Below are 55,200 nucleotides of genomic sequence, written 5' to 3'. Positions count from 1 at the left end.
GGCCCTGGTAGTTGTTCAGGTCCAGCCCGTACAGGGACGCGGTGTCCTTGTCGTAAGCCGTCCCGGTGACCGGGACCGGCCGGGTGTGCGCGGTGTCGGCGAGCAGCGCGCCGAGCGTCACGACCGTGGCGACGTCCAGCTGCTGGATGTGTTCGAGCAGCTCGGCGCAGAAGGCGCGCCAGCGCATGTTCGGCTCGGGGCCCTGCACGAGCACCACGTCGCGGTCGAACCCGTCGGGGCGGCACACCGACAACGTCGTCGTCGGCCAGTCGACGCGGCGGGTGACGCCGTCGACCATCCGGACCGTGGGCCTGCTGACCTGGAAGTCGTAGTACTCGTCCGGTTCCAGCTCGGCCAGTGGTGTGGCGTCCCAGTTGAGCTGCAGGTGCTCGACGGCCCGGCTGGCCGCGTCACCTGCGTCGTTCCAGCCTTCGAAGGCGACCACCATCAAGGGCCGGGAGGGTTCGGGGCGGTCGCCAGGCGGCCGCGGGGTCTCGTCGACGGGCTCACTCACCGGACCAGCCTACGACCACCGGCCTTAGGCTGTTCAGCATGTCCGACCGCCTGTCGTCGCCGTTCCTCGACGCCCTGGCCGCCCGGGTGCTGGTGGCCGACGGGGCGATGGGCACGGCCCTGCAGGCCCACGACCTGAGCCTGGACGACTTCGCGGGCCTCGAAGGCTGCAACGAGGTCCTCAACGTCACCCGTCCGGACGTGGTGCGGTCGGTGCACCGCGGGTATCTGGCGGCCGGGGCGGACGCGGTCGAATCCAACACTTTCGGGGCGAATTTTGCCAACTTCGCCGAATACGACATCACCGAGCGCATCTTCGAACTGGCCGAGGCGGGCGCCCGGCTCGCCCGGGAGACGGCGGACGAGTTCGCGACGCCGGACCGGCCGCGGTTCGTGCTCGGCTCGGTCGGCCCGGGCACCAAGCTGCCGACGCTCGGGCACGCGCCGTTCACCACGCTGCGTGACGCCTACCGCGAGGAGGTCCGCGGCCTGCTGGCCGGCGGCGCGGACGCGGTGATCGTCGAGACCACCCAGGACATCCTGCAGACCAAGGCGGCGGTCATCGGCGCGCACCGGGCGATGGCCGGCGAGGGCAGGCGCGTGCCGATCCTGGCCTCGATCACCGTCGAGACCACCGGCACGATGCTGCTCGGCACCGAGGTCGGCGCCGCGCTGGCCGCGCTGGAACCGCTGGGCATCGACGTCATCGGGCTCAACTGCGCGACCGGCCCGGCCGAGATGAGCGAGCACCTGCGGCAGCTGGCCAAGCACGCGCGGATACCGCTGTCGGTGATGCCCAACGCCGGCCTGCCCGAGCTGGGCCCGGACGGCGCGGTCTACCCGCTGGGGCCGGAAGCCCTGGTCGAGGCGCTGACCGGGTTCGTGCGCGAGTTCGGCGTCGGCCTGGTCGGCGGCTGCTGCGGCACCACCGACGAGCACATCCGGCAGCTCGCCGCCGCCGTCGCGGGCACCGTCCCGGTCCCGCGGCGGCCGCGTCCCGAGCCGGGCGTGTCGTCGCTCTACCAGGCGATCCCGTTCCAGCAGGACGCCAGCGTGCTGATGATCGGCGAGCGGACCAACGCGAACGGCTCCCGGGCGTTCCGCACCGCGATGCTCGACGGCCGCTGGGACGACTGCGTCGAGATCGCCCGCGAGCAGACCCGCGACGGTGCCCACCTGCTCGACCTCTGCGTCGACTACGTCGGACGGGACGGCACGGCGGACATGGCCGAGCTGGCCGGGCGGCTGGCCACGGCCTCCACGCTGCCGATCATGCTCGACTCGACCGAGGTCCCGGTACTGCGGGCCGGCCTGGAACGCCTCGGGGGCCGGTGCGCGGTCAACTCCGTCAACTACGAGGACGGCGACGGCCCCGACTCGCGGTTCACCCAGGTCATGGCGCTGGTCAGCGAGTTCGGCGCGGCCGTCGTCGCGCTGACCATCGACGAAGTGGGCCAGGCCCGGACCGCCCGGACCAAGGCCGACATCGCGACGCGGCTGATCGAGGACATCACCGGCACCTGGGGGCTGCGGACCTCCGACGTCGTGATCGACGCCCTGACGTTCACCATCGCCACCGGCCAGGAGGAGTCGCGGCGCGACGGGATCGAGACGATCGAGGCGATCCGCGAGATCAAGCGCCGCCACCCCGACGTCCAGACCACCCTCGGCCTGTCGAACATCTCCTTCGGCCTCAACCCGGCCGCGCGGCAGGTGCTCAACTCGGTGTTCCTGCACGAGTGCGTCCAGGCCGGGCTGGACACCGCGATCGTGCACGCGTCGAAGATCCTGCCGATGGCCCGGATCCCGGACGACCAGCGCGCGGTGGCCCTCGACCTGGTCTACGACCGCCGTCGCGACGGTTACGACCCGCTGCAGGAGCTGATGGCGCTCTTCGAGGGCGTCAGCGCGGCGTCGTCGAAGGCGTCTCGGGCCGAGGAGCTGGCCGCGCTGCCGCTGTTCGAGCGGCTGGAACGCCGGATCGTCGACGGCGAGCGGAACGGTCTCACTGACGACCTCGACGCAGGCCTGGAGCAGCGGCCCGCCCTGGAGATCATCAACGACACCCTGCTGGCCGGGATGAAGACCGTCGGGGAGCTGTTCGGGTCCGGGCAGATGCAACTGCCGTTCGTGCTCCGGTCCGCCGAGGTGATGAAGGCGGCCGTCGCCCACCTGGAACCGCACCTGGAGACCGGCGACGACGCCGGCAAGGGCCGGATCGTGCTGGCCACCGTGCGCGGCGACGTGCACGACATCGGCAAGAACCTGGTCGACATCATCCTGTCCAACAACGGCTACGAGGTCGTCAACCTCGGCATCAAGCAGCCGATCACGACCATCCTCGACGCGGCGGCCGAGAACGGCGCCGACGCCATCGGGATGTCCGGGCTGCTGGTGAAGTCCACGGTCATCATGAAGGAGAACCTCCAGGAGATGAACTCCCGGGGCGTCTCCGCGCGGTGGCCGGTCCTGCTGGGCGGCGCCGCGCTGACCCGCTCCTACGTCGAGAACGACCTGAGCGAGCTCTACACCGGCGACGTCCGCTACGCGCGGGACGCCTTCGAGGGCCTGCGGCTGATGGACGCGATCATGGCCGCCAAGCGCGGCGAGACGTCCACTGTGGACGCCGAGGCGGCGGCGAAACGCCGGGAGCGCAAGGAACGGCGCGAACGCTCGCTGCGGATCGCCGAAGCGCGCAAAGGCCGCCAGACCGACGAGGGGCCGCCGCCCGCTCGTTCGGACGTCGCCACCGACGTCCCGCTGCCGGTGCCGCCGTTCTGGGGCAGCCGGGTCGTCAAGGGCATCCCGCTGGCCGAATACGCCGCGATGCTCGACGAGCGCGCGACGTTCATGGGGCAGTGGGGGCTCAAGGGTGCGCGCGGCGGCTCCGGGCCGACCTACGACGAGCTGGTCGAGTCCGAAGGCCGGCCGCGGCTGCGCTACTGGCTCGACCGGCTGACCGCCGGCGGCGTCCTGGCGCACGCGGCCGTCGTCTACGGCTACTTCCCGTGCGTGGCCGAGGGGGACGACCTGGTCGTGCTCACCGAGCCCGCGCCGGACGCGCCGGAGCGGCTGCGCTTCACGTTCCCGCGGCAGCGCCGTGACCGGCGGCTCTGCCTGGCCGACTTCTACCGCCCGCGGGAGTCGGGCGAGGTCGACGTCGTCCCGTTCACCGTCGTGACCATGGGCCGGCCGATCGCCGACCACGCCAACGAGCTGTTCGCCGCCGACGCCTACCGCGACTACCTCGAGGTGCACGGCCTCGGCGTCCAGCTGACCGAGGCGCTCGCCGAGTACTGGCACCGCCGCATCCGGCAGGAGCTGACCTTCCCCGGTGGTGTGGCGGTCGCCTCAGAGGACCCCGAGGACGTCGAGGAGTTCTTCAAGCTCGGCTACCGTGGAGCGAGGTTCTCCCTGGGCTATGGCGCCTGTCCCGATCTCGAGGACCGGGCGAAGATCGTCGCGCTCCTCGAACCGGGCCGCATCGGCGTCAAGCTGTCCGAGGAGTACCAGCTGCACCCCGAGCAGTCGACCGACGCGATCGTCTGCCACCACCCGGAAGCCAAATACTTCAACACCTAAGTCCTGGAGGGGATCCACTGTGGACGGTCTCGACGCCGTGTTGTTCGACATGGACGGAACACTGGTCGATTCCGAGAAGCTGTGGGACGTCGCGCTCTACGAGACGGCGGAAGCCCTCGGCGGCAAGCTGTCGGAAGAGACGCGGATGACGCTCGTCGGGTCCAACATGGACGACACCTCCGCGTGCCTGCTCGAGGTCGCCGGCCGCGAGGTGACACCGGAGTCGGTCGCCGAGACGGGGACGCTGATCCGACGCCGCACGGCCGGGCTGTTCGACGACGCGCTCCCATGGCGCCCCGGCGCTCGCGAGGTGCTGGCCGCGGTGCGCGCGGCGGGCCTGCGCTCGGCGCTGGTCACCTCCACCGAGCGCGACCTGACCGACCTGGCGCTCAACACGATCGGCCGCGAGTTCTTCGACGTCACGGTGTGCGGCGACGAGGTCGAGGGCCACAACAAGCCACACCCGCGCCCGTACCTCAAAGCCGCCGAACTGCTCGGTGTCGCGCCGGAACGTTGCGTCGCGGTCGAGGACTCACCGCCCGGGACGGCGTCGGCGGTGGCCGCGGGCTGCACGGTGCTGGTGATCCCGAACGACGTCGAGGTCGAGCCGGGGGAGCGGCGCGTCTTCCGTGACACGCTCGTCGGCGTCGACGTGCCGGCGCTGGCGGCCCTGCTGGGCTGAGCACGACCATGTCGCTTTTCCGCTAGCCCCGGCCGGCGGGCTCGGTGATGCTGGGGTGGTGCACGAAGACTTCGAGGGGTGCGTGCGGGCGGTCCTGAGCAAGGACGCCCGGTTCGACGGGTGGTTCTACACGGCCGTCGTCACGACCCGGATCTACTGCCGGCCGAGCTGCCCGGTGGTTCCGCCGAAACGGCGGAACATGCGGTTCTACCCCAGCGCCGCGGCCGCCCAGCAGGCCGGGTTCCGGGCGTGCAAGCGCTGCCGGCCGGACGCCAGCCCGGGCTCGCCGCTGTGGAACGAGCGCGCGGACCTGGTCGCGCGGGCGATGCGGCTGATCGCCGACGGCGTCGTCGACACCGAGGGCGTGCGGGGCCTGGCCGACCGGCTCGGCTACAGCGTCCGGCAGATCGAGCGCCAGGTGTTCGCGGAGCTGGGCGCCGGGCCGCTGGCGGTGGCGCGGGCCCAGCGCGCGCAGACCGCGCGGACGCTCATCGAGACGACCACCCTGCCGATGACGGAGCTGGCGCTCGCGGCCGGGTTCGGCAGCATCCGGACGTTCAACGACACCGTCCGGGCGGTGTTCGCCCTGTCCCCGACCGAGCTGCGCGCCCGCGCGAAGGGCAGGCCGACGATCGCCGCCGGGGCGGCGATCCCGCTGCGGCTGCCCTACCGCCGGCCGCTGTGCCCGGACAACCTGTTCGGGCACCTGGTGGCCACCGGCGTGCCGGGCGTGGAGGAATGGCGGGACGGCGCCTACCGCCGGACGCTGCGGCTGCCGCACGGCCACGGCGTCGTCGCGCTGCGGCCGGAGGACGGGCACATCGCCTGCCGGCTCACCCTGACCGACCTGCGTGACCTGCCCGCCGCCACGAGCCGCTGCCGCCGCCTGCTCGACCTGGACGCGGACCCGGTGGCCGTCGACGACCAGCTCGCCACCGATCCGCTGCTCGCCCCGCTGGTCGCGGCCGCGCCGGGCCGCCGGGTCCCGCGCACGGTCGACGGCGCCGAGTTCGCCGTGCGGGCGGTGCTGGGGCAGCAGGTGTCGACCGCCGCCGCGCGGACGCACGCCGCCCGGATCGTCGTCGCGCACGGCACCCCGGTCGAAGACCCCGAGGGCGGCTTGACGCACCTGTTCCCGTCACCCGAGGCGCTGGCCGAGCTCGACCCGGAGACGCTCGCCATGCCGCGCAGCCGCCGTCGCACGCTGCTGGCCCTGGTGGAGGCCCTGACCGGCGGCCTCGACCTCGGCGCGGGCAGCGACTGGGCCGGGACCCGGGCCGCGCTGAGCGCGTTGCCCGGCTTCGGTCCGTGGACCGTCGAGAGCATCGCGATGCGCGCGCTGGGCGACCCGGACGCGTTCCTGCCCACCGATCTCGGCATCAAGTACGCGGCGGAGACGCTCGGCCTCGGCGGCCAGGCCGCGATCGTCAGCCGCTCCGCGGCGTGGCGCCCGTGGCGCGCGTACGCCACCCAGCACCTGTGGGCCACCGGCGACCACGCCATCAACCGCATGCCCGCCGCCTGAGCCCCGTACGACAGGAGAATCATGCGTTCCCACGCTGTCGTGGACAGCCCGTTCGGCCCGCTCACGCTCGTCGCCCAGGGCGACGCGCTCTGCGGGCTGTACATGGTCCGGCAACGGCATCGTCCCGACGAAGTCACCTTCGGCGAGCCGGACCCGGGCGCCGGGATCTTCGCGCGCGCCGAGACCGAGCTGAAGGAGTACTTCGCCGGGCAGCGCCACGAGTTCTACGTGCCGCTGACGTTCGTCGGCACACCGTTCCAGCAGCTGGTCTGGGCCGAGCTGCGGAAGATCCCGTACGGCACCACGACTTCCTACGGCGAGCTGGCCGACCGGCTGGGCAAGCCGTCGGCGTCGCGCGCGGTCGGCCTGGCCAACGGCCGGAACCCGATCGGCATCATCGTGCCGTGCCACCGCGTGGTCGGGGCCAACGGTTCGCTGACCGGCTACGGCGGCGGCCTCGAGCGCAAGCGCCACCTGCTCGACTTCGAACAGGAGCACGAAACGCTCTTCTGACCTCGGCGGTTCCCACTCCTCGGGAGCCGACGTCCACGAAGGTGTGACATCGGCGGCACCCGCACCGGCCCGGGGCGGCACCGGCCCGGCCGGGGTGGAAGGATCTGCAGACCGTGAAGACCTTCGATGAGCTGTTCGCGGAGCTTGCCGAGCGCGCGCGTTCCCGTCCCGACGGGTCCGGCACCGTCGTCGCCCTCGACGCGGGAGTGCACGCCCAGGGCAAGAAGGTGCTGGAGGAAGCCGGCGAGGTGTGGATCGCCGCCGAGCACGAGTCCGACGACCGCCTCGCCGAGGAGATCTCCCAGCTGCTGTACCGGGTGCAGGTGCTGATGCTCGGCCGCGGCCTGTCGACCGAGGACGTCTACCGCTACCTGTGACGGTTGCTCGACGAACACTGCCCGCCGATTGAGGAGAGAAGCGAAATGCTGCGTGTTGCCGTGCCGAACAAGGGAGCCCTCGCCGCAGCGGCGACGGAGATGCTCGGCGAGGCGGGCTACCGGAAGCGGCATGAGCAGCGCGACCTGACCGTGCTGGACCCGGTCAACGAGGTCGAGTTCTTCTTCCTGCGCCCCAAGGACATCGCGATCTACGTCGGCTCCGGCGACCTGGACCTCGGCATCACCGGCCGCGACCTCGCGCTCGACTCCGGCGCGCCGGTCGAGGAGCTCCAGGCGCTCGGCTTCGGCGGCTCGACGTTCCGCTACGCCGCCCCGGCGGGCCAGGACTGGAAGCCGGCCGACCTGCAGGGCAAGCGGCTCGCGACGTCGTACCCGCGGCTGGTGCGCGACGACCTCGCACGCCACGGCGTCGAGGCCGAGGTGATCCGCCTCGACGGCGCGGTCGAGATCTCGATCCAGCTCGGGGTCGCGGACGCGATCGCGGACGTCGTCGAGTCCGGCCGGTCGCTGCGGCAGAACAACCTGGTGGCCTTCGGCGACCCGATCTGCGTGTCGGAAGCCGTGCTGCTGCAGCGGAAGGGCACCGAGCAGAGCAAGGCGAAGAGCCAGCTCGCGGCGCGCCTGCGCGGTGTCGTCTTCGCGCAGCAGTACCTGATGCTGGACTACGACTGCCCGCGGACGCTCGTCGAGCGCGCCATCGGCATCACGCCCGGCCTGGAGTCGCCGACGGTGGCGCCGCTCGCCGTCGACGACTGGGTGGCGGTACGCGCGATGGTGTCGCGCAAGGACGTCAACCGGGTCATGGACGAGCTCGCCGAGGTGGGCGCGAAGGCCATCCTGGCGTCCGACATCCGGTCCTGCCGCCTCTGAACCGGCCCGTTCGCGGGCGGGAAACCGCTTCCCGCCCGCGAACCGGTCAGCGAGGCCGGTGCGGTTTCTTCGGCAGCAGGTCGTAGAGGCCCTTGCGGGCGCCGTTGTCGTTGTTGTTGCGCGCCACCGCGACCTCGGAGATGAAGTCCTCGAAGACGAACTCCTCGTCGGCCGGCACCACCGCGGGCGCCGAGTTCTGCTCCAGGTAGCTGTCCAGCGTGCCGGCGATCTCGCGGAACGACAGGGCCTGCAGCGTTTCCGGCGCATAGGTCGTCACCGGGACGCCGTGCGCGGCCGCCTCGTTCATCACCACGCCCAGGGGCAGGTGCGACAGCATCGGGATGCCGAACTCGTACATCTCCTGCAGCGCCGCGGCCGCGTAGTGCGAGATCGGCCGCCGGTAGAGGCTCGGGACCAGCCCGAACCACGAGAGCGGCTGCCGTCCGACGGTCTGCTCGACGTAGCGCACCTGGTCCGCGAGCAGCCGCAGCGCGCGGATGGACGTCTTGTCCGGCTGCACCGGGACCAGTATCCCGTGCGACGCCGCCAGGGCGTTGTTCGTCAGCACGTCGAGCGCCGGCGGGCAGTCGATGACGCAGTGGTCGTAGTTGGCGAATTGGATGACCCGGGCCAGCTGCCAGCCGGGCACGCGGAACGAGTCGAGCCGCCGGATCAGGTCGAACATCCCCGGCGAGGTCGGGATGACGTCGAGCGCGCCGCCACGGCCGAGGTTGCTGCGCGGGTGCGGCACGACGAGGTCTTCGATCGGCCCCTTCCACGTCTTGGCCAGGGCCTTCGCCAGGGTCGGCGCGTCCCCGCGGACCTCGGCCAGGCCGAGCATCTCGGTCGTCGCGTGTCCCTGCGGGTCGAGGTCGACCAGCAGCACCCGCCGGCCGCGCTCGGCCAAGGCCGCCGCGGTGCCGACGCTCAGCGAGGTCTTGCCGACCCCGCCCTTCTGGTTGACCACCGAGGTGATCTGCATGCCGGAGCGCTCCTCATGTCGGTCGTTCCGCGAAGGTTATTGGATGCGGGCCCGTTGTGGGTGGCTATCCGCCCCCGGCCTGTCGCGGGCGCACCATCAGCGCCTGCGCGCCGGTGGCCACCGGGCCGTCGGCGTCGTGCAGGATGCTCGTCGCCGTGCCGACGCCGTGCTTGCCGACCAGCGTGACGGCGTCGAGGCCGATCCACTCGCCCGCGGGCGGCCGGCGCAGGTGCACGGTGAGCTCGGAGTTGATGAACCACCACTTCCGCGGGTCGAGGTAGTTGGACACGCCGTTGCCGGAGTCGGCGACCGCGAACAGCCGCTGCAGCCCGCTCGGCTCCTCGCCGTCGACCAGCGGGACGCGCTGGCGGGCCCACACCGCGGCCGGGCCGGGCACGTCCATGGCGCCGCGGACCGCGCGCCACTCCAGCGCGTCGAGGTAGCCGCCGTTCCAGCCCTCCGGCCACGCCGACTCCGTCACGGTGTCCGGCGCCGGCATCAGCGGGCCGCCGTCGGTGCTCACCTCCGCGGTGTCCGACGTCGCGATGCGCCACGCCGAGGCCCGCGCGACGACCCGCTCGGCCGAGGCCAGCTCGGCCTGCAGCAGCTCGACCGACCGGCCGGGCCGCTCGACCCGGGCGCGGACCATCAGCTCGGCGACCGGCGCCGGGCCGAGGATCTCCACGGTCACCCGCGCGAGTTCGGCCGGGTGCTGCTGTTCGACGTTTTCGAGCGCCCGGACCAGCAGCGCCGACGGCGGCCCGAAGTGCTGGGAGTCCGGGGACCACGGCCCGGCCGTGTGCGCGGTGGCGGAGTACCGGCCCTCGCCGAGGGGGACGAAGAACGCGTCGGCCATCAGTCGGCCCGGTCCAGCGGCGTCTCCTCGCCCGCGTCGGGCTCCGGCCAGCCGGGGTACGCCGGCGGTGTGCCGCCGTACTCGGGGCAGTGCGCCTGGTGGTCGCACCAATTGCACAGCTTGCTCTTGCTGGGCCGGAAGTCGCCGGTCTTGCCCGCCTTGAGGATGGCCTGCCAGATGGCTTCCAGCGTCCGCTCGAAGCGGATCAGCTCGGCTTCGTCCGGCGTGTAGGCCAGCGACTGGCCGTCGGTCAGGTACATCAGCTTCAGCTGCCGCGGCACGATCCCGCGCAGCCGCCACAGCACCACGGCGTAGAACTTCATCTGGAACATCGCCTTGGCCTCGCCGATCTCGCGCGGCGCGGCCCCGGTCTTGTAGTCGACGACCCGGATCTCGCCGGTCGGCGCGACGTCGACCCGGTCGATGTAGCCGCGCAGCAGCACACCCGAGCCGAGCTCGATCTCGACGTGCAGCTCGCAGGCCTCCGGTTCGAGCCGCCGCGGGTCTTCCAGCCCGAAGTAGGCGTCCAGCAGCTTTTCGGCCGAGCGCAGCCATTCCGCGTGGTCGTCCGGTTTCTCGGCGTCGAACAGCTCGGTCCACTCCGGACGGTCGGCGGACAGCTCCGTCCACGCCGGGCCCAGCAGCTCACGCGCCTTCGGCGGCACCCGTTCGCCCGCGGGCAGCGCGAAGAGCCGTTCGAGTACCGAGTGGACGAGCGTGCCGCGCAGCTGGGCCTTGGTCGGCACCTCCGGCAGCCGGTCGACCGCGCGGAACCGGTAGAGCAGCGGGCACTGCTTGAAGTCACTGGCCCGGGACGGCGACAGGGCGGGCCGCCGCCGCACCTGCGTGGCGACGGCGGAGTCCGCGGCTTGCACGGGGACGAGCGGGTCCGTGGTGACGGTGTCGGCGTCGGGCATGGGCAGAGCGTAACGCCGGGGTACGACAGTTCCGGCGACCGCAACGCCCGGACGGTGATCCCGGTGTACACGGAAGGCCGGCCCCCGTGCCCTGGCCGGTCGGCCGGCGCGCTTGACGGATCGGCTCCTGCGCGACGGCGATCGGCGGCGTGCCCGGAGAGCCGGCCGGCGTACCTGAACAGCGAACACACGTACCTGAACGGCGAACACGCGTACCTGGACGGACGACACGACGCCGGTGGCCGTGTCGTCCGTCCATGTACGCGTGTCGTCCTCTTGGGTACGCGTGTCGTCCGCCTGGGTACGCGTATCGTCCGATTCGGGGTGAGTACTGACACGACCCGGTCGCGGGCGGGGGCGGATCACCCGCTCCTGACACCCGGGGCTCTAGGCTCTCCGGCATGGCCGCGACCAGTGAGCAGGGCACCGGGGGCTCCCGGCAGGCCGTCCTCGGGGACGGCGGCGGCCTCGTGCTGTTCCGCGTCGCCGGTGTCCCGGTGCTGCTGGCGCCGTCGTGGTGGATCGGCTCGCTGATCGTCGTCGTCCTGTACGCGCCGCTGGTCGGGCGGCTGCTCCCGGACGTCTCGCCGGTGATGTCGTGGCTGCTCGCCGCGGCGTTCGCGCTGCTGCTGGGGTTGTCCGTGCTCCTCCACGAGCTCGGCCACTGCCTGGTCGCGCTGCGCCTGGGCATCCCGGTCCGGCGGCTGCGGCTGTTCCTCCTGGGCGGGCTGTCCGAAGTCGCCCGCACGCCGAAACGGCCCGGTGACGAAGGTCTGGTCGCCGCGGCGGGCCCGGCGGTGTCGCTCGTGCTGGGCGGGTTCTGCGGGCTGCTGATGTTCGCCGTGCCCTCCGGCGGCGCGGTGTGGCTGCTGGTCGCCGAATGCGCGGTGGCGAACCTCGCGGTCGGCGTGTTCAACCTCCTGCCCGGCCTGCCGCTGGACGGCGGGCGGCTGGTCCGCGCCGGTGTCTGGGCGGCCACCGGCGTCCGTGCCAAGGGCACCCGCGCCGCGGTGGGCGGCGGCGCGGTGGTGGCCGCGGGGCTGCTCGTGTGGGCGCTGTGGGGCCTGGCGACCGACAGTCCCGACCGCTGGCTGCGGCTGGGCGTCTGCGTCGTCACGGCGTGGTTCGTGATCCTGGGCGCGCGGTCCGAACTGGCCGCCGAACGGCGTCGCGGCTGGCCCGAGGGCCTGGTGCTGGGCGAGCTGATCCGGCCGGTGCTGCAGCTTCCGGCGGAGAGCCCGGTGTCGGACGCGCTGGCCGCGTCGGCGGGCCGGGGTGTGGTGCTGGTCCGCGCGGACGGCGTCGCGGCCGGGCTGCTGGACGAAGGCGCGGCGGAGCGGCTGGCGAGCACCTCGCCGCACGCGCCGGCCGAGCTGGCGGCCGAGCCGATCCGGGCCGAGGCGGTGCTGCTGGCCTCCGAACCGGGGGAGGAGATCGTCGAGCGGGTCCGCGAGACCCCGGCGTGGCAGTTCCTCGTGGTCGACGACGAGGGCCGCCCCGCGGGCGTGCTGCGCCGGGACGACCTGCGGGCCGCCCTGAACCGCCGCACCCGCTGAGGTCACGACCCGGACGGCCTGCGAAGATCTGTCGTCGGTCGTTTCCGGGGTTCTGGAGGAAGTGTTGTCGGTCAGCGGACCGTTTCGTGCGGGTGATCGGGTTCAGTTGACCGACTCGAAGGGGCGGCACTACACCCTGACGCTGGCCGACGGCGGTGAGTACCACACGCACCGCGGCGGTCTCGCCCACGACGACCTCATCGGCCGTCCCGAGGGGTCGGTGGTCACCTCGGCGGGCGGCTCGACCTACCTCGCGCTGCGGCCGCTGCTGCCGGACTACGTGCTGTCCATGCCCCGCGGTGCCCAGGTGATCTACCCGAAGGACGCCGCCCAGATCGTCATGTGGGGCGACATCTTCCCGGGCGCGCGGGTGCTCGAGGCCGGCGCCGGTTCGGGCGCGCTGACGTGTTCGCTGCTGCGCGCGGTCGGCTCCACCGGGCACGTGAGCTCGTACGAGATCCGCGACGACCACGCGGTGCACGCCGAGCACAACGTCGTGAAGTTCTTCGGCGAGAAGCCGGCCAACTGGTCGCTCACGGTCGCGGACCTGGCCACCCACGAGGGCGAGGTCGACCGGGTCGTGCTCGACATGCTGGCCCCGTGGGACCAGCTCCCGAACGTCGCCGCCCACCTGGTGCCGGGCGGCGTGCTGACGGTCTACGTCGCGACGGTCACGCAGCTGTCCCGCGTCACGGAGTCGCTGCGCGAGCAGCAGTGCTGGACCGAGCCGGAGTCCTGGGAGACGCTGATGCGCCCCTGGCACGTGGTCGGCCTGGCGGTCCGCCCCGACCACCGCATGGTGGCCCACACGGCGTTCCTGCTGACGGCGCGGCGCCTGGCCGACGGCACGGTGTCCCCGCGCGTGTCGCGGCGGCCCGCCAAGGGCAAGGGCTGACGTAATGGCCCGGCGCGGCCGGCTTCGGCTCGCGGCCGGCGTGCTCGTGTTCGCCGTGCTGGTCGCGCTGTGCGTGGTGTTCGCGCCCGCGTGGCTCGTCGGCGCCACCCCGGGGCTGAGCACGGCGGAGCGGCTCAAGGCGGTCAACGACGTCCGGGCCACGCTCCTGCAGGCGTTCGGCGGCCTCCTCGCCCTCGGCGGCGTGGCGCTGGGCGCCTACCTGACGTCCCGGCAGCTCGTGCTCAACCGCGAGGGCCGGTCGATCGACATGTTCACGAACGCGATCGAGCTGCTCGCCGGGGAGAACGAGGCGACCCGGCAGGGCGCGGTGTACGCACTGGAGTGGCTGGCCGAGCTGGATCCCCGCTACAACGGGCACGTTCACGCCCTGCTGACGTCGTTCGTCGGTCTCCGCGCGCCGTGGAAGCCCGACACCCCGCCGCGCGACGGCGGTGGCATCGCGAACGACGTCGCGGCCGCGCTGTCGGTGCTGAACCGCGGCACGGTGATCGGGCCGGGAGCAGCGTCGGAGCTGGAACGGGTGGACCTGCGCGGCGCCGACCTGAACGGCCTCGCGATCCCGAGGGTCTGCTTCGCCGGGGCCAACTTGGAAAACGCGAAGCTGCGGGACGCGAAGCTCACCGGAGCGACGTTGACGGACGTGATCCTGCGGAACGCGGACCTACGAGGCGCCGACCTGCGCGGGGCCGACCTCACGGGCGCGGTCCTCACCGGCGCGGTCCTCGACGGCGTCGAGTCGGACGGTGCCACCCGCTGGCCGGCGGGGTCCGGGCCGCCGGGCTAACCCGGCACGCACCACTTGCCGTTCTCCTTGTGCAGCGGGAACGGCGTGTCCTTGGTCCCGCCCGCGGCCTCGACGTGGACCACCGCCGTCGCCGACTCGCCGCGCAGTTCCGGGGGTTTCGGGAGGGTCGCGGTCACCGGGCCCGCCGCGTCCCAGGTCCGCTGCAGCCCGGCCAGCGCCTCGGCGCTCTGCGGGCGGCAGGTCAGCTTGCCGAACGCCGCCGAGTCGTGCCGGGTGATGGCGTCGACGATCGCCTTGGCCAGCACGTTCACCGCCGCCGAGTCGACCTCGTCCGGGGGCGCGGACGTCGAGGTGCGGGTCGCCGGGGGCGGGGTGGCCGACGGCGGTGTGGTTCCGGACGGGGCGACGAGCAGCAGTCCCAGCACCACGCCCACCACCGCCACGCCGGCCAGGACGAGGCCCGCGGTCAGCGCGCGGTTCACCGCCGGCGCGGCCTCACGAGCCGTCCGCCTGCACGTTGGACAGGCACCAGAGACCGGACTCCCTGGCTGCCGACATCGTGCCGACCTTGGTCGCCTTGCCGTCGGTGGCCGAGTACCGGACCGTGGCCTTGTCCCCGGTCTCCTGCGGGTCGCCGGTGAGCTTCACCGTGACCTTCGGGATGTCACCCGTGGTGCCTTCGAAGACGCTCCGGCAGATGACGTTGCCGAGGGCCTTCTCGTCGCCGGCGTTGTACGCGTCGATCGTCGAGGCGAACAGCTCCTGCGAGCTGGGCTTCCCGCCGGGGGCGGGGCCGGCGGCCGGCTTCGTGCCCTTCGTCGACGGGCTGGTCGGCGAGGTGGACTTCTTGGGGGTGGACTTCGGCGCCGACGTCGGCGCCGGGGAGCTGCTGCTCGCGGGCGGCGCCGCGCTGTTGCTGTCGTCCCCGTTCAGGGCCAGCACCAGCGCCGTGACGCCACCGCCGACGAGGATGACCGCGCCCACCGCGATGCCGATGACGAGCCCGGTTTTCTTCTTCTTGGGCGGCGGAGCGTCACCGAAGCCACCGCCACCGCCGCCGTACGGGTCGTAGCCGCCGAAGTTCTGCTGGTTCGGGCCGTAGCCGCCCTGCTGCTGCCCCCACTGGTCCGGCTGGCCGCCGTACTGGGGCTGAGAGCCCGTCTGGGGCGGGTAACCGCCCTGCTGCGGCTGCCCGTAGGGGTCGGGCTGGCCGAACTGCTGGGTGCCGCCGTAGCCGGGCTGGGGCTGGGGACCGCTCTGGGGGTAGCCACCCTGCTGGGGCTGGCTGTAGGGCCCGGGCTGCTGCCCGTAGCCGCCGGGCTGCTGGCCGTAGCCGCCCGGTTGCTGCGGCGGGTAGGTCATGAGTGGTGCCCCCTAGCGTTCCTTCGCCGAGATTCGGCCATCCGGTGGCCGCGTCGGCCCGATGCTAGTCACCGCGCGTGCTCGCCGCGCGGTTAGGGCGGAACTGGCCGGAATTGCCCGGCTTCGGCGCGGTTGGCGGCGCCGGGGGCCGGGTACTCCCGTCGTGCTTGCTTCGTCCGGCACCGGATGGGCCCGCTCCGAACTCGTGTCACGGCACACAAATGGCCCCTTGTGCTGCGGGAATGTCCGTGCTGGACGCAGGGAAGAAACCGCGACGCGCCGATCTTGTGATGCGGAAAGGCCTTTTCTTGTCGGTGATCGCCGGTACCGTGGAATGAAAAGCACTCCGAGGAGGTGCCCGATGCATCATGACCTTCCCGGAGGTCGGCGCGAGGAGGCCGACCCTTCAGCAACATCCGGAGCTGGGACTACGGCAGACGAGCAAGCTCGGCAGATCCGTTTTCTCGAGGAGGAAGTGGCGCTGCTGCGCCGCAAACTGACCGACTCGCCACGGCAGAACCGGGTTCTCGAGCAGCGACTCGCCGAGGCCTCGGAAAGGGTGAGCCAGCTCACCGAGCGCAACACCAAACTGGTCGAAACCCTGCGCGAAGCGCGAGGACAGCTCCTCGCTCTCCGTGAAGAGGTCGACCGGCTGGCCCAGCCACCGTCCGGGTACGGCGTGTTCGTCACGTCGTACGAGGACAACACGGTGGACGTGTTCACGGCCGGCCGGAAGATGCGGGTGTCCGTTTCACCTGCGGTGGAGATCTCGTCGTTGCGACGCGGCCAGGCGCTGCGGCTCAACGAAGCCCTGACCGTGGTCGAGGGCGGCGACTTCGAGCGCACCGGCGAGGTGTGCGCGTTGCGCGAGGTGCTCGCCCCCGACGTCGAGGGCGCGAGCCCCCGTGCGCTGGTGGTCGGGCACGCGGACGAGGAGCGGGTGGTCCTGCTCTCCGATCTGCTGGCGGAGCAGCCGCTGAAGCCCGGCGACTCGCTCCTGGTCGACTCCAAGGCCGGCTACGCGTACGAGCGCGTGCCGAAGGCGGAGGTCGAGGACCTGGTGCTGGAGGAGGTGCCGGACGTCCGCTACGAGGACATCGGCGGCCTCACCCGGCAGATCGAGCAGATCAGGGACGCGGTCGAGCTGCCGTTCCTGCACGCCGACCTCTACCAGGAGTACCAGCTGCGCCCGCCGAAGGGCGTCCTGCTCTACGGCCCGCCGGGCTGCGGCAAGACGCTCATCGCCAAGGCGGTCGCGAACTCGCTGGCCAAGAAGGTGGCGGCGGCGCGGGGCGACAACGAGGACGGGAAGTCCTACTTCCTGAACATCAAGGGTCCCGAGCTGCTCAACAAGTTCGTCGGGGAGACCGAGCGGCACATCCGCCTGATCTTCCAGCGGGCGCGGGAGAAGGCCTCCGAGGGCACCCCGGTGATCGTGTTCTTCGACGAGATGGACTCGATCTTCCGGACCCGTGGGTCGGGCGTTTCGTCCGACGTGGAGACCACGATCGTCCCGCAGCTGCTCTCCGAGATCGACGGTGTCGAAGGCCTGGAGAACGTCATCGTCATCGGTGCCTCGAACCGTGAGGACATGATCGACCCGGCGATCCTGCGGCCGGGCCGGCTCGACGTCAAGATCAAGATCGAGCGTCCGGACGCCGAAGGCGCGAAGGACATCTTCTCCAAGTACCTGGCCGAAGGCCTGCCGATCCACGCCGACGACCTCGCCGAGTTCGGCGGGGACTCGAAGGCGACGTTCGACGCGATGATCCAGCACACGGTCGAGCGGATGTACGAGGAGAGCGACGAGAACCGGTTCCTCGAGGTGACCTACGCCAACGGGGACAAGGAGGTCCTTTACTTCCGTGACTTCAACTCGGGCGCGATGATCCAGAACATCGTGGACCGGGCGAAGAAGTCGGCCATCAAGTCGGTGCTGGAGACCAACCAGCCCGGCCTGCGCGTGCAGCACCTGCTGGACGCGATCGTCGACGAGTTCGCGGAGAACGAGGACCTGCCGAACACCACCAACCCGGACGACTGGGCCCGGATCTCCGGCAAGAAGGGCGAGCGGATCGTCTACATCCGCACGCTCGTCACCGGCAAGAACCAGGACTCGGGGCGGGCGATCGACACCGCCACGAACACCGGGCAGTACCTGTAGTACCGAATATCCGATGGGGCGGTCGCCACGGCGGCCGCCCCATCGGCGTGTCCGGGGTCAGTCCCGGACCAGTTCGGCTTCGGGCGTCGGTACTGCCGCTTTGCGTCGGACGCGCATCCGTCCGTGCGCGGCGAGAATGCCCAGCACCACCAGGATCGCGCCGGCGGGCTGGTTCCAGCTCACCGGCTCGTGCAACACCAGGACGCCCAGGAGGACGCCGACGACCGGTGTGAGGTACGTCACCGCCGACGCGTTGGCCGCGCCCCAGGCCGCGATGATCCGGACGTTCCACGCGTAGGCGATGCCCGTGCCGAAGACGCCGAGGGCCACCATGCTCAGCACGACCGGGAGCGTCAGGTGGATCGGCGCGGTCGCGATGGCCGGCGCCAGCAGGCCCAGGATGACCGTCGCGGACGCGGTCTGCCCGAACGCGACGACCACCGGGTCCGCGCCGCGCGGTGAGACGAACCGGCGCATGTAGACGAAGCAGGCGCCGTAACACGTCGTGGCGCCGAGACAGGCGAGCTGGGCCGTGAGCTGGTGCGACACGTCGACGCCGTGCCACACCCCGACGATCGTGAGCACGCCCAGGAAACCGAGCAGCAGCCCCAGCACCCGTGGCGGCGTGAACCGTTCCTCGGGCAGCGCCGCCGCGGCCAGCAACATCGTGATGAGCGGTGTCGTCGCGTTGAAGATGCTGGCCAACCCGGACGAGATGTACTGCTCGGCCCACGAGAACAGCAGGAACGGCACCACGCACAGCAGCACCGACACGACCGCGAGATGACCCCAAAGGGCGGGATCGCGGGGGAGTGCGCGACGGCGAACGACGAGCACCGCGGCCAGCGCCAGCGCGCCCAGCGAAACCCGCGCCAGCGCGACCTGGGCGGGGGAGAGGCCGTCGAGGCCCACCTTGATGAACAGGAAACTCGCACCCCACACGATCGCCAGCAACGCGAACCGCACGGTCACCCCGAAACCCATGACGCGCAGTCAAGCCCGGCGACCGCCTGCGGAGCCAGCGGTTTTCGGCCGTCGTACTGTGTATAACGACCTATACCGCCGGGGTAGGATCAGGCCCATGGGGGACGAGAACGACACGTCATGGAGGCGGGCGATCGCGCACGTCGCCGGTCTGGTGTCGGGGCCGCCATTGGCCGCCGACCTGGACGTCACCGTGCACTTCCACCCGGACCGCCTGGTGGGGGGCGTGCCGTTGCTGCGGCACCTGCTCGACGACGGCGTCTACCGCTCGCAGTTCGAGACCGGCACGAGCAACGGCGGCTTGACCGCCCACCCCGGCGGTGACCGCTGGCGCTGGGAGCACCGGATCTTCGGCGGTGCCTACGACGACGGGCCGGCGTCCGCGCGGCCCAAGTACGGCTCGCTCAACTACCGCCGCCGCCCGGCCGGTGGTTCGGTCCGGTTCGGCTCGTCCCACCTGCGGCTCAAGCGGGACGTGCTGCGGCGGACGACCTTCTGCTACCCGGACAGCTTCGCCGAGCCGGCCGACTTCGGCACCGCCGAGCACCTGCCGCTGGTGCCGCTCGCCGAAGCGGCCGAACTGGACGAACTCGACGACCACATCGAGGCCCACGTGCACGGCCCGCTCCGGCTGGACACCGACGTCGAGGCCCTGGTGCTGGACCCGGCGTTCCGCGGGACCGACGTCGAGGCGGCCGCGGGCGCGCTGCCGTTCCCGGTCGAGTGGCACCACGGGTTCCGGCTCCCGGTCGCGGTCCTCGCCGAGCACGCGGACTACCGGGGTGAGGACGTCGTGCGGGCCGGCAAGGAGATCGCCGAGCGCGGGTGGCTCGACGCCCGCGTCGTCGGCGACGCCGTGCGGGCCGGCCGGCACGATCCCCAGACCCTCAAGCGCGTCTGGCACTGCACCGCGCGCTTCGGGTTACGCGGTGACGCCGGCCGGTAGGAGCGCCTCGGCCAGCCGCCGCCACTGCGGCATGGCCGACCCGCCGGGCTCGATCCCGACGACCTGGACGCCGACGTGGTCGGCCCCCGCGTCGAGGTGCTCGCCCAGCCGGGCGGTGATCGTGCCGACGTCGCCCCAGGCCACGAGGTCGTCGACGATCCGGTCGCTCCCGCGGCCGCCGTCGAGGTCGGCCTCGGTGTAACCGAGCCGCCGGAACTTGGCGACGTTGTACTTCTGCGTCAGGTACGGGTGCAGGTGCGCCCGCGCGATCTCGCGCGCCCGGCCGGGGTCGGTCTCGAAGAGCACGGCCTGCTCGACGCCGAGGAAGGCGCCGCCCAGGATCTCCCGCGCCTGCGCGGTGTGCCGCGGGGTCACGTGGTAGGTGTGCGCGCCGGCGGTGCGGTCACGGGCCAGCTCGAGCATCTTCGGCCCGTACGCGGCCAGGATGCGCCGTTCGGGCCCGCTCGGCGCCGGATTGGTGCCGGCGCCGGCGTCCATGGCGTCGAGGTACTCGCTCATGGCCCGCAGCGGGCTCGTCGTCCCGGGGCGGCCGCCGCCGAAACCGAGACCCAGGACGTGGCGGTCCGGGTAGGCGTCGGCCAGCAGCAGGGCCGCTCCGCGCGTCCACTGCGGCTCCCGGGCCCAGATCTGGGCGATGCCGTTGACGACCGTGAGGTGCCGGGTCGAGGCCAGCAGGAACCCGGCGTGGGTCAGGGCTTCCCGGCCGTCGCGCTCCGGGATCCAGAGCGCCGGCCAGCCCTGCTCCTCCAGTTCCTGCGCGGTGTCGCGCATCCGGCTTGCCGGCTGGTCTTCGAAGTCGAACGTCCAGATCCCGTAGCGGCCCAGCCGCGTGTGCTCGAGCGTGCTCATGGATCGAAGTATCGCAGAAAGTCGATATGAGTCAACGGCCGCGAGGACGTCGGGGGAGAGGGGTGGTCAGAGCGAGCGGCCGAGGATCTCGACGATCCGGGCGATCCGCTCCTCGTCGCGCCGGTAGTGCGTCCACTTGCCGACCCGGGTCGCGCGCACCAGCCCGGCACGCTGCAGGGACGCCATGTAGGCCGAGACCGTCGACTGCGCCAGGCCGGCCTTCGCCTGGATGTGGCTCACGCACACCCCGGCCTCGACCACCATCCGGCCGCGCTCCTCGAGGAAGTTCTCCTCCGGCTCCCGCAGCCACCCGAGGATCTGCAGCCGCACCGGGTTCGCGAGCGCCTTGAACACCTCGAGCAGCTGCTCGACCTCCGGCGCGGAGCCGGTGCGCGTCGTCATCGTGCCGATGGTAGATCAGATCGCGACAGGCCGATGCGACACGGGCGCGGGCTCCCCGCCCACTCCCGTATAACGACCTATACTTCCGGGCTGTGAGCGAAGAAACCCGGCCCCGCGCGCCCATCACCGAAGCCGACGTCATGGCCTGGCTGGAGACGACGGCCGCCGCCGTCGACGCGGAGGAGGTGAGCGCCCAGGAGCTGATCGACATCCTCGGCGAGCTCCGCCGCGCGTCCGCGGCCTGCGCCGACGCGTCCGACTGGGCGCTGCTCGCCGCCCGCGAAGGCGGCGCCAGCCTCCGCCAGATCGCCCCCGTCTTCGGCAAGGGCTACGTCCGGGCCCCGGCCGCCCGTCTCGAGAAGCTGCACCGCCAGGCCCAGACGGCCGGCCAGTGGCTCGCCATCCTCCGGCACAAGCAGAACGGATGAGGACCCCCGTGGAAGGCGCAGAGCGCATCGCACTCGGCTTGGCGGCGCTGGGCCGGCCCGCCTACATCAACCTGGGGCGGGACGGGGCGCTGCCGGCCGTGCGCGACGTCGCGTCGATGCGGGCCGCGACGTTCACCGTGCTTGACGACGCCTACGCCGCGGGGATCCGTCGGGTCGACGTCGCCCGCTCCTACGGGCGCTCGGAGGAGTTCCTGGCCGGCTGGCTCGACGAGCGCGGGCACACCGACGTCGACGTCTCGAGCAAGTGGGGTTACGCCTACGTCGGCGAGTGGCGGATCGACGCCGAGGTGCACGAGGTGAAGGAGCACTCGGCGGCGCGGTTCGCCGCGCAGTGGGCGGAAACCCTGGCGCTGCTGGGGGATCGGGTGCGCCTCTACCAGGTCCATTCGCTCACAGTGGACAGTCCACTGTTGACCGACGAGCCGCTGGTCGAGGCGCTGGCGGAACTCTCCGCGAACGGCGTAGCGGTCGGGTTCTCGACGTCCGGGCCCGCCCAGGCCGACGCGATCGAGCGCGCGTTCGGGCTGGAAGTGGCCGGGCGGCCGGTGTTCTCGGCGGTGCAGTCGACGTGGAACCCGCTGGAACCCTCTGCCGGGCCGGCACTGGCCGCGGCGCACGCGGCCGGGAACCGGGTGCTGGTCAAGGAAACCCTGGCCAACGGCCGGCTCGCGGTCGAGGCGCCGCAGGCGGTGCTGGACATCGCCGAGGCACACGGGACGGGTCCGGACGCGGTCGCCGTGGCGGCGGTGCTGGCGAACGACTGGGCGGACACGGTCGTGCTCGGGCCGGCGAGCTCGCCCCAGCTGGCGGCGAACCTGCGGGCTGCCACGCTTTCCCTGAGCACGGACGAGGAAGCCGTGCTGGCCGGGCTGGCGGAGGATCCGGGGGAGTACTGGCGTCACCGGTCCTCTTTGGGGTGGCACTGAGCGGCTGCACTACTCTTCGCAGGCACACACGGACAACGGGAGGGCCGGAGCAGGTGCGTCATCGCCAGGTGGTTGCGTTGGCCGCGGTCGCGTTGGTCGGCCTCACGGGATGCGACGGGCCCGACCCGAACAACCTCGAGACGTACTACGACGATCCGGTCTCGTCGGCGACGCAGCCCGCGCGGGCACCCGAAGTCCAGGAGCCGGCCCCGAAGGCGGCGCCGGTCACCCCGCCGGCCCCGGATCCGGGACCGCTCGCGGAGCGGGCGCTGCTGACCGACCAGGACGTCGCCGAAGAGGGCGTGGAGCGGGGAACGGACGCGGCTTCGGGCTGTCTGTCGGGCGACACGTCGGCGACGAGCCGGACGGTGAGCTGGCGGTACCCGAGCGGGTCGGTGCTGCGGCACCGGGTCGCCGTGTACCCGGACCAGCGGGGTGCCGACGTCGTGGCGAACGCGGAGTGTGCCGGCCACCCGGTCGAGATCCCGGCGCAGGCCGGGGTCGACCGCCAGGGCGCCTGGTGCGAGGGCAAGACGTGCACCGTGCTGCTGGCCAAGGGCGCCCTGGTGTCCGGGCTGACCGTCTCGGCGAGCACCGAGGCGCGGGCGGTCGACGCGGCGAAGCGGCTGCTGCCCGCGATGGCGGCGAAGCTGACGGCGCCCCCGGCTCAGCCGTAGCGGCGGAACCACTCCTGGACGCCTTCGCGGCCGTCGGGGATGAACGGCAGCTCCGGCGCCGGGTCGTCGATCCAGGCGCGCAGCTCGTCCAGGGGGATCCAACGGCCCTCGACGATCTCTTCGGCCTGGTGGCGGATCGGGCCGTCCCAGCGGACCTCGAAGGCGAAGTTGTGGCAGCGGTTGCGGCCGTCGTCGTACACCTTCGTGAACAGCGGAACGGGTTCCACCCCTTGGACGCCGAGCTCTTCGGCCAGTTCGCGGCGGGCGCAGTCGGCCGGTGACTCGCCGGCGGCGACCACACCGCCGGCCCAGCAGTCCCAGGTGGACGGGAACACGTCCTTGCCGGGGGTGCGGAGGTGCACGTAGACCGCGTTTCCGTCACCCGAACGGACCAGCACGACGCCGGCGGCGTGCCACAGGGCCTCCGCGCGGACGCGGGAGCGGGTGGTCGAGCCGACCACCGAACCGGTCCGGTCATAGAGGGCAACGAGTTCGTCACTGCCTGGCATGGGTGCATCGTCCCACTAGGCCCACCCCGTAGGGTGGTGGACATGCGGCGGATCATGGGAACCGAAGTCGAGTACGGCATCTCGGTGCCGGGCGACGCGACGGCGAACCCGGTACTCACCTCGACCCAGGTCGTGCTCGCCTACGCGGCGGCGGCGGACATCCCGCGCGCGCGGCGGGCGCGGTGGGACTACGAGGTGGAGTCGCCGCTGCGCGACGCGCGCGGGTTCGACCTGACCGGCCCCGGCGGGCCGGGGCACGACCCGGACGTCGAGGACCTCGGGGCGGCGAACGTCATCCTGACCAACGGGGCGCGGTTGTACGTCGACCACGCGCACCCGGAGTACTCGGCGCCCGAGGTGACGAACGCGCGGGACGCGGTCATCTGGGACAAGGCGGGCGAACGGGTGATGGAGGAAGCCGCGCTCAAGGCGGCGTCCGTGCCCGGGCAGCCGCCGCTCCAGCTGTACAAGAACAACGTCGACGGCAAGGGCGCCAGCTACGGCACGCACGAGAACTACCTGTGCGCGCGGTCGACGCCCTTCACCGCGATCATCGCCGGGCTGACGCCGTTCTTCGTGTCGCGGCAGGTGATGACCGGGTCGGGCCGGGTCGGGATCGGGCAGCAGAGCGAGGAAGCCGGGTTCCAGCTCTCCCAGCGTGCGGACTACATCGAGGTCGAGGTCGGCCTGGAGACGACGCTGAAGCGCGGGATCATCAACACCCGCGACGAGCCGCACGCGGACGCGGACAAGTACCGGCGGCTGCACGTCATCATCGGCGACGCGAACATGTCCGAGTACTCGACCTACCTGAAGGTCGGCACCACGGCGCTGGTGCTGGACCTGATCGAGTCCGGCATCCGCTTCGACGACCTGAAGCTGGACGAGCCGGTCAAGGCCGTGCACCAGATCAGCCACGACCCGACGCTGAAGGCGCAGGTCGCCCTGGCGAACGGCAAGAAGTACACCGGGCTGGACCTGCAGTTCGCCTACCACGAGATCGCTTCGCAGAACCTGGAGCGCACGGGCGCGGACGAGGCGGCCAAGGAGGTGCTGCGGGTCTGGGGCGAGGTGCTGGACGCGCTGGCGCGGGACCCGCAGGAGTGCGCGGACCGGCTGGACTGGCCGACGAAGCTGCGGCTGCTGGAGGGGTACCGCCAGCGGGACAGCCTCGCCTGGGGCGCGCCGCGGCTGCGGCTGGTGGACCTGCAGTACTCGGACGTTCGGCTGGCGAAGGGCCTGTACAACCGGCTGGTCACGCGCGGGTCGATGAAGCGGCTGGTGACCGAGGAAGAGGTGCTGGCCGCGGTGACGACGCCGCCGTCGGACACGCGGGCCTACTTCCGGGGCCGGGCGCTGGAGAAGTACGCGAGCTCGATCGCGGCCGCGTCGTGGGATTCGGTCATCTTCGACGTCGGCAAGGAGTCGCTGGTGCGGATCCCGACGCTGGAGCCGCTGCGGGGGACCAAGGCGCACGTCGGCAAGTTGCTGGACAACGCGGCGACGGCGGAGGAGCTGGTGGAGGCGCTCACCGGTTCGGACTAGGCGGTACGCACACGGAACGCGGCGTTGACCCCGAATGTCGGGGCCGCTGGGTAGGCTAGGAAACATCAGCCACACCGGGAGGCGAGATGGCCCAGGAAAAGATCGAAAAGCACGGCGGTGGTGACTCCGACGAGGAGTTCGACGACACCGGCGCGGCGGGTCAGGAACGGCGCGAGAAGCTCGGCGAGGACGTCGACACGATCCTCGACGAGATCGACGACGTGCTGGAAGAGAACGCCGAGGACTTCGTCCGCGCCTACGTGCAGAAGGGCGGCGAGTAGCCGCTCGGGCGCCGCGCCCTTGCCGACCGTTCAGCCGGCGGCCGGGGTTCCGCGTGGTGGTGACCGTGGTCCGTGCGGGCCGGGGTCGCCGGGCGCGGGGCACCGGCCCCCATGGCCCGCACAGATGGGATTTTTGAGCACGTATGGACAACACCAGGGGCATCTCGGGTCCCGCGCTGCCGGCCGCGTACTTCTCGTCGGCGTCGTCGTCGTTTTCGGACTTCCTGCGGGTGCAGGCGCCGGAGCTGCTCCCTGAGCGCCGGGTGTCCGGTGGTGGTGTGGCGGAGCTGGGTGTGCCGCACGGGACGACGATCGTCGCGCTGACGTTCGCGGGCGGTGTGCTGATCGCGGGTGACCGGCGGGCGACGTCGGGGAACCTGATCGCGAGCCGCGACATCGAGAAGGTGCACGTCACCGACGAGTACTCGGCGGTGGGCATCGCGGGCACGGCGGGGCTGGCCGTGGAGATGGTGCGGTTGTACGCCGTCGAACTGGCGCACTACGAGAAGATCGAGGGCGTTTCGCTGTCGCTGGACGGCAAGACGAACAAGCTGGCCGGGATGGTCAAGGCGAACCTCGAGATGGCGATGGCCGGGCTGGCGGCGATCCCGCTGTTCGTCGGGTACGACCTCGAGGCCGAGGACGCCAAGCACGCGGGCCGGATCGTCTCCTACGACGCCGCGGGCGGGCGGTACGAGGAGAACGGCGGGTACGCCGGGATCGGTTCGGGTTCGCTGTTCGCGAAATCCGCGCTGAAGAAGCTCCACGACCCGGACGCCGACGTCGAGGGCGCGACCCGGGTCGCGGTCGAGGCGCTGTACGACGCGGCCGACGACGACACCGCCTCGGGCGGGCCGGACCTGGTGCGCCGGATCTTCCCGAGCGTCGTGACGATCACCGCGGAGCACGGCGCCGTGCAGCTGCCCGAGTCGGAGACGGCGGCGGTCGCGGAGGCCGTGGTGGCCGGCCGGATCGAGCGCCAGCAGCAGCGGCTCTCCTGAAGCGCCGGACTGAACCAGTGAACGCCGAAACACCGAAAGACCTGGAGCGCACACCGTGACGATGCCGTTGTATGCCTCTCCCGAGCAGCTGATGCGGGAGCGTTCCGAGCTGGCGCGCAAGGGCATCGCGCGCGGCCGGAGCGTGGTGGTGCTGAAGTACGCGGGCGGCGTGCTGTTCGTGGCCGAGAACCCGTCGGCGACGCTGCACAAGGTGTCCGAGATCTACGACCGGATCGGCTTCGCCGCGGTCGGGCGCTTCAGCGAGTTCGAGAACCTGCGGGTGGCCGGGATCCGGCACGCCGACCTCAAGGGCTACCAGTACGACCGGCGCGACGTGAGCGCGCGGGGCCTGGCGAACGCCTACGCGGCGACGCTGGGCAGCATCTTCACCGAGCAGCTGAAGCCGTTCGAGGTGGAGATCTGCGTGGCGGAGGTCGGGGCGAGCGCGGCGGAGGACCAGCTGTACCGGCTGACCTACGACGGTTCGATCTTCGACGAGCCGCAGTACATCGTGATGGGCGGCCTGACCGAGAAGATCGCGACGAAGCTGAAGGAGACGTTCGAGGACGGCCTGGACCTGCAGGCGGCGCTGGGCGTGGCGGTCGCCGCGCTGCGCACGCCGACCCAGCCGGCCGCGACAGCGTCCACTTCGGCCGGTTCGTCGTCGTCTTCTTCCTCGTCGTCCGCGTCGGCGAGCGCGTCCGCGAACGGCAACGGCGAGGCGGACCCGATCAAGCTGGAGGTCGCGGTGCTGGACCGCGACCGCCCGCGGCGTTCGTTCCGCCGCCTGACCGGGGCGGCGCTCGACGCGCTGCTGCCGGTGCCGGACCCGGTGGTCGACGAGCCGGAGAAGCCCGAAGGCGAGTAGCCCGGACGAAACGGGGCGTGGCCGGTGGCTACGCCCCGTTTTCGCGTCCGCGGTCAGGCCGGGTGGCGGGCGATCGCGAGCCGGGACGTTTCGGGCGGGCCGGTCGCGTAGTGGGTTTCGAGGTCCATGATCCGTGGTTCAACCCGGGCAACCGGCTTTCAGGACGTGGCGGGGGACTGCCGGAAGTTCTGGTCGGCGAAGGCGAGCAGGTACGGCAGGGTGGCCCGGGCCGTGTGCCAGGTGTGGTTGAAGCCGCGTTCGGCGTGGACGACGGCGTCCTGGCCGCGGGCGTGGAGCGCGTCGGCGATGCGGTGGGCGGTGGTGACGTCGGTGGGCGCGCCGGTGCCGACGGCGAGCATCACCGAGATCGGCGCCGGGAACTTCATCGTCGGCAGGTAGCGGCGCGGGGTGTTGGCGGCGATGGCGGACTGGTTGCCGCCGAGGACGCCGATCGAGTCGTTCAGATCGTCGTAGGGCAGGGCGATGATCAGCGTGGCGAACTCGTCGACGTGGTGCAGGCCGATGTTGAGCGCGCCGAACCCGCCGCCGGACATGCCGCCGAGGGCGCGGTGGGTGCGGTCGGCCAGGGTGCGGTAGCGGTGGTCGATCGCCGGGACGACCGTGCTCGCCAGGTAGGTCTCCAGCTGCGGGCCGCCGGGGACGTCGAGGCACTCCCAGTCGGTGGGGACACCGGCGGTCAGGTCCACGCTGACCACGATCATCGGGGCGATCACGTTCGCCTGCTGCAGCGCCTGGAGGGTGCCGGGGGCGTCGCCGGAGGTCAGCCAGTCGCGCGGGCCGCCGAACGGGTAGCCGTGGATCAGGTAGACGACGGGGTAGCGGCGGCCGGCGTTGGCGGGGTCGCCGTAGCCGGGCGGGAGGATGACGTAGTTGCTGCCGGACGGGACGCCGTGCGCGGGGTCGGGGAGCGAGACGACGTCGATCCTCTGGCCCACGGCCGCGACGCCGGTGCCGCCGTGGGGTCTGGACTCCGAGGCCGAACCCGGGTCCGACGGGGCCTCGTGGTCGTCGTCGAGCAGCCGGCCGGCGAGGTTGACGGCGCCGGGGCCGCGCTGGAGCAGCCGGGCCAGGTCGTCGGACGTGCGGACGTACCCGACGTAGCTGTTCACGGCCGTGACCGCGGCGAGCAGCAGGAGGACGCCGACCGCGGTGAACCCCCAGCGGCGGACGCGACGCCGGTGCGCGAGCGCGATCACCGCCGCCAGCACGGCGACCGCCGCCGTGGCGAAGGCGAGCCAGATGAACGGCGATTCGAACGGCCCGAGGTCACGGGCCCGGGCCGTGATGTCACCCGGCAATACCGGATCGACGGCGACCTGCGGGCTCACGCGCGCCACTTCATCGAAACCCCACTAGTCCCCTGGCGGCGGGCAGGAGGGCCCGCATCTCGATCTTGACGCTAGCCAGGGGACCCTGTGGGTTCGTTGAGAGAAAGTAAACGAAGATTAAAGACGGTAGATGGTGAGGGCACTCGGCCGGGACCGGAAGCGGAACCGGTTGCCGAGCGGGCCGACCTCGCCGTCGGTGGCGACGCGGCGGTGGCCGTCGAGCAGCTCGACGTCCAGTTCGGGCAGGTCGAGCTCCTGGTACACGTGGCTGGCCGCGAGGGTGCGGGTGACCATGGCCAGCAGGAACCGGGCCCGCGAGTAGGGCAGGTCGGCACGCAGGTAGCGGATGTCGAGCAGGCCGGTGTCGAGCGCGGGACGGCGGCTGGGCGCGAACCCCTTCGGCGCGTACGTGCCGTTGCCCACGAACAGCAGCCACACCTGGGTGAGCTTGCCGTTGAGCCGGACGGTCAGCGGTCTGGCGTGCCGCAGCGTCCGGGCCAGCGCGATCGCCGCCGAGGGCCACTTCGGGTGCTTTTCCTGCAGCTTCTCGCGCAGCCGGACCATCTCCGGGTAGCCGCCGAGGCTGGCGGTGTTGACGAACCAGCGGTGCGCCGGGCCGTCGCCCCCCTCGACCTGGACCTCGCCGAGGTCGATGCCGACGGCGTTGCCGACCTCGGTCGCCGCGTCGGCGTCGGGCATGGAGTGGATGCCGATGTCCCGGGCGAAGTGGTTGAGCGTGCCGGCCGGGATCAGCGCGAGGGGGAGGTCGCGTTCGGCCGCCACCGACGCGACCGCCGCGACGGTGCCGTCACCACCCGCGACACCGAGGGCGCGGACGGTGCCGCGCGCGTCGATCTCGGCTTCGAGCTGGGCACGCAGGTCCTGCTCGGGGTCCGGGTAGAGGATCTCCGCCTTCGGCCAGGCGTACCGGGCGTCCTCGGTCGGGTCCTGGCCCTGGACCCCGGAACCGGGGTTGACCAGCACGAGCATGTCCTCGCCGTCGACCATCTCCGGCGCGTCGGCGTCGTGGGCGGTGCGGCCGGGGACGTCGTCGTGGAGCGGCCACCAGTGCCGGGTCGCCAGGCCCACGCCGGTACCGATGGCGATGCCGACGCCCACGTCGGAGGGCCAGTGGACGCCGGTGTGGACGCGCGAGTAGGCGACGGCCAGCGCGAGCGGCGCGACGGCGAGCCCGGCGCGCGGCGACTCCATGGCCACCGCCGTCGCGAAGGCCGCGGCGGAGGCGGAGTGGCCGGAGGGGAACGACGACGACGTCGGGCGTTTCCGCAGGCGGCGGTGCATCGGCGTCTCCTCCTCGGCCGGCCGGCGGCGGGGGAAGACGGGCTTGCCGATCAGGTTCGCGACGGCGCTCGCGCCGGCGATGGCGACGACTCCGCGCAGCGCGCCGCGGCGGGTCGCACCAGGTCGGACGGCCAGTCCCGCGGCGACCACCCACCACAGGCGGGACTTGTTCGCCGACCGGGACAGCGCCATCAGCGCGTCGTCGGCCTTCGTGGCCGGCAGGCGGGCGCCGCGGCGCATCAGGGCGCGGTCGGTCCGGCCGACCCGCCGGAACGCCCGGATGAGCTGGTGTGACAAGAGGTCCGCCTTCCGCGCGACGTCAAGGGATGTGCTCCAATCGTGCCTGATTCGGGGGCATTTCACCGTCTGTGGCCTACTGGGGGCGTGTCGACGCCCGAACGGCCCACCGTCGAGGGGGGTGCAGCGCCTACTCTGGTGGGATGCAGCGGCGGATCTTTGGCATCGAGACCGAGTTCGGGGTCACGTGCACTTTCCACGGCCAGCGCAGGCTCTCTCCGGACGAGGTGGCGCGCTACCTCTTCCGGCGGGTCGTCTCGTGGGGCCGTTCTTCGAACGTCTTCCTGTCGAACGGCTCGAGGCTCTACCTCGACGTCGGCTCGCACCCCGAGTACGCGACGGCCGAGTGCGACGACCTGGTCCAGCTCGTCACGCACGACAAGGCCGGCGAGCGGATCCTCGAGGACCTGCTGGTCGACGCCGAGCGGCGGCTGGCGGACGAGGGCATCGGCGGCGACATCTTCCTGTTCAAGAACAACACGGACTCGGCGGGCAACTCGTACGGCTGTCACGAGAACTACCTCGTGACCCGCGCGGGTGAGTTTTCCCGGATCGCGGACGTGCTGCTCCCGTTCCTGGTGACCCGCCAGCTCATCTGCGGCGCCGGGAAGGTGCTGCAGACGCCGCGGGGGGCGGTCTACTGCCTGTCGCAGCGGGCCGAGCACATCTGGGAGGGCGTCTCGAGCGCCACGACCCGCTCGCGCCCGATCATCAACACCCGCGACGAGCCGCACGCCGACGCCGAGCGCTACCGGCGCCTGCACGTCATCGTGGGCGACTCGAACATGGCCGAGCCGACGACGATGCTCAAGGTCGGGTCGGCGAACCTGGTGCTCGAGATGATCGAGGCCGGGGTCCAGTTCCGCGACTTCACCCTCGACAACCCGATCCGGGCGATCCGCGAGATCAGCCACGACCTCACCGGCCGCCGCCAGGTGCGCCTGGCCGGCGGGCGCGAGGCCTCGGCGCTGGACATCCAGCGCGAGTACCACGCCCGCGCGGTGCAGCACCTCAAGGACAACGGCTCGAGCCCGGCCAACGACAAGGTCATCGAGCTGTGGGGCCGGGCGCTGGACGCGGTCGAGCAGCAGGACTTCGGCAAGATCGACACCGAGATCGACTGGGCGATCAAGCACCGGCTGGTCGAGCGCTACCGGCACAAGCACGACCTGGACCTGTCCAGCCCGCGGATCGCGCAGCTCGACCTGGCCTACCACGACATCCGCCGTGGCCGGGGCATCTTCGACCTGCTGCAGCGCAAGGGCCTGGTCCGCCGGATCACCGACGACGGCGAGATCGAGGCGGCCAAGGACACCCCGCCGCAGACGACCCGGGCGAAGCTGCGCGGCGACTTCATCGCCGCCGCCCAGGCCGCCGGGCGCGACTTCACCGTCGACTGGGTGCACCTGAAGCTGAACGACCAGGCCCAGCGCACGGTGCTGTGCAAGGACCCGTTCCGCTCGGTCGACGAGCGCGTCGAACGCCTGATCAGCTCGCTCTAGCCAAGGTCCGTGAAGGCCACATCGAGGGACTCGGAGTCCCTCGATGGGGCCTTCACGGCTTTTGACCCTACGAAAGTCGGCGGGCGGGTGCGGCAGGATCTGGCCCATGCGTGTCGTGCGTGCGGTGGTTCTCGTGGTCGGTCTTCTGGTGGCGCTCGCGGTGCCGGCGTCCGCGTCCGGGCATCTGCCGAAGTGGGAGCTGAGCGCGACCGGCGTCACCGCCCAGTTCCGCGGCCTGTCGGCGGTCAGCGCCCGGGTCGCGTGGGTCAGCGGCACCCAGGGCACCGTGCTGCGCACCGTCGACGGCGGCCGGAGCTGGAAGTCCGTCGGCCCGCCGGACACCGGCACGCTCGAGTTCCGCGACGTCGAGGCCTTCGACGCCGACCACGCCGTGCTCCTTTCGATCGGCCCCGGCACCGACTCCCGCGTCTACCGGACCGACGACGCCGGCGCGCACTGGCGCCAGACCTTCCAGAACACCGACGCCGCCGCGTTCTACGACTGCCTCGCCTTCTTCGACCCGTGGCGCGGCCTGGCGATGAGCGACCCCGTGGACGGCAGGTTCCGGATGCAGGCCACCTTCGACGGCGGCCGCAGCTGGCGCCAGGTCCCCGACAGCGGCTTTCCGCCCGCCCTGCCCGGTGAGGCCGGGTTCGCCGCCAGCGGCCAGTGCGTCACCACCTCGGGCCCGTTCGACGCCTGGCTGGCCACCGGTGGCGGCGCCACGGCCCGCGTGCTGCACTCCGGCGACGGCGGCCGCCACTGGACGGCGTCGGCCACGCCGCTGCCGAGCAGCCCGTCGGCCGGCGTGTTCGCCCTCGCCTTCCGCACGCCGTGGCAGGGCGTCGCGATCGGCGGCGACTTCGCGAACCCGACGGCGCCCGGCCCCGCCGTGGCGCTGTCGTCGGACCGCGGCCGCACCTGGCGCACCCCGGGGCAGTACCCCGCCGGGTACCGCTCCGGGCTGGCCTGGCGCGGTGGCACGGTCCTCGCCGTCGGCCCCGGCGGCAGCGACCTCAGCCCGGACGGCGGGCGGCACTGGACGCCGTTCGACACCGGCAGCTTCGACAGCGTGGACTGCACCCCGCTGGGCAGCTGCTGGGCGTCCGGCACCAAGGGCCGCGTCGCCCGGCTGGGCTAGAGCACCTGCCCGGTCGGCCGGACCATGATCTCGTTGACGTCGACCGACGGCGGCTGCTGCAGCGCGTAGAGCACGGCCCGGGCGATGTCGTCCGGCACCAGCTGCGGCTTCTTGCGCTGCTCCTCGTTGAGGATGTCCGTGTCGGTGATCCCGGGCTGGATCAGCGTGACCCGCACGCCGGTGCCGACGGCCTCCTCGCGGATCGCCCCGGCCATGCCGGTGACCGCCCACTTCGTCACCGAGTACAGGCTCGCGTTGCGGATGTAGCGGCCGGCGACCGAGCCGGTGATCAGCAGGTGCCCCGTCGACTCCGCCAGCGCGGGCAGTACCGCGCGGGCGGTGTAGGCCGCGCCGAGCACGTTGACGCGGACCATCTCCTCCCACGCCGTCGGGTCGGGGTCGCCGGTGCCGAAGAACGACGTCCCGACGCCGATCCCGGCGTTGGCGAAGGCCGCGTCGAGCCGGCCGAACCTCCCGACGGTCTCGGCGACGGCGCCGGAGATGGCCGCCCAGTCGGCGACGTCGGCGCCCAGCGCCAGCGCCCGGTCTTCGCCGAGTTCGGCCGCGAGCGGCGCGACGGACTCGGCCTTGCGGGCCACGAGGGCGACCTTGAACCCGGACGCGGCGGCCAGCCGCGCGGTCGCGGCACCCAGGCCGCGGGAGGCACCGGTGATGAGGAGAACACGATCATCCATGCCCCCAGGCTAGGGAGAACTCACGGCGTCAGCACGAGACGGCCGCGCAGCCCGCCCGCGGCCAGCCGTTCGTGGGCCTCCACCGCGGAGGAGAGCGGCAGCACGCCGGCAACACGCGGGCGCAGTAGGCCGGTCGCGGTGAGGTCGGCGAGCCGTCCGCCGTCGGCGCGGATCCAGACGTGGCGCACGCGGATCCCGCGCAGGGGAAGCGGCGCGGCCCCGGCGGCGAAGGCGACGAACTCGCCGCCACCGCGGACGGCGTCGAGCGCGTCCAGCCCGAGCAACGCGGTGTCGAGGACGGCGTCGACCCCACGGGGACCAGGGCGCGCACGCGATCGGCGAGGTCCGGCCCGCGCGGGACGAACCGATCCGCCCCGAAATCCCGGACGGCGGCTTCGTCGGCCTCGGCCGCGACGGCGACGACAGGCAGTTTCCGGGCGTGCGCGAGGGTGACGGCGTACCCGCCGACCGCGCCCGCCGCGCCGGTGACCAGCAGCGCCCCGGTCGTCTCGACGAGGTCCAGGGCCTGCGCCGCGGTCAGCGCGTTGAGCGGCAGGGTCGCGGCTTCGACGGGGGAGAAGCCCGCCGGAGCCGGGGCGACGGCCGAGGTGTCCAGCACGATCTGCTCGGCGTAGGCGCCCAGCGGCGCGGCGATCCGGTCGCGCAGCCCGATCACGGCGTCGCCCACGCGGAAACCGGAGCCGGCCTCGACCACACCCGCGACGTCCCAGCCGAGGCCGAGCACCTCCCGCGGCGGGATCACCCCGGCTTCGGTCAGGATCCCGGACCGGGTCGCGGCGTCGACCGGGTTGACCGCGGCCGCCGCCACCCGGATCCGCACCTGACCGGGGCCCGGCTCCGGCACCGGGACGTCGGCGGGCTCGATCACTTCCGGGCCGCCGAACCGGCGGACCACCATCGCACGCATCTGTCGCTCCTTCGCGGGTCGAACCTTCCCCACGAACGTATGGGGAGCTACTCTCCAACGGGAAGTACGCACTGGCAGGTGCCCACCGCACCGTGACGATCCCCAGGGGAGGTTCACCCGTGCCCACCCGGACAGCGGAGCAGAAGCGCCTGGCCGAAAAGGCCGCCTACGACGCCTACCTCGCCGCCTGCCCCACCCGGAAGCTGCTCGACGAGATCGCCGGCAAATGGGTCAGCCTCGTCCTGGTCGCGCTCGGTGACGGCCCGATGCGCTACAGCGACCTTTCGCGGCGCATCGCCGGGGTCAGCCAGAAGATGCTCACCCAGACCCTGCGGGTGCTCGAACGCGACGGCCTGCTGCACCGCGAGGTGACCCCGGCGGTGCCCGTCCGCGTCGACTATTCCCTTACGCCGCTGGGGGAAAGCCTCCGCGCGCTGATGTCGGCGTTCAAGGACTGGGCCGAGGCCAACTTCGACGAGGTCAGCACCGCGCGCGCCGATTACGACGCGCGTACGCCGGACCTCACGATCGGGCCGGGCGGAGCGGGCTAGGCTCTACCGGGTGTCCACCGCACGCGCCGAACGGCTGGTCAATCTGGTGCTGGCCCTCCTGTCCACCCGGCAGTACCTCTCTGCCGAGCGGATTCGCGGCATCGTGCCCGGATACGGCGACGCGTCCAGTGACGACGCCTACTTCCGGATGTTCGAGCGGGACAAGACCGAGCTGCGCGAGCTGGGCATCCCGCTGGAGACCGGCCGCAACTCCGCCTTCGACGCCATCGAGGGCTACCGCATCGCCCGCCGCGACTACGAGCTCGGCGAGATCGACCTGGCCCCCGACGAAGCCGCCGCGGTCGCGCTGGCGTCCCGGCTGTGGGACTCCCCGGAGCTCACCGGGCAGGCCCAGGGCGCGCTGGTCAAGCTGCGCGCCGCCGGCCTCGAGGTCGACGACCAGGCCCGGACCGTCATCGAACCCCGCGTGCGCGCCGAACCGGCGTTCGGGCCGCTGCTCGCGGCGGTCCAGAGCGGCCAGGCCGTGCGCTTCGAATACCGCCGCAGCGGCTCACCGGAACGCATCATGCGCACCCTCGAACCCTGGGGCGTGGTGTCGTGGAAGGCCCGCTGGTACGTCGTCGGGCACGACCGCGACCGCGGCGCCACCCGCTGCTTCCGCCTCTCCCGCGTCACCGGCCAGGTGCGGCCCGTCGGGAAGCCCGGCGCCGTGCACCGCCCGGACGGCGTCAACCTGCTCCAGCTCGTGTCGGCCACCTCGGGGGACAGCGAGCCGGCCCCGGTCACCACCGCGCGGCTCTGGGTCGCCGACGGCCGCGCCGCCGGCGTCCGCCGCCGCGGCACCGTCATCGGGCGTTCCGCCGTCGACGGCCAGGAGGGCGACCTCGTCGAGATCGGGCTCCTCTTCCCGGAGTCGGCCGCCGACTGGATCACCGCGCAGGGCCCCGACGTCGTCGTGCTGGAGCCCGACGTCCTGGCCAAGACGGTGCAGGACCGGCTGGAGGCCGTCGTCGCCCGGCAGCAGCAGGGGAGTGTCCGATGAGCGGCTCCGGCGACCGGATGCCCCGGCTCCTGGCCCTCGTGCCCTACCTGCTCGCCCGGCCCGGGATCCGCGTCGACGAGGCCGCGCAGGACTTCGACGTCACGCCGAAGCAGCTGCGCAAGGACCTCGAGCTGCTCTGGATGTGCGGGCTGCCCGGCTACGGCCCCGGCGACCTGATCGACCTGTCCTTCGAGGGCGACACCATCGTCGTCACCCACGACGCCGGGATGAACCGGCCGCTGCGGCTCACCGGCGGCGAGGCGACCGCGCTGCTGGTCGCGCTGCGGGCGCTGGGGGAGACCCCGGGCGTGGTCGACGGCGACGCCGTGCGCCGGTCCATCGCCAAGATCGAGGCCGCCGCCGGACAGGCCCAGCCGGCCGGGGTGATCGTCGGCGGCGGGGTCCGCGAGGGCAAGAAGACCGCGCGGAACCGCGAGGAGGTCGCCCGCGCCCTGCGGGACGGGCGGGCGCTGCGGATCCGCTACTACACCGCGTCGAAGGACCAGATCACCGAGCGCACCGTCGACCCGATGAGGCTGCTCATCGTGCAGGCCGTCGGCTACCTCGAAGCCTGGTGCCGCCGCGCCGAGGGCGTCCGGCTGTTCCGGCTCGACCGGATCGACGAGCTGACCGTGCTCGACGAGCCGTCCCGCCCGCCCGCGCACGCCCACCCGACCGACATCTCCGAAGGTGTCTTTCGCGAGCGTCCCGATCAGCGGGAGGCCGTCCTCGTCCTCGACCCGGACGCACGCTGGGTAGCCGAGTACTACCCGTGCGAGGAGCTCGACGAGCTCGACGGCGGCCGCCTGCGGATCCGGATGCGCTACGCCGACCAGTCCTGGATGGTGCGCCTCGTGCTGGGCCTGGGCGGGGAAGCGCTGGTCGAAAGCCCGGCCGACCTGGCCTCCGACGTCGGCCGCCGGGCCGCCGACGCGGTGGCCCGAGCCCGTCACCTTCCGTCAACCTGCGACCACTAGGCTGACCGCGTGCCGTACCTGCCCACCGTCCTGCTCGCCGCCGCCGGCCTGCTGCTGCTCGTGTTCCTGCTGGTGCGCACCGCGCGGGTCTTGCGTGCTTTCAAGCAGACCGCAAGCATGGTGGCTACGAACACCCAGGACCGGGCCGGACTCGTCCGCGCCCGGTCGGCAGCGTTGCGCGTCGCGTTCGCGCAGCGCCGCCGGAACCCGGAAAACCAGTAACATCCCTACCAGACGCAGATAGGAGGCCACCATGCTGAACGGATTGCAGCCGTGGCATTTGATCATCTTGGTGCTCGTCGTCGTGCTGTTGTTCGGGGCCAAGAGGCTTCCCGACGCGGCCCGGTCCATCGGCAAGTCCATGAAGATCTTCAAGGCCGAGACCAAGGACCTCACCGGTGAGCACAAGGCCGCCGCGGCCGAAGACGCCGAGCCGGTCGAGACGAAGCAGATCCCGGCCACGCCCGTCGTCCCCGCCGCCCCGTCGGCCACCGACCAGCAGGTCGCGGACCTGCAGCGGCAGCTCGACGAGCTGAAGAAGCAGCAGCAGGCGCCGGCCGCCGAGCAAAAGAACGCCAGCTGAGCCAGCCCACCACCGGTCCCTGGTCCACGGAGCGCGTCTAGCCAGGCGCGCTCCGGCGGACACCGACGAGAACGGAAACCCCAGTGGCGGAAGCCGCCTCCGGAAACGGGGACAAGAGCGGCTCGAAGCGGCGCAAGCGCGGCCGCCGAGCCAACCCCGACGGCACGATGACGCTCATCGAGCACATCTACGAGTTCCGCCGTCGCCTCGGCCTGGCGCTGCTCGCCGTCGTCATCGGCGGGATCCTCGGGTTCATCTGGTTCGGCACCAAGGTCGGTCCGATCCCGTCTCTCGGAGACCTCGTCAAGGACCCGTACTGCGCGATCCCGCCGAGCCGGCGGCTCGACAGCGCGGCGGGGTGCCGGCTGCTGCAGACGGTGCCGTTCGAGGCCTTCATGACCCAGCTGAAGGTCGGCCTCGCGGCGGGCGCGGTGCTGCTCTCCCCGGCCTGGCTCTACCAGATCTGGGCGTTCATCGCCCCGGGCCTGTACACGAAGGAACGCCGCTACGCGCTGACGTTCGTCTCGTTCGCCTCGGTGCTGTTCGCCGCGGGCGCGGTGCTCGCCTACATCCTCTTCCCACACGCCCTGCAGCTGCTGATGGGCTTCGGGCAGGACGCGTTCGTCACCGCCCTCACCGCGGACAAGTACATTTCGTTCCTGCTGTCGCTGCTGATCATCTTCGGGATCAGTTTCGAGCTGCCGCTGCTGGTGGTCATGCTCAACCGCGTCGGCGTGGTCAAGTACACGCAGCTCAAGAAGTGGCGCCGCGGCATCGTGTTCGCGCTGTTCGTCTTCGCCGCGTTCGCCACGCCCGGCTCCGACCCGTTCTCGATGCTCGGGCTCGCCGCCGCGCTGACCGTGCTGTTCGAGATCTCCGTGCAGATGGCGCGGTTCCACGACCGCAAGAAGGACAAGCTCCGGTCCGAAGAGGGCTGGGACAAGCTGGCCGACGACGAGGCCGCACCGTTCGACTACACGCCGAGCAAGGTCGACGACGAGCCGTCCACGCCGACCACCTCCGGCGGCCGGTCGTCCGGCACCGACGACATCACGTAGTGGGGATCCACGCCGCGCTCGCCGTGCACCCGGCCTCGGGGCACGGCGCCGCCGCCCGGATCGCGGACACGGTCGCCGCGCGGCTCCGCACCGCCGTCGACCGGCTCGACGTCCTCGTGGCCAACACCGTCGAGGAGTCCCGCGCCCTGATGCGGACCTCGCACGACGCGGGCCTCGACGTCCTGATCGTGCTCGGCGGTGACGGCGCCGCGCACCAGGGGGTCCAGTTCTGCGCGAACCACGGCGTCGCGCTCGGCCTGGTCCCGGCGGGCACCGGCAACGACTTCGCCCGCGCCCTCGGTCTCCCTGGGGAGCCCCTGCCCGCGGTCGACGCGCTGGTGGCGGCCCTGCGCTCCGGCGCGCGCCGCCGGATCGACCTGGGCCGCGTCGGCGAGACGTGGTTCGCGACGGTGCTGTGCGCGGGCTTCGACGCGAGCGTCAACGAACGCGCCAACCGGATGCGCTGGCCGTCCGGGCCACGCCGCTACGATCTGGCGATCCTCGCCGAGCTGGCGGCCTTCCGCTCCCGGCCGGTGGCCATCGACACCGGCACCGGGCGCCTGGAACTCGACGCGACGCTGGTGGCGATCGGCAACACCCGGTTCTACGGCGGCGGCGTCCCGATCTGCCCCACGGCCGACCCCGAGGACGGCGTCTTCGACGTCACGGTCATCGGCCACGCGACCCGCCGCGGCCTGATCCGCATGCTCCCCGGCCTGCGCACCGGCAACCACGTCACCCACCCGGCCGTCCGCACCTTCCGGGCCGCCTCGGTCACCCTGACCGGCAACACCTGGCCGGCCTACGCCGACGGCGAGCCCCAGGGCACGGTCCCGGTGACGGTCAGCTGCGTCCCCGGCGCCCTGACGGTGCTGGCCGCTCAGTGACCTCCTAGCGTCGCGCGTCCAAGGGACGTTGACAGTGGCTTGGTAGCGCGGGGCTGAAGGCTGCGAGCCGGTTCCACGCGGAGATCGTCCGACTGGAGACGTGGCCGCGAGGCGACGATGGAGGATTTGGGACGTCGAGCGGCAACACACGACATTGGCGGGACTCAGTAGCCCCCGGCCTCGCCGACGAGCTCACGGAACCGCGTGGGCGCCATCAGCTGCCCCTGCGCCAGGTACACCCCGCCGCAGCGGTGGCAGAACCAGCCCTGCTGCCACAACGCCTGCGCGGCCGGGATACCGGCCCGGCGCCGCCGGTGCGCCCGCAGCCGCCGCACGTAGAGCCAGATCAGCGTCCCCATCCCGCCGAACACGGCCGCCGACGGCAGCGCCAGCAGCACGATCCCGAGCACCAGGGCACCCGTCCCGCCCGGCGGCGGGTCGTCGACCGCGGAGAACGGCAGCCACAGGAAACAGCTCCCGATCATCAGGAGCAGCACCATGCCCGCCACCAAGCCGCCGTTGCGGCGCCGGGGAGGGAAGGGGTCGAGCGCCCGCGCGACCCCGGTGACGGTCACCCCGGACACCTGGCTGCTCGTGTAGATGACCCCGTCGCCGGCCGGCACGGCCACCGTCGGGCCCTGGCCCCGGTAGTAGGAGTGCCCGCCGTAGTAGACCGCGGGCACGTGCTGGACCTGGTCCAGCTGCCCGCAGCTCGGACAGGGTGCGGTCATGGTGGCCTCCCTTCAGCCGCTCCGACGCCGAAACGGCGAAGCAGGTTCCCGCTGAGTGTGTATAACGACCTATACCACCGGGGTGGATTTGGGCCTCCAACCCGGGCAACGGCGGACAAACGGGCAACGACAGGGGCCGGACGACCACGTCACGCCACGCCGTCGGTCACGCCGCGTGCAAACTGTCGGTGGCATGTGGAACCCTGACGAGGTGGCCAGTAGCCCTTCTCCCTCCCCGGCCGAGGCCTATGCGGCCTCCGCACGCCGGGGGCAGTACCCCCAGCTGACCCGCTTCGCCGCGGAGTCCTCCTTCGAGTTCGACGACTTCCAGATCCGCGGGTGCGAAGCCCTCGAGGGCGGCCACGGTGTGCTCGTCTGCGCGCCCACCGGGGCGGGCAAGACGATCGTCGGCGAGTTCGCCGTGCACCTGGCGCTGGCCGAGGGACGCAAGTGCTTCTACACCACGCCGATCAAGGCGTTGTCGAACCAGAAGTACGGCGACCTCGTGGCGCGCTACGGCGCGGACGCGGTCGGCCTGCTCACCGGGGACACGTCGATCAACGGCAACGCGCAGGTGGTCGTGATGACCACCGAGGTGCTGCGGAACATGCTGTACGCCGGGTCTTCGACGATCACCGACCTCGGGTACGTCGTGATGGACGAGGTGCACTACCTGGCCGACCGGTTCCGCGGCGCGGTCTGGGAAGAGGTGATCCTGCACCTGCCGGAGCACGTCCGGGTGGTCGGGTTGTCGGCGACGGTCAGCAACGCCGAGGAGTTCGGCGAGTGGCTGGTCGAGGTCCGGGGTGACACGGCGGTGGTCGTCGACGAGCACCGTCCGGTGCCGCTGTGGCAGCACATGCTCGTCGGGAACCGGATGATGGACCTGTTCGCGGGTGAGGACGTCCACGCGCCCGGGACCGAGCTGCGGATCAATCCGACCCTGGTGCGCCGCACCGAGGAGATCGGCCGCCAGTACGCGCCCGCCGGCTTCCGCGGCCCGCGCGGGGCCCGCCGAGGCGGTCCCCGGATGCCGCGGTTCCGGCCACCGTCGCGGGTCGAGGTCGCGGAGCAGCTGGACCGGGCGGGGTTGCTGCCGGCGATCGTGTTCATCTTCTCGCGAGCCGGGTGTGACGCCGCCGTCAACCAGTGCGTCCGGTCGGGGCTGCGGCTCAACGGCCCCGACGAGATCGACGAGATCCGCCAGGTGATCGAGGACCGTACGTCGGACCTGCCCGAGGGTGACCTGGGTGTGCTCGGCTACTGGGAGTGGCGTGAGGCGCTCGAACGCGGCATCGCCGGTCACCACGCCGGGTTGCTGCCGGCGTTCAAGGAGACGGTCGAGGAGCTGTTCGTCCGGGGGCTGGTGAAGGTCGTGTTCGCGACCGAGACCCTCGCGCTCGGGATCAACATGCCCGCCCGGACCGTGGTGCTCGAACGGCTGGTCAAGTACAACGGCGAGGCGCACGTCGACCTGACGCCGGGGGAGTACACGCAGCTCACCGGCCGGGCCGGGCGCCGCGGTATCGACGTCGAGGGCCACGCCGTGGTGGCGTGGCAGCCGGGTGTCGATCCGAAGCAGGTCGCGGGGCTCGCCTCGACGCGGACTTACCCGCTGCGGTCGTCGTTCCGGCCCGGGTACAACATGGCCGTGAACCTGGTCGCCCAGGTCGGCGCCGAGCAGGCCCGTGACCTGCTGGAACAGTCGTTCGCGCAGTTCCAGGCCGACCGGTCGGTGGTGGGCACGGCCCGCCGGATCGAGCGGAACCGGGAAGCGCTCAAGGGCTACACGAACGCGGTGACCGGCGACTTCGACGAGATGCTCGAGTACGTCGAGCTGCGGGCCAAGATCTCGGCGCGGGAGAAGGCGCTGTCGCGGCAGAACACGGCCGTGCGCCGCGCCGGCACGGCCGAGTCGCTGGAGAAGCTGCGCAAGGGTGACGTCATCGCGGTGCCGGCGGGCCGTCGTGCCGGGCTGGCCGTGGTGGTCGACCCGGGGCTAGACCCGATCCGGGAGCCGCGGCCGGTCGTGGTGACCGAGGACCGCTGGTCGGGACCGTTGTCGGTGGCGGACTTCCCGGCGCCGGTCGAGGCGCTGGGGCGGATCAAGCTGCCCAAGCACATCGAGCTGCGTTCGCCGAAGACCCGTCGTGACATCGCGTCGACGCTGCGCAGTGCGGGGATTTCCTTGCCCGGCCGGCAGAAGCGGAGTTCGGGGGCCAATGAGGACGGTGAGCTGGCGGCGCTGCGGCGGGCCCTGCGGGCGCATCCGTGCCACGGGCTGGCCGAGCGGGAGGCGAACCTGCGCTGGGTCGAGCGGTACCAGCGGCTCGCCACCGAAACCGAGCAGCTGGAGCGGAAGGTCGCGGCGACCACGCACTCGCTGGCGCGGGCGTTCGACCGGATCCTCGCGTTGCTCGGGGAGCGCGGCTATCTCGGGCCGGAGACCGCCGGTGACGGCGAGGACCGGGTCACCGAGCACGGCCGCCGCCTGACCCGGCTCTACAGCGAGTCCGATCTGCTGGCCGCCGAGTGCATCCGGCACGGCGTGTGGGAGAAGCTCGGCCCGGCCGAGCTGGCCGCCGTCGTCTCGACGCTGGTCTTCGAGGCGCGCCGGGACACCGCGGGGGAGCCGCGGCTGCCCGGCGGTGCGGTTCCCGAGGCGTGGGAGGAGACCGCGCGGCTGTGGGTGGAGCTGACCGAGGACGAACGGCGGCATCGGCTCAACCGCACGCGTGAGCCCGACGCGGGGTTCGCGTGGCCGGTCTACCGCTGGGCGCGCGGTGAGTCGCTGGAGAAGGTGCTGACGGCGGCGGAGGCCAACGGTCAGGAGCTGTCGGCGGGTGACTTCGTGCGCTGGTCGCGTCAGGTGATCGACCTGCTCGACCAGATCCGGGACGTGCTGGGCAAGACCGACCGGGTCGGCGCGACGGCGGCCGAAGCGGTCAAGGCGCTGCGCCGCGGGGTTGTCGCCGCGGGTGCGGCGTGAGCTTGGTGTGAGGGCTGGTCCGGACGGCGCAGCGGGTGAGCGTGGACGCGTGTGCTCGGCTCGGACCTGTGGTTGGATCGGCCACGAACCGTGCGTACGCGGCTCGGCGGCGATATCGGGTTGGGCATGAGATGAACGAAGCAGGCGGAGGCAGACGATGAGCACGCCGTATGGCGGCAACGACCCACAGCAGCCCCAGTACGGGCAGCAGCCGGGCGGCGCGTACCCGCCGAGCGGCCCGCAGCAGCAGCCGCCGTACGACCCCAACCAGCAGCAGCAATGGGGTCAGCCGCAGCAGCCCCAGCAGTGGGGTCAGCAGCCCGGTGGTTACACCCCGCCGCAGCAGCCGCAGTGGGGCCAGCAGCCGCCGCCGTACGGGCAGCAGCCCGGCGGCGGGTACCCGCAGAGTGGCCCGCAGCAGCAGCCCCAGTACGGGCAGCAGCCCGGTGGGGCGTACCCGCAGAGCGGGCCGCAGCAGCAGCCGCAGTACGGGCAGCAGCCGCCCGCGCAGCCGGGCCAGTACGACTACGGGCAGCAGCAGTTCCCCGGCGCGACTCCCGCTCCGGAGGGGGAGAAGCCGGCGAAGTCCAAGAAGGGCCTGCTGATCGGCATCATCGTGTTGGTCGTGGTCGTCGCGGTGGTCGGCATTCTCGGCTTCGTCGCGCCCGGGTTCTTCAAGACGCAGGTCTTCAACAACACCCAGATGCAGACCGACGTGCAGAAGCTGCTGACCGACACGTACAAGATCGACGGCGTCACCGGCGTCACCTGCCCGGCCGAGCAGAAGGTCGAGGACGGCGCGAAGTTCGAGTGCACCGCCACGATCGCCGGGAAGCCGCAGCAGATCCCGATCACGGTGAAGGGCGACGGCGGCAACTACGAGGTGTCGCCACCCGCCGCGAAGTAGCTTCATCCCGTTCGGCCGAGGTCCGGTCACCGCGAATTTGCGGTGGCCGGATCTCGCTGTCTCCGGCGATGATCAGGGGCATGACCGACTTCGACATCCGGACGCTGCGCGAAGACGAGCACCGCGCGGCCGGCGACCTCTTCCGCGAGACCGTGCACGCAGCGCCCAGCAGTGACGCCGATTGGGAACGCGCCGGCCGGGCCTACCAGCCGGGTGGCACGATCGGGGCGTTCGACCCCGCCTTCATCGGGACGGCACGGTCGTTCGACGCCGCTTTGACGGTGCCCGGCGGTGCCCGGTTGCCGCTGGCCGGGGTCACCGGCGTCGGGGTGCGCGCCGACCGGACCCGGCGCGGTGTGCTGCGCGCGATGATGACCACCCAGCTCGAGGACTTCGCCGCGCGTGATGTCGTGTTCGCGAACCTGGGCGCCTCCGAGGCCGGCATCTACGGGCGGTTCGGGTACGGCCTGGCGACGCGGTGCCGCACCTACAGCGTCGACCGGCACCGCGCGCGGCTGCGCCCGGATCTCCCGTTCGGCGGTGAGATCGAGCTGCTGACGCTGGACGACGCCGTGGCGGCCCTGCCCGGCGTTTACGAGCGTCTCGAGCACCGGCCCGGGATGATGACCCGGCCGGAGGTGCTGTGGCGGCTGTACGAGAGCCAAGCCCGTCGCGCGACCGATGTGGTGAAGAGCGTCGTGCACCACGGCGCGGACGGGCCGGACGGTTACGTCAGCTACTCGATCGGCGGCCTGCACACCCACCCGTGGACCAAGACCCTCGAAGTGTTCGACATGTTCGCCGGCACGCCGGCCGCGTTCGCCGGGCTGTGGCGGTTCCTGCTGGGCATCGACCTGGTCGACAAGATCGTCACCGCGGGACGGCCGCTCGACGAGCCGGTGGAGCTGATCCTCGCCGACCACCGCCGCGGCAACGTCGACCGGGTGGGTGACGAGCACTGGCTGCGGCTCGTCGACGTCCCGAAGGCTCTCGCCGCCCGCGAGTACGGCCACGCGGCGCCCGTGGTCATCGAGGTCGCGGACCCGTTGCTGCCCGCGAACACCGGCACCTACCGGATCACCGCCGACGGTGCCGAGCGCACGGGTGAACCGGCCGCGCTCGCCCTCGACGTCACCACGCTGGCGATGCTGTACCTGGGGACCTGGCGGGCGTCGGCGCTGGCGACCGCGGGCCGGATCGAGGTCCGCGATCCGGCCGCCCTCGTGGCCGCCGACGCCCTCTTCGGCACGCGCGTCCAGTCCTGGTGCGGTACCTTTTTCTGAGCCGCATCGCCGGGGGTGAGCACCGTGACCAGGCGTTTCCTCGTTTTCCTCGCCCTCTGCTGCGTGCTTGCGGCCTGCGGCTCGGCGGCCGAGCCGGTCCCGGCGCCGGTGCTGCCGAGCCGGAGCACGGCGGCGCCCACCGGCGCGCCGGTACGGGTGCTCGACCCGGCCGCGGTCGGCGCCGGGGTGCGGAAGATCCTCCTGGACAGCTTCCGGATCACCGGCGTCGAAGGGGTGACCTGTCCCGCGGGTCAGCCGGTCGTCATCGGCCGGGCGTTCGCCTGCACCGCGCGGATCGGCGGGACGGCGAAACGTGTCCCGGTCACCGTCCTGGGTACCGACGGCCGCTACCGGGTGGACCCGCCGGGCTGAAAACGGGATGCCGGAGCGCGGACGTCCCGGCATCATCGGGCCCATGACCGCCTTCGACGTCCGTCCCATCACCGAAGCCGAGCGCCGCAGCACGTTCGACCTGCTCGGCCGGTCGCTGCACAGCAACCGGGTCAGCGACGAGGACTGGTCCCGCTACGGGGAGTCCTGGCCGGCCGGGCACAAGTTCGCCGCGTTCGACGGCGACGTCCCGATCGGCATCACCAGCTCCTACGAGACCGAGATGGCCGTGCCGGGCGGGCGCGCGCTCGGTGTCGCCGCGGTCGACGGGGTGGGGGTGCGCGCCGACTGGACCCGTCGCGGGGTGTTCAGCGCGATGATGGCCGCGCAGCTGGCCGACGTCGCCGCGCGCGGCCTGCCGCTGGCCGCGCTGCACGCCAGCGAGCCGACCATCTACGGCCGGTTCGGCTACGGCTCCGCGGCGCTCGGCAAGACCGTGTGGATCGACCGGCCCGCGGCGCGCCTGCACGAGCGCGTCCCGGCGGCCGGGCGGGTCCGGATGCTCACCCCGGCCGAGGCCGTGAAGGAGATTCCCGGGCTGTACCAGCGGATCGGGCTGCACCGGGCCGGCATGATGGGCCGCCCGGACGTGTGGTGGCCGATCTCCCACGACCGGCTCGCCGGCCCGGACGGCGACCACGTCACGGTCGTCCACAGTGGACCGGACGGCGACGACGGATTCGCGGTGTACGGCACCGTCGACCGCCGGACCCCGGAGTCGCCGGACAAGGGCGCCATGCTGAAGGTCCGCGAGCTGCACGCGGCCGACCCGGTCGCCCGCGCCGCCCTGTGGCGGTTCCTGCTGTCGGTGGACCTGGTCTCCGGCATCCGCGCGCGGTACCGCCCGGTCGACGAGCCGCTCGCGCCGATGATGGCCGACCATCGCCACGCCCTCACGACCGACGTCGAGGACGACCTGTGGGTGCGCCTGGTCGACGTCGAGACCGCCCTCGGGGCCCGGACTTACCGCGACGCCGCACCGGTGGTCCTCGCCGTGGCCGACCGGACGCTGCCGGCCAACACGGGGCACTACGAGGTCGGCCCGTCGGGCGCCCGCCGCACGGAAGCCGAGGCGCACCTGACCCTGGACGCCGACACCCTGGCGATGGTGTACCTGGGGGAGTGGAGCGCGACGGCGCTGGCCGAGGCGGGCCGGATCACGGCCCACGACCCGGCGGCGCTCGCCCGGGCGGACGAGCTGTTCACCACGGTCACCGCGCCGTGGTGCGGCACCTACTTCTAGCCGCCGGGGTCACAGTGGTGGTCGCCGCTGGAATCGTGGGCAGATGAGGCGCCAGCGCCGGTGCGACCGGGCCGTTCGCGACCGATTCGGCACGGCCGGGTCGTTCGCGCGGCACTCGGTCGGGCACGAAAGGGCCGCTCGTGCGCCGGAACGTGGCTCGGCCCGAGAGGCTTCGAATCCGGGGCGGCTCCGCGATCTCGGCCGCGTACTTTCAGGCGCCGGGAGCGGGCTCGCCGCTCTGCCCCGGCCGGCCCCCGCCCGTGGGGAAGCTTCCGGCTGGCGACATGGGCGGGAGGTGTCGATGGAGGATTCCGGACATCCGATGTCCGGAATCCTCCATCGACGAACGCCGGCGGCCCCGCTCAGCAAAGTCGCGGCGCTAGGCGCCCGGCAACGCCTTCAGCAGCCGTTCGATCGAATTACCCAGGTTCCACCGCTCCGCCAGCTCGGCGACCCGGTCCGGGTCCGCGGGCGAAGTCGGCACCGCGTCGGGGCGGGACTGCTCGACCGGTGCGTCGACCGCGACGCGGACCACCGTCGGCGCCACCGCCAGGTAGTCGGCCGCGTCGGCCAGCCGCAGGCGGGTCTTGAGGGGGACCCGGTTGTCGCTCGCCGCGGAGGCCTTCAAGAGCGCGTCGAGGGAGCCGAACTCCGTGATGAGCTTGGCCGCGGTCTTCTCGCCGATCCCGGCGACGCCCGGCAGCCCGTCCGAGGGGTCGCCGCGCATCATGGACATGTCCGCGTACGCCGGGCCGGCCGTCTCGCGGGGGAGGCTGTAGCGCTCGGCGATTTCGTCGGGGCCCAGCTGTTCGGCCTTCGCCCAGCCCTTGCCGACGTAGATCACCGACGTGGGGGTCGGCTTGGTGCGCACCAGCTGGAACAGGTCGCGGTCGCCGGTGATCACCTCGACCGCGTCGGTCTTCTCGCGGTGGGCCAGCGCGCCGATGACGTCGTCGGCCTCGTAGCCGGCCGCCTCCGCGGTGGCGAAGCCGAACGCCTCCAGGACGTCGAGGATGATCGGCACCTGCGGGGTGAGGGTGTCGGGGACCTCTTCGACGTCGGGGTCGGCGCCGGTGGTCTCCTCGGCCACGCGGTGGGCCTTGTAGCTGGGCAGGAGATCGGTCCGGAACTTCGGCCGCCAGTCCGCGTCCAGGCAGCACACCAGCCGCGACGGGTGCCGGTCGGTGAGGATCCGCGCGATCGTGTCGGTGAACCCGCGCACGGCGTTCACCTGGGTGCCGTCGGCGGCCCGCATCGAATCGGGCAGAGCGAAGAACGAACGGAAGTACAGGCTCGCGGAGTCGAGCAGCGCAAGGGGTCCGGTCACCCGCACAGCCTCCCACGCACCCGCCGGTGTGCCGTAGCGCTCGGGTCCGGCATGTCGCGGGCCCGGGCGAGTGGATCACCGGGACGGCCCGGCTAGGCTCGTCCCATGTCGCGCCGTTCCCTGCACACGCCCGCCCCCGACGCCGCAGCCCTCCGCGCCCGCCTGGACCGCGCCCGCACCGCCGCGGCCGCCGCGGACACCGACGCCCTGCTGATCGCGCCCGGTTCCGACCTGCGCTACCTGATCGGCCAGGCCGGCGGCTCGTTCGAGCGCCTCACCACCCTCGTCGTCCCGGCCGACGGCACGCCCGCGCTGGTCGTGCCGAAGCTGGAGGCGCCCGGCTACGCCGACGTGCCGACCGACGAGCTCGGCGTCGACCTGCTGACCTGGGTGGACGGCGACGACCCGTACAAGCTCGTCGCGGACCGGCTCGGCAAGGCCGGCCGCGTCGCGGTCAGCGACTTCACTCCGGCCCTGCACGTGCTGGCCCTGCGCGCGGCGCTCGGCGAGGCCGAGCAGACGCTGGCCGGCCCGGTCGTGCGCGAGCTGCGGATGCGCAAGGACGCCGCCGAGATCGCGTCCCTGCGCGACGCCGGCGCGGCCATCGACCGGGTGCAAGCCCGCGTCCACGAGTGGCTGCGAGCCGGGCGCACCGAGGCCGAGGTCGGCGCGGACATCGCCGCGGCGATCGTGGCGGAGGGGCACGTCCAGGCGGACTTCGTGATCGTCGGCTCCGGCCCGAACGGCGCCAGCCCGCACCACGACGTCTCCGACCGCGTCATCGAAAAGGGTGACGTCGTGGTCGTCGACATCGGCGGCCCGCTCCCGGCCGGGTACAACTCCGACTCCACCCGCACCTACGCCGTCGGCGAGCCGCGCGACGCCGACGTCGCCGAGACGTACGCGGTGCTGCAGCGTGCCCAGGCCGCCTCGGTCGCCTCGGTCAAGCCGGGTGTCACGGCCGAGCAGGTCGACGCCGCCGCGCGCGACGTCATCACCGAGGCCGGGTTCGGCGAGTACTTCATCCACCGCACCGGGCACGGCATCGGCCTGGACGTGCACGAGGAGCCCTACATCATCGCGGGCAACACGCTGCCGCTGGAGCCGGGCATGGCCTTCAGCGTCGAGCCGGGCATCTACCAGCCGGGCCGCTGGGGCGCCCGCATCGAGGACATCGTGATCGTCACCGCCGACGGCGTCGAGTCCGTCAACAACCAGCCGCACGAACTCGTCGTGCTGGACGCATGACCACCGGTGGCCTGGAGCCGCTCGACCAGTCGATCGTCGAGGAACTCGCGGCCGACGGGCGCCGCAGCTTCACCGACCTCGCCGAACGCGTCGGGCTTTCGGTGTCCGCGGTGCACCAGCGGGTGCGCCGCCTCGAGCAGCGCGGTGTCATCCTCGGGTACACCGCGCGGCTCGACGGCGAGCAGATCGGGCTGCCGCTGACGGCCCTGATCTCGCTGACGCCGAACGACCCGGGCGCGCCCGACGACTACCCGCAGCGGATCCAGCACATCAAGGAGATCGAGTCCTGCTACTCGGTGGCCGGCGACGAGTCCTACATCCTGCTGGTGCGCGTCCAGTCGCCGCTGGCGCTGGAAGACCTGCTGCGCCGGATCCGGGAGGCCGCGAAGGTGTCCACTCGCACCACGGTGGTGCTCTCTACGCCGTTCGAGGGACGTTCGCCTACGTTCTGACACCGGCGGGGTGGCCGGTCACCGGGGCACTGGTACGGTAAAAGGTATGGCAACACGTAAGGTGACTCTTTCGCTGGACAGCGGCGCCTTGGATTTCGCCGAACGAGCCGCGAAAGCACACGGGATCTCGGTCTCGTCCTGGCTGTCGAAGGCGGCCCGGCGCGAGGCGGTACGCACGGGCTACACCCCGCAGAAGCCGGAGCCGGCCACCGCGGAGTTCGACGAGGCCGAGCGCAGCGCGGCGGAAAAGGATCTGCGTGCGCAGGGGTGAAGTCTGGACGTACCACCCCCCGACCGATCCGGCCCGGCAACGCACCGTGGTGCTGCTGTCCTCGGACGGGGTGAACGAGTCCGAGCGCCCCTGGCTGCTCGGCACCGAACTGCTCGACCGCGACCCCCAGGACATCCTCGGCGTGGCGATCGACGCCCGCTACTGGGTGTCGACGCTGAACCTCACGCGGCTCTACCGCCCGTGGTTCGACGAGCGCCTCGCGGAGATCGACCAGGAGGTCCAGGAGCGCATCGACATCGCGCTCCGCGCCGCCCTCGACCTCTGACACCGGGGTAGGGGAGCGCCTTACTGAAGGCCTTCGCGCCTCCGAGCAGGGGAGTTCCTGAGCTGTGCCCCGCGTCGAGATCCCGACGCGAAGCCTGAACCGGCGCGGTCGGTCGTCTCCTTAAGTGTATAACGCCCTATACGGCCCGGCGTTAGTTGAAAACCAATTAGTTCCGTAAGGCAATCGCGCCACCTCACAAACAAAGCGACAGACGGCGGGGGTCAGCGGGCCACGACCTCCGGGACCGGGTGGAGTTTGCTGTCGGCGCCCGCCAGGCAGGACGCGTTGCCTTCGCGGCTGGCCATGAACTCCGTGAGGCAGTTCGCGATCGCCGTGTGGCCGGCGGCGTTGGGGTGGAACGACTCCTGCAGCGCGTGGCCGGCCCGGTCGGACTGCCCGAGGTCGGCGAGCTGGAGGGTCAGGCGCGTGAACCACTCCGTCGCGGGGTTGGCGCCGCCGCTGCACGCTTCGTGTTTCACACCGGCCTTCGCGAGGTCCAGGAACCGGGCGCCGGTCCGCTGGGCCGCGGTCTTGATGCCGGAGGACAGGACGCCGATGCCGGTCTGGGAGATCCAGCGCAGGTCCTCCACCCGGAACGGGCAGCCGTTGAGGCTGCGCAGCTCCTCGGGGACGTCCGGGCCGATCGGGGCGGCGTAGGACTGCAGGATCAGCTGGTAGTCCGCGGGCACGTAGCCCGCCTGGGCCAGTACTTTCTTGACGTCGGCGACGGCGGCGGTCACCTTCGGGACCATGGCGTCCACTTTGGACTGCCAGCTCTGCTTGAGCGCGTCGCTGCACGGCGGGCCGCCGGGGCTGAACCACGCCTTGAAGCAGTCGGTGACCTGGTTGGAGAACTTCGGGTCGTCGTTCGCGCCGACGGCGATGACCACGGCGGCGACGCGGTGGTCCTTGACCAGGGCTGCGAGCTGCTGCGCCTGCGATCCCTCGGTCCACTGCTTGACGCCGCCGAGGGCGACCTGTTCGGCGGGCGCGCCGGAGCAGGCGAGGTTGACGTGGGCGGTGATGCCGGGGACGGCGATCTTCTCGACGAAGGCGTTGGGGGAGCGGTGGCACCAGTCGCCGCCTTGGCCGTTGGTGGCGGGTGTGTACTGGCCGGCGCCTTCGCCGGAGGCGGTGCTGTCGCCCATGGCGACGACGGTGAGGGGGCCGGTGCCCGGCGGTCCTTGGCGGGGCTGGGGTTGCCCGGGTTTGCTTTCGGAGCCGAAGAAGGCGAAGAGGCCCACGAGCAGGGCCACGCTGACGAGGACCAGTGCCCCCCAGTACCACCGAAGTCGTCGCATCTCGGCTGATTCTACGGATCAGGTGCCGGGTTCCGGTGTTGGACACCGTGCGTGACCGGTCACACGGGGACCCAGGTGCGGGCCAGTCCGACGAGGGATTTCGTGAGGGCGTCAGGGCTGAGTTCGCGGTCGCGCAGCCAGTGCCGGACCTGTTCGGCCGAGAGGGCGGCGAGGAGGACGTCGGCGGCGATCTCCGGGTCGGTGGCGCCGCCGGTTTCGAGCAGGTGGCGGCAGTGGCTGCGCCAGAGGGTGTGGGCGCCGGTGCGGAAGCGGGCGCCGGTCGTGGCGGTCTCGGACAGCAGGACGAGGTCGAGTTGCCGGTCCAGGAGTTCGAGGTAGGCCTCGATGAACGCGGCGAGCCGGTCGGCGGGTGCGGCGTCGGGGCCCAGTGGGGGTGGGCCGGTGAGGATCCGTTGCTGTAGTTCGGTTTCCCGTTCGTCGAGCAGGGCCATGGCGAGTCCGCCTTTGTCGCCGAAGCGGCGGTAGAGCGTGCCTTTGCCGACTCCGGCGGCGGCCGCGACGTCGTCCATGGTGACGGCGTCGACGCCGCGTTCGGCGAAGAGGGTTTCGGCGGCGGTGAGGGCCCGGATCCGGTTGCGCGCGGCGTCGGCGCGTTCGCGTACGGGCGCGCCGAGCACCGGGAGTTCGGTCGGCGTTGACGAAGCGGACTCTGGTCCGCTAACGTTCGAAGACATAAGCGGACTCTAGTCCGAATTCTGGTCCGGCGGAAGCCGACACCCTCCCGAGGAGCATCGTCATGCCTGATCTGCTGCACATTTCCGCGTCCCCACGTGGGGAAGAGTCCCAGTCGCTGCGTCTGGCAGCTACTTTCCTGGACACCTACCGCGAGGTCCATCCCGGCGCCGAGATCGACGAGTGGGACCTCTGGGACGGTTCGCTGCCCGAGTTCGGGCCGGCTGCGGCGGGCGCCAAGATGACGGTGTTCGGTGGCGGCACGCCGCAGGGTGAGCAGGCCGTGGCGTGGCAGGCGGCCCGTGAAGCGTTCGCCCGGTTCGACGCCGCCGACCGGATCCTGTTCAGCGTGCCGATGTGGAACTCGGGTGTGCCGTACGTGCTCAAGCAGTTCGTGGACGTCGTGTCCCAGCCCGGCTGGGTGTTCGGGGTCGACGCCGTGACCGGGTACGAGCACCTGCTGGCCGGGCGGGGCAAGCGCGCCGCGGTCGTCTACACGAGCGCGGTCTGGGGGCCGGGGCTCGGGCGGGAGTTCGGGGACGACTTCCAGGCGCCGTTCTTCACCGGCTGGCTCAACTGGACGGGCATCGACGACGTCACGGAGATCCGGTTCCACCCCACGCTGACCGGTGACGCGGCGGAGCCGGCCCGGGTCGCGCACGAGGCCGCCCGGGACGCGGCGAAGACGTTCTAGCCGGCTTCGGTCAGGTCGGTGGTGGCGGCGAGTTCGACGGCGACGTCGGTGATGGTGCGCCGGGCCGGGTTGTCGTTGCCGGGCAACCAGACCAGCTCGGTCCGGGCGATGTCGCCGTCCAGGGGCACGAAGGCCACGCCGGTGCGCCGGAGGCTGTGGGACGAGCGGGTGAGCCGGGTGACGCCGACCCCGGCGGCGACGAGGCCGAGCAGGCCCTGCACGGTCGCGGCGCGTTGCACGACGCGCGGGGTGTAGCCGGCGGTGGCGAAGTCGTCGTCGTAGCTGCGGTGCCAGGGTTCCCAGCTGCTGCGGGGGGTCAGCACCCACGGCTCGTCCGCGAGATCGGCGAGGGTCAGGGTCGTGCGGTCCGCCAGGGGATGGTCTTCGGGGAGGACCGCGCACACCTCTTCGGTCATCAGAGTTCGTGACGCGAGGCCGTCGACCAGGGGTGGCCGGGTGAAGGCCAGGTCGAAGCGGTGCTCGCGCAGGCCGTCGACGAGGTCGGCGATCGAGGCCTCGGCGGTGTGGACTTCGAGGCCGGGGAACCGTTCGCGGGCGGCGCGGACCACGGGTGGCAGCAGGTAGTTCGCCGTGGTGGTGAGGAACGCGAGCCGGACGCGGCCGATCTCCCCGCGCACCGCCCGGCCCAGCGTCGCGACGGCGTCGTCGGCGCGGGCCAGTACCGCGCGGGCTTCGGGGAGGAAGAGTGCGCCGACGGCGGTGAGCCGGGTGCCGCGGGCGTCGCGGTCGAACAACCGCGCGCCGAGGGTCCGTTCGAGCACCGTGATCTGCTGGGAGAGGGACTGCTGGGCGATGTGGAGGCCGGCGGCGGCGCGGGTGAAGCTGGTTTCGTCGGCGACGGCGACGAAGTAGCGCAGCTGCCGCAGCTCGGGGGTCACAGGCTCTGACTGTAGCTGTGGCAGTGGATCGGTGTTGGCGGTGTGTGCGTGATCGTCCCGAGGATGGAGGGAGGAAACGCACTGGGAGGAACACGCAGATGACGAACACCGACGGCCGCGTCTGGCTGATCACCGGCTGCTCTTCCGGCTTCGGCCGGGAGGTGGCGCTGGCCGCCCTCGCCGCCGGCGACCGGGTACTGGCCACGGCCCGGCGGCCGGAAACCTTGGCGGACCTGGAAGAAGCGGGCGGGGACCGGGTCCGGACGGCGGCCTTGGACGTCACCGACGCCGGTCAGGTCGACGCCGCGGTGAAGCTCGCGCTCGAGACGTTCGGGCGGATCGACGTCGTGGTCAACAACGCGGGCAACGGCTCGGTCGGCGCGGTCGAGGAACTCACGATGGCCGAGCTGCGGGCGCTGATGGAGGTGATGTTCTTCGGCGCGGTCGAGGTGACCAAGGCGGTGGTGCCGCACCTGCGTGCGCAGGGCAGCGGCACGATCGTGCAGATCAGCTCGATGGGCGGGCAGCTGTCGATGCCCGGTTTCGGGGCGTACTGCGCGGCGAAGTTCGCGCTGGAGGGGCTGTCGGAGGCGCTGGCGGCGGAGGTGGCGCCGTTCGGGGTGCGGGTGCTGATCGTCGAGCCCGGTGCGTTCCGCACCGAGTTCGGCGGTGGCCGGATGCACCGCTCGCGCACGATCGACGCCTACGCGGTGTCGACGTCGGGTACCCGCGACGCCGTCGAGGCCATGGACGGCTCGCAGCCGGGCGACCCGGCGAAGGCGGCCGCGGCGATCGTCCGGGCCGTGACCAGCGACGACGCCCCGCTGCGGCTGGCACTCGGCACGGACGCCGTCGAAGCGATCCGAGGCCACCACGAGTCCCTGGCTGCGGACCTGGCCGCCTGGGAGGACGTCAGCCGTTCGACCGCCCTGGCGTAAGCCGTGAATGTCGCATTGAGGGACTCTGAGTCCCTCAATGCGACATTCACGGACTTCAGTCGAGCAGGGCGGTCAGGACGCCGTCGAGGAGGCGGACGCGGCGGTCGGCGATGCGGTGGACCTCGTGGTCGTGGGTGGCGACGATGACGGCCGCCCCTTCCGTCGCGCAGCGGCGCAGCAGCTTCAGGACGCGGGGAGTGCTGCCGGCGTCGAGGTGCGCGGTCGGCTCGTCGGTG

The 55,200-nt window shown here is 72.2% G+C and carries 56 protein-coding genes and 2 pseudogenes (1 of these 58 only partly in view); 38 read left to right on the top strand and 20 right to left on the bottom strand.

Annotated elements, in window-relative coordinates; all coding sequences use genetic code 11:
* On the bottom strand, positions 1-514 hold the 5' portion of the coding sequence (locus tag ACGFMK_RS33805; RefSeq protein WP_392771957.1) for a PAC2 family protein. It extends 398 nt beyond the left edge of the window; 514 of the gene's 912 nt are visible here — the first part of the coding sequence; the start codon lies at positions 512-514; its stop codon lies off the left edge, out of view.
* Positions 515-552: 38 nt separating this feature from the next.
* Here ACGFMK_RS33805 and metH point away from each other — a divergent pair, with 38 nt between their 5' ends.
* From metH to hisG, 6 genes are all read left to right on the top strand, one after another.
* On the top strand, positions 553-4,095 hold the full coding sequence (metH, locus tag ACGFMK_RS33800; protein WP_392771954.1) for a methionine synthase: 3,543 nt from the start codon (positions 553-555) through the stop codon (positions 4,093-4,095).
* A 49-nt stretch (positions 4,096-4,144) separates the two neighbouring features.
* Positions 4,145-4,777 carry an HAD family hydrolase gene (locus ACGFMK_RS33795; RefSeq protein ID WP_392771981.1) on the top strand — a complete coding sequence of 211 codons (633 nt, stop codon included), beginning with the start codon at positions 4,145-4,147 and terminating at the stop codon, positions 4,775-4,777.
* A 58-nt stretch (positions 4,778-4,835) separates the two neighbouring features.
* A complete protein-coding gene (locus tag ACGFMK_RS33790; RefSeq protein ID WP_392771952.1) occupies positions 4,836-6,302 on the top strand; it encodes an AlkA N-terminal domain-containing protein in 1,467 nt (488 codons plus the stop codon).
* 21 nt (positions 6,303-6,323) lie between these two features.
* Positions 6,324-6,815, top strand: coding sequence for a methylated-DNA--[protein]-cysteine S-methyltransferase (locus ACGFMK_RS33785; protein WP_392771950.1), 492 nt, complete (start codon positions 6,324-6,326; stop codon positions 6,813-6,815).
* A 113-nt stretch (positions 6,816-6,928) separates the two neighbouring features.
* Entirely contained in the window at positions 6,929-7,192 is a 264-nt protein-coding gene (locus ACGFMK_RS33780) for a phosphoribosyl-ATP diphosphatase (protein WP_247023247.1), read from the top strand.
* Between the two features lie 45 nt (positions 7,193-7,237).
* Positions 7,238-8,083 (top strand): ATP phosphoribosyltransferase, encoded by an 846-nt coding sequence (gene hisG / locus ACGFMK_RS33775; RefSeq protein ID WP_392771947.1) that lies wholly within the window; start codon positions 7,238-7,240, stop codon positions 8,081-8,083.
* A gap of 46 nt (positions 8,084-8,129) precedes the next feature.
* Here the strand turns inward: hisG and ACGFMK_RS33770 are convergent, their stop codons facing one another.
* The 3 genes from ACGFMK_RS33770 to ACGFMK_RS33760 all read right to left on the bottom strand — a co-directional run bounded on the left by ACGFMK_RS33770 (position 8,130) and on the right by ACGFMK_RS33760 (position 10,838).
* Positions 8,130-9,065, bottom strand: a complete 936-nt coding sequence (locus ACGFMK_RS33770; RefSeq protein ID WP_392771944.1) for a ParA family protein — start codon at positions 9,063-9,065, stop codon at positions 8,130-8,132.
* A gap of 64 nt (positions 9,066-9,129) precedes the next feature.
* The gene (locus tag ACGFMK_RS33765; RefSeq protein ID WP_392771941.1) at positions 9,130-9,921 is read right to left on the bottom strand and encodes a thioesterase family protein; all 792 of its coding nucleotides are present in this window, start codon (positions 9,919-9,921) and stop codon (positions 9,130-9,132) included.
* Positions 9,921-10,838 carry a RecB family exonuclease gene (locus ACGFMK_RS33760; RefSeq protein WP_392771939.1) on the bottom strand — a complete coding sequence of 306 codons (918 nt, stop codon included), beginning with the start codon at positions 10,836-10,838 and terminating at the stop codon, positions 9,921-9,923. The genes ACGFMK_RS33765 and ACGFMK_RS33760 overlap by 1 nt, the downstream gene beginning before the upstream one ends.
* A gap of 401 nt (positions 10,839-11,239) precedes the next feature.
* Here ACGFMK_RS33760 and ACGFMK_RS33755 point away from each other — a divergent pair, with 401 nt between their 5' ends.
* From ACGFMK_RS33755 to ACGFMK_RS33745, 3 genes are all read left to right on the top strand, one after another.
* Positions 11,240-12,394 carry a site-2 protease family protein gene (locus ACGFMK_RS33755; protein ID WP_392771937.1) on the top strand — a complete coding sequence of 385 codons (1,155 nt, stop codon included), beginning with the start codon at positions 11,240-11,242 and terminating at the stop codon, positions 12,392-12,394.
* 64 nt (positions 12,395-12,458) lie between these two features.
* Entirely contained in the window at positions 12,459-13,289 is an 831-nt protein-coding gene (locus ACGFMK_RS33750; protein WP_392771934.1) for a tRNA (adenine-N1)-methyltransferase, read from the top strand.
* Positions 13,290-13,293: 4 nt separating this feature from the next.
* Positions 13,294-14,094, top strand: coding sequence for a pentapeptide repeat-containing protein (locus tag ACGFMK_RS33745; protein WP_392771931.1), 801 nt, complete (start codon positions 13,294-13,296; stop codon positions 14,092-14,094).
* On the opposite strand, the gene ACGFMK_RS33740 is transcribed toward ACGFMK_RS33745, so the two are convergent.
* Both ACGFMK_RS33740 and ACGFMK_RS33735 read right to left on the bottom strand, forming a co-directional pair.
* Positions 14,091-14,537 (bottom strand): hypothetical protein, encoded by a 447-nt coding sequence (locus ACGFMK_RS33740; protein ID WP_392771929.1) that lies wholly within the window; start codon positions 14,535-14,537, stop codon positions 14,091-14,093. The two genes, ACGFMK_RS33745 and ACGFMK_RS33740, sit on opposite strands and share 4 nt — an antisense overlap.
* 13 nt (positions 14,538-14,550) lie before the next feature.
* The gene (locus ACGFMK_RS33735; protein ID WP_392771927.1) at positions 14,551-15,417 is read right to left on the bottom strand and encodes a hypothetical protein; all 867 of its coding nucleotides are present in this window, start codon (positions 15,415-15,417) and stop codon (positions 14,551-14,553) included.
* Between the two features lie 361 nt (positions 15,418-15,778).
* Between ACGFMK_RS33735 and arc the strand changes: the two genes are divergently transcribed.
* Positions 15,779-17,581, top strand: coding sequence for a proteasome ATPase (gene arc, locus ACGFMK_RS33730; protein ID WP_392771924.1), 1,803 nt, complete (start codon positions 15,779-15,781; stop codon positions 17,579-17,581).
* Between the two features lie 57 nt (positions 17,582-17,638).
* On the opposite strand, the gene ACGFMK_RS33725 is transcribed toward arc, so the two are convergent.
* Positions 17,639-18,565 carry a DMT family transporter gene (locus ACGFMK_RS33725; protein ID WP_392771923.1) on the bottom strand — a complete coding sequence of 309 codons (927 nt, stop codon included), beginning with the start codon at positions 18,563-18,565 and terminating at the stop codon, positions 17,639-17,641.
* A gap of 97 nt (positions 18,566-18,662) precedes the next feature.
* Here ACGFMK_RS33725 and ACGFMK_RS33720 point away from each other — a divergent pair, with 97 nt between their 5' ends.
* Positions 18,663-19,511 (top strand): DUF3626 domain-containing protein, encoded by an 849-nt coding sequence (locus ACGFMK_RS33720; RefSeq protein ID WP_392771920.1) that lies wholly within the window; start codon positions 18,663-18,665, stop codon positions 19,509-19,511.
* Here the strand turns inward: ACGFMK_RS33720 and ACGFMK_RS33715 are convergent.
* Both ACGFMK_RS33715 and ACGFMK_RS33710 read right to left on the bottom strand, forming a co-directional pair.
* Positions 19,488-20,381 carry a TIGR03620 family F420-dependent LLM class oxidoreductase gene (locus ACGFMK_RS33715; protein WP_392771918.1) on the bottom strand — a complete coding sequence of 298 codons (894 nt, stop codon included), beginning with the start codon at positions 20,379-20,381 and terminating at the stop codon, positions 19,488-19,490. The two genes, ACGFMK_RS33720 and ACGFMK_RS33715, sit on opposite strands and share 24 nt — an antisense overlap.
* A 66-nt stretch (positions 20,382-20,447) precedes the next feature.
* A complete protein-coding gene (locus ACGFMK_RS33710; RefSeq protein ID WP_392771914.1) occupies positions 20,448-20,783 on the bottom strand; it encodes an ArsR/SmtB family transcription factor in 336 nt (111 codons plus the stop codon).
* 92 nt (positions 20,784-20,875) lie between these two features.
* Between ACGFMK_RS33710 and ACGFMK_RS33705 the strand changes: the two genes are divergently transcribed.
* The 3 genes from ACGFMK_RS33705 (at position 20,876) to ACGFMK_RS33695 (ending at position 22,835) form a co-directional block, all read left to right on the top strand.
* Positions 20,876-21,211 (top strand): hypothetical protein, encoded by a 336-nt coding sequence (locus ACGFMK_RS33705; RefSeq protein ID WP_323328337.1) that lies wholly within the window; start codon positions 20,876-20,878, stop codon positions 21,209-21,211.
* On the top strand, positions 21,208-22,158 hold the full coding sequence (locus ACGFMK_RS33700; RefSeq protein ID WP_392771911.1) for an aldo/keto reductase: 951 nt from the start codon (positions 21,208-21,210) through the stop codon (positions 22,156-22,158). Before ACGFMK_RS33705 ends, ACGFMK_RS33700 begins: the two co-directional genes overlap by 4 nt.
* A 68-nt stretch (positions 22,159-22,226) precedes the next feature.
* Positions 22,227-22,835 (top strand): hypothetical protein, encoded by a 609-nt coding sequence (locus tag ACGFMK_RS33695; protein WP_392771909.1) that lies wholly within the window; start codon positions 22,227-22,229, stop codon positions 22,833-22,835.
* On the opposite strand, the gene ACGFMK_RS33690 is transcribed toward ACGFMK_RS33695, so the two are convergent.
* Complete coding sequence (locus tag ACGFMK_RS33690) at positions 22,826-23,344, bottom strand: NUDIX domain-containing protein (protein ID WP_392771907.1); 519 nt, start codon at positions 23,342-23,344, stop codon at positions 22,826-22,828. The genes ACGFMK_RS33695 and ACGFMK_RS33690 overlap by 10 nt on opposite strands.
* A 42-nt stretch (positions 23,345-23,386) precedes the next feature.
* On the opposite strand from ACGFMK_RS33690, the gene dop reads away from it, so the two are divergent.
* From dop to prcA, 4 genes are all read left to right on the top strand, one after another.
* A complete protein-coding gene (gene dop, locus ACGFMK_RS33685) occupies positions 23,387-24,889 on the top strand; it encodes a depupylase/deamidase Dop (RefSeq protein ID WP_392771904.1) in 1,503 nt (500 codons plus the stop codon).
* An 86-nt stretch (positions 24,890-24,975) separates the two neighbouring features.
* Positions 24,976-25,170 (top strand): ubiquitin-like protein Pup, encoded by a 195-nt coding sequence (locus ACGFMK_RS33680; protein WP_013226725.1) that lies wholly within the window; start codon positions 24,976-24,978, stop codon positions 25,168-25,170.
* Between the two features lie 143 nt (positions 25,171-25,313).
* Complete coding sequence (prcB, locus tag ACGFMK_RS33675; protein WP_323328326.1) at positions 25,314-26,171, top strand: proteasome subunit beta; 858 nt, start codon at positions 25,314-25,316, stop codon at positions 26,169-26,171.
* A 55-nt stretch (positions 26,172-26,226) separates the two neighbouring features.
* On the top strand, positions 26,227-27,039 hold the full coding sequence (gene prcA, locus ACGFMK_RS33670; RefSeq protein WP_392771899.1) for a proteasome subunit alpha: 813 nt from the start codon (positions 26,227-26,229) through the stop codon (positions 27,037-27,039).
* A gap of 158 nt (positions 27,040-27,197) precedes the next feature.
* Here prcA and ACGFMK_RS33665 read toward each other — a convergent pair whose 3' ends face one another.
* Both ACGFMK_RS33665 and ACGFMK_RS33660 read right to left on the bottom strand, forming a co-directional pair.
* Positions 27,198-28,397, bottom strand: a complete 1,200-nt coding sequence (locus ACGFMK_RS33665) for an alpha/beta hydrolase (protein WP_392771896.1) — start codon at positions 28,395-28,397, stop codon at positions 27,198-27,200.
* 108 nt (positions 28,398-28,505) lie between these two features.
* The gene (locus tag ACGFMK_RS33660; protein WP_392771893.1) at positions 28,506-29,987 is read right to left on the bottom strand and encodes a bifunctional phosphatase PAP2/diacylglycerol kinase family protein; all 1,482 of its coding nucleotides are present in this window, start codon (positions 29,985-29,987) and stop codon (positions 28,506-28,508) included.
* A 143-nt stretch (positions 29,988-30,130) separates the two neighbouring features.
* Between ACGFMK_RS33660 and pafA the strand changes: the two genes are divergently transcribed.
* Together pafA and ACGFMK_RS33650 are read left to right on the top strand one after the other, a co-directional pair.
* Positions 30,131-31,489: a Pup--protein ligase gene (gene pafA / locus ACGFMK_RS33655; protein ID WP_323328316.1), complete on the top strand. Its 1,359-nt coding sequence runs from the start codon at positions 30,131-30,133 to the stop codon at positions 31,487-31,489.
* Positions 31,490-31,604: 115 nt separating this feature from the next.
* The gene (locus ACGFMK_RS33650) at positions 31,605-32,630 is read left to right on the top strand and encodes a WD40/YVTN/BNR-like repeat-containing protein (protein WP_392771978.1); all 1,026 of its coding nucleotides are present in this window, start codon (positions 31,605-31,607) and stop codon (positions 32,628-32,630) included.
* Here the strand turns inward: ACGFMK_RS33650 and ACGFMK_RS33645 are convergent.
* Positions 32,627-33,325, bottom strand: coding sequence for an SDR family oxidoreductase (locus ACGFMK_RS33645; protein ID WP_392771890.1), 699 nt, complete (start codon positions 33,323-33,325; stop codon positions 32,627-32,629). The genes ACGFMK_RS33650 and ACGFMK_RS33645 overlap by 4 nt on opposite strands.
* 20 nt (positions 33,326-33,345) lie before the next feature.
* A pseudogene (locus ACGFMK_RS33640) lies at positions 33,346-34,253 on the bottom strand (NADP-dependent oxidoreductase).
* A 119-nt stretch (positions 34,254-34,372) separates the two neighbouring features.
* Between ACGFMK_RS33640 and ACGFMK_RS33635 the strand changes: the two are divergent.
* The 7 genes from ACGFMK_RS33635 (at position 34,373) to ACGFMK_RS33605 (ending at position 39,312) form a co-directional block, all read left to right on the top strand.
* The gene (locus tag ACGFMK_RS33635; RefSeq protein WP_392771887.1) at positions 34,373-34,804 is read left to right on the top strand and encodes a winged helix-turn-helix transcriptional regulator; all 432 of its coding nucleotides are present in this window, start codon (positions 34,373-34,375) and stop codon (positions 34,802-34,804) included.
* A gap of 10 nt (positions 34,805-34,814) precedes the next feature.
* Positions 34,815-35,807, top strand: coding sequence for a helix-turn-helix transcriptional regulator (locus tag ACGFMK_RS33630; RefSeq protein WP_392771884.1), 993 nt, complete (start codon positions 34,815-34,817; stop codon positions 35,805-35,807).
* Positions 35,804-36,784: a WYL domain-containing protein gene (locus ACGFMK_RS33625; RefSeq protein WP_323328306.1), complete on the top strand. Its 981-nt coding sequence runs from the start codon at positions 35,804-35,806 to the stop codon at positions 36,782-36,784. The genes ACGFMK_RS33630 and ACGFMK_RS33625 overlap by 4 nt, the downstream gene beginning before the upstream one ends.
* Positions 36,785-36,793: 9 nt before the next feature.
* A complete protein-coding gene (locus tag ACGFMK_RS33620; RefSeq protein WP_392771881.1) occupies positions 36,794-37,006 on the top strand; it encodes a bacteriophage holin in 213 nt (70 codons plus the stop codon).
* 31 nt (positions 37,007-37,037) lie between these two features.
* Positions 37,038-37,367 (top strand): Sec-independent protein translocase subunit TatA, encoded by a 330-nt coding sequence (gene tatA / locus ACGFMK_RS33615; protein WP_392771879.1) that lies wholly within the window; start codon positions 37,038-37,040, stop codon positions 37,365-37,367.
* Positions 37,368-37,450: 83 nt separating this feature from the next.
* A complete protein-coding gene (gene tatC, locus ACGFMK_RS33610; protein ID WP_392771877.1) occupies positions 37,451-38,425 on the top strand; it encodes a twin-arginine translocase subunit TatC in 975 nt (324 codons plus the stop codon).
* Positions 38,425-39,312: a diacylglycerol/lipid kinase family protein gene (locus tag ACGFMK_RS33605; RefSeq protein WP_392771875.1), complete on the top strand. Its 888-nt coding sequence runs from the start codon at positions 38,425-38,427 to the stop codon at positions 39,310-39,312. Before tatC ends, ACGFMK_RS33605 begins: the two co-directional genes overlap by 1 nt.
* 164 nt (positions 39,313-39,476) lie before the next feature.
* Here ACGFMK_RS33605 and ACGFMK_RS33600 read toward each other — a convergent pair whose 3' ends face one another.
* On the bottom strand, positions 39,477-40,043 hold the full coding sequence (locus ACGFMK_RS33600; protein WP_392771872.1) for a hypothetical protein: 567 nt from the start codon (positions 40,041-40,043) through the stop codon (positions 39,477-39,479).
* Between the two features lie 211 nt (positions 40,044-40,254).
* Here ACGFMK_RS33600 and ACGFMK_RS33595 point away from each other — a divergent pair, with 211 nt between their 5' ends.
* The 5 genes from ACGFMK_RS33595 to ACGFMK_RS33575 all read left to right on the top strand — a co-directional run bounded on the left by ACGFMK_RS33595 (position 40,255) and on the right by ACGFMK_RS33575 (position 46,855).
* Positions 40,255-43,032: a DEAD/DEAH box helicase gene (locus tag ACGFMK_RS33595; protein WP_392771870.1), complete on the top strand. Its 2,778-nt coding sequence runs from the start codon at positions 40,255-40,257 to the stop codon at positions 43,030-43,032.
* Positions 43,033-43,189: 157 nt separating this feature from the next.
* Positions 43,190-43,939 carry a DUF4333 domain-containing protein gene (locus tag ACGFMK_RS33590; RefSeq protein ID WP_392771869.1) on the top strand — a complete coding sequence of 250 codons (750 nt, stop codon included), beginning with the start codon at positions 43,190-43,192 and terminating at the stop codon, positions 43,937-43,939.
* A gap of 80 nt (positions 43,940-44,019) precedes the next feature.
* Positions 44,020-45,222 (top strand): GNAT family N-acetyltransferase, encoded by a 1,203-nt coding sequence (locus tag ACGFMK_RS33585; protein ID WP_392771866.1) that lies wholly within the window; start codon positions 44,020-44,022, stop codon positions 45,220-45,222.
* Positions 45,223-45,246: 24 nt separating this feature from the next.
* On the top strand, positions 45,247-45,594 hold the full coding sequence (locus tag ACGFMK_RS33580; protein WP_392771863.1) for a DUF4333 domain-containing protein: 348 nt from the start codon (positions 45,247-45,249) through the stop codon (positions 45,592-45,594).
* 43 nt (positions 45,595-45,637) lie between these two features.
* Entirely contained in the window at positions 45,638-46,855 is a 1,218-nt protein-coding gene (locus tag ACGFMK_RS33575; RefSeq protein ID WP_392771861.1) for a GNAT family N-acetyltransferase, read from the top strand.
* A gap of 379 nt (positions 46,856-47,234) precedes the next feature.
* Here ACGFMK_RS33575 and ACGFMK_RS33570 read toward each other — a convergent pair whose 3' ends face one another.
* A complete protein-coding gene (locus tag ACGFMK_RS33570; RefSeq protein WP_392771858.1) occupies positions 47,235-48,182 on the bottom strand; it encodes a 5'-3' exonuclease H3TH domain-containing protein in 948 nt (315 codons plus the stop codon).
* Positions 48,183-48,287: 105 nt separating this feature from the next.
* Between ACGFMK_RS33570 and ACGFMK_RS33565 the strand changes: the two genes are divergently transcribed.
* From ACGFMK_RS33565 to ACGFMK_RS33550, 4 genes are read left to right on the top strand one after another with little or no spacing between them, the layout of a single operon-like run.
* Entirely contained in the window at positions 48,288-49,430 is a 1,143-nt protein-coding gene (locus tag ACGFMK_RS33565) for a M24 family metallopeptidase (RefSeq protein ID WP_392771856.1), read from the top strand.
* Positions 49,427-49,882: an Lrp/AsnC family transcriptional regulator gene (locus ACGFMK_RS33560; RefSeq protein WP_247051868.1), complete on the top strand. Its 456-nt coding sequence runs from the start codon at positions 49,427-49,429 to the stop codon at positions 49,880-49,882. Before ACGFMK_RS33565 ends, ACGFMK_RS33560 begins: the two co-directional genes overlap by 4 nt.
* A gap of 46 nt (positions 49,883-49,928) precedes the next feature.
* The gene (locus ACGFMK_RS33555) at positions 49,929-50,153 is read left to right on the top strand and encodes a hypothetical protein (protein ID WP_323328284.1); all 225 of its coding nucleotides are present in this window, start codon (positions 49,929-49,931) and stop codon (positions 50,151-50,153) included.
* Positions 50,140-50,439: a hypothetical protein gene (locus ACGFMK_RS33550; protein WP_247051866.1), complete on the top strand. Its 300-nt coding sequence runs from the start codon at positions 50,140-50,142 to the stop codon at positions 50,437-50,439. The genes ACGFMK_RS33555 and ACGFMK_RS33550 overlap by 14 nt, the downstream gene beginning before the upstream one ends.
* 221 nt (positions 50,440-50,660) lie before the next feature.
* On the opposite strand, the gene ACGFMK_RS33545 is transcribed toward ACGFMK_RS33550, so the two are convergent.
* Both ACGFMK_RS33545 and ACGFMK_RS33540 read right to left on the bottom strand, forming a co-directional pair.
* Complete coding sequence (locus tag ACGFMK_RS33545; RefSeq protein ID WP_392771853.1) at positions 50,661-51,740, bottom strand: GDSL-type esterase/lipase family protein; 1,080 nt, start codon at positions 51,738-51,740, stop codon at positions 50,661-50,663.
* A gap of 59 nt (positions 51,741-51,799) precedes the next feature.
* Entirely contained in the window at positions 51,800-52,435 is a 636-nt protein-coding gene (locus tag ACGFMK_RS33540) for a TetR/AcrR family transcriptional regulator (RefSeq protein WP_392771850.1), read from the bottom strand.
* Between the two features lie 62 nt (positions 52,436-52,497).
* On the opposite strand from ACGFMK_RS33540, the gene ACGFMK_RS33535 reads away from it, so the two are divergent.
* Positions 52,498-53,127 (top strand): FMN-dependent NADH-azoreductase, encoded by a 630-nt coding sequence (locus ACGFMK_RS33535; protein WP_392771848.1) that lies wholly within the window; start codon positions 52,498-52,500, stop codon positions 53,125-53,127.
* On the opposite strand, the gene ACGFMK_RS33530 is transcribed toward ACGFMK_RS33535, so the two are convergent.
* Positions 53,124-54,026, bottom strand: coding sequence for a LysR family transcriptional regulator (locus tag ACGFMK_RS33530; protein WP_392771845.1), 903 nt, complete (start codon positions 54,024-54,026; stop codon positions 53,124-53,126). The two genes, ACGFMK_RS33535 and ACGFMK_RS33530, sit on opposite strands and share 4 nt — an antisense overlap.
* A gap of 98 nt (positions 54,027-54,124) precedes the next feature.
* On the opposite strand from ACGFMK_RS33530, the gene ACGFMK_RS33525 reads away from it, so the two are divergent.
* Entirely contained in the window at positions 54,125-54,964 is an 840-nt protein-coding gene (locus tag ACGFMK_RS33525) for an oxidoreductase (RefSeq protein ID WP_392771843.1), read from the top strand.
* Positions 54,965-55,019: 55 nt separating this feature from the next.
* On the opposite strand, the pseudogene ACGFMK_RS33520 reads toward ACGFMK_RS33525, so the two are convergent.
* Positions 55,020-55,200, bottom strand: a pseudogene (locus tag ACGFMK_RS33520) (ABC transporter ATP-binding protein); the annotation flags it as partial.

The sequence above is a fragment of the Amycolatopsis sp. NPDC049252 genome (assembly GCF_043197175.1).
In the GTDB taxonomy this organism is placed as follows: Bacteria; Actinomycetota; Actinomycetes; order Mycobacteriales; family Pseudonocardiaceae; genus Amycolatopsis.
This window is presented reverse-complemented; position numbering and strand designations above follow the sequence as displayed.

Excerpts from the sequence above, each read along its gene's own strand:
- metH (WP_392771954.1), top strand. The coding sequence starts at position 553 with ATGTCCGACCGCCTGTCGTCGCCGTTCCTCGACGCCCTGGCCGCCCGG.
- ACGFMK_RS33795 (WP_392771981.1), top strand. The coding sequence starts at position 4,145 with ATGGACGGAACACTGGTCGATTCCGAGAAGCTGTGGGACGTCGCGCTC.
- ACGFMK_RS33785 (WP_392771950.1), top strand. The coding sequence starts at position 6,324 with ATGCGTTCCCACGCTGTCGTGGACAGCCCGTTCGGCCCGCTCACGCTC.
- hisG (WP_392771947.1), top strand. The coding sequence starts at position 7,238 with ATGCTGCGTGTTGCCGTGCCGAACAAGGGAGCCCTCGCCGCAGCGGCG.
- ACGFMK_RS33770 (WP_392771944.1), bottom strand. The coding sequence starts at position 9,065 with ATGCAGATCACCTCGGTGGTCAACCAGAAGGGCGGGGTCGGCAAGACC.
- ACGFMK_RS33765 (WP_392771941.1), bottom strand. The coding sequence starts at position 9,921 with ATGGCCGACGCGTTCTTCGTCCCCCTCGGCGAGGGCCGGTACTCCGCC.
- ACGFMK_RS33760 (WP_392771939.1), bottom strand. The coding sequence starts at position 10,838 with ATGCCCGACGCCGACACCGTCACCACGGACCCGCTCGTCCCCGTGCAA.
- ACGFMK_RS33755 (WP_392771937.1), top strand. The coding sequence starts at position 11,240 with ATGGCCGCGACCAGTGAGCAGGGCACCGGGGGCTCCCGGCAGGCCGTC.
- ACGFMK_RS33745 (WP_392771931.1), top strand. The coding sequence starts at position 13,294 with ATGGCCCGGCGCGGCCGGCTTCGGCTCGCGGCCGGCGTGCTCGTGTTC.
- ACGFMK_RS33735 (WP_392771927.1), bottom strand. The coding sequence starts at position 15,417 with ATGACCTACCCGCCGCAGCAACCGGGCGGCTACGGCCAGCAGCCCGGC.
- arc (WP_392771924.1), top strand. The coding sequence starts at position 15,779 with ATGCATCATGACCTTCCCGGAGGTCGGCGCGAGGAGGCCGACCCTTCA.
- ACGFMK_RS33725 (WP_392771923.1), bottom strand. The coding sequence starts at position 18,565 with ATGGGTTTCGGGGTGACCGTGCGGTTCGCGTTGCTGGCGATCGTGTGG.
- ACGFMK_RS33720 (WP_392771920.1), top strand. The coding sequence starts at position 18,663 with ATGGGGGACGAGAACGACACGTCATGGAGGCGGGCGATCGCGCACGTC.
- ACGFMK_RS33715 (WP_392771918.1), bottom strand. The coding sequence starts at position 20,381 with ATGAGCACGCTCGAGCACACGCGGCTGGGCCGCTACGGGATCTGGACG.
- ACGFMK_RS33710 (WP_392771914.1), bottom strand. The coding sequence starts at position 20,783 with ATGACGACGCGCACCGGCTCCGCGCCGGAGGTCGAGCAGCTGCTCGAG.
- ACGFMK_RS33700 (WP_392771911.1), top strand. The coding sequence starts at position 21,208 with ATGAGGACCCCCGTGGAAGGCGCAGAGCGCATCGCACTCGGCTTGGCG.
- ACGFMK_RS33690 (WP_392771907.1), bottom strand. The coding sequence starts at position 23,344 with ATGCCAGGCAGTGACGAACTCGTTGCCCTCTATGACCGGACCGGTTCG.
- dop (WP_392771904.1), top strand. The coding sequence starts at position 23,387 with ATGCGGCGGATCATGGGAACCGAAGTCGAGTACGGCATCTCGGTGCCG.
- ACGFMK_RS33680 (WP_013226725.1), top strand. The coding sequence starts at position 24,976 with ATGGCCCAGGAAAAGATCGAAAAGCACGGCGGTGGTGACTCCGACGAG.
- prcB (WP_323328326.1), top strand. The coding sequence starts at position 25,314 with ATGGACAACACCAGGGGCATCTCGGGTCCCGCGCTGCCGGCCGCGTAC.
- pafA (WP_323328316.1), top strand. The coding sequence starts at position 30,131 with ATGCAGCGGCGGATCTTTGGCATCGAGACCGAGTTCGGGGTCACGTGC.
- ACGFMK_RS33645 (WP_392771890.1), bottom strand. The coding sequence starts at position 33,325 with ATGGATGATCGTGTTCTCCTCATCACCGGTGCCTCCCGCGGCCTGGGT.
- ACGFMK_RS33625 (WP_323328306.1), top strand. The coding sequence starts at position 35,804 with ATGAGCGGCTCCGGCGACCGGATGCCCCGGCTCCTGGCCCTCGTGCCC.
- tatA (WP_392771879.1), top strand. The coding sequence starts at position 37,038 with ATGCTGAACGGATTGCAGCCGTGGCATTTGATCATCTTGGTGCTCGTC.
- ACGFMK_RS33600 (WP_392771872.1), bottom strand. The coding sequence starts at position 40,043 with ATGACCGCACCCTGTCCGAGCTGCGGGCAGCTGGACCAGGTCCAGCAC.
- ACGFMK_RS33590 (WP_392771869.1), top strand. The coding sequence starts at position 43,190 with ATGAGCACGCCGTATGGCGGCAACGACCCACAGCAGCCCCAGTACGGG.
- ACGFMK_RS33585 (WP_392771866.1), top strand. The coding sequence starts at position 44,020 with ATGACCGACTTCGACATCCGGACGCTGCGCGAAGACGAGCACCGCGCG.
- ACGFMK_RS33575 (WP_392771861.1), top strand. The coding sequence starts at position 45,638 with ATGACCGCCTTCGACGTCCGTCCCATCACCGAAGCCGAGCGCCGCAGC.
- ACGFMK_RS33565 (WP_392771856.1), top strand. The coding sequence starts at position 48,288 with ATGTCGCGCCGTTCCCTGCACACGCCCGCCCCCGACGCCGCAGCCCTC.
- ACGFMK_RS33560 (WP_247051868.1), top strand. The coding sequence starts at position 49,427 with ATGACCACCGGTGGCCTGGAGCCGCTCGACCAGTCGATCGTCGAGGAA.
- ACGFMK_RS33555 (WP_323328284.1), top strand. The coding sequence starts at position 49,929 with ATGGCAACACGTAAGGTGACTCTTTCGCTGGACAGCGGCGCCTTGGAT.
- ACGFMK_RS33545 (WP_392771853.1), bottom strand. The coding sequence starts at position 51,740 with ATGCGACGACTTCGGTGGTACTGGGGGGCACTGGTCCTCGTCAGCGTG.
- ACGFMK_RS33540 (WP_392771850.1), bottom strand. The coding sequence starts at position 52,435 with ATGTCTTCGAACGTTAGCGGACCAGAGTCCGCTTCGTCAACGCCGACC.
- ACGFMK_RS33535 (WP_392771848.1), top strand. The coding sequence starts at position 52,498 with ATGCCTGATCTGCTGCACATTTCCGCGTCCCCACGTGGGGAAGAGTCC.
- ACGFMK_RS33525 (WP_392771843.1), top strand. The coding sequence starts at position 54,125 with ATGACGAACACCGACGGCCGCGTCTGGCTGATCACCGGCTGCTCTTCC.